This is a genomic window from Nocardioides sp. SR21, assembly GCF_022761125.1.
Classification (GTDB): domain Bacteria; phylum Actinomycetota; class Actinomycetes; order Propionibacteriales; family Nocardioidaceae; genus Nocardioides.
Genome location: NZ_JAKWJR010000007.1, coordinates 1 through 54,648, shown reverse-complemented (window position 1 = coordinate 54,648; position 54,648 = coordinate 1). Strand labels below are relative to the sequence as shown.

General features: G+C 71.9%; 58 protein-coding genes and 1 tRNA gene (1 of these 59 only partly in view). 19 read left to right on the top strand and 40 right to left on the bottom strand.

Translation table 11 applies throughout. From position 1 onward, the window contains the following. Positions 1–386 carry the 3' portion of a transcription elongation factor GreA gene (gene greA, locus MJ604_RS14355; RefSeq protein WP_243059169.1) on the top strand. Its footprint begins 118 nt before the window's first position, so only the last 386 of its 504 coding nucleotides appear in the window; its start codon lies off the left edge, out of view; the stop codon is at positions 384–386. 107 nt (positions 387–493) lie between these two features. Here the strand turns inward: greA and ilvA are convergent, their stop codons facing one another. Genes ilvA through MJ604_RS14335 form a run of 4 tightly spaced genes read right to left on the bottom strand, consistent with a single transcriptional unit; the run spans position 494 to position 5,525 of the window. Further along, entirely contained in the window at positions 494–1,708 is a 1,215-nt protein-coding gene (gene ilvA / locus MJ604_RS14350; RefSeq protein ID WP_243059167.1) for a threonine ammonia-lyase, read from the bottom strand. Continuing rightward, entirely contained in the window at positions 1,701–3,053 is a 1,353-nt protein-coding gene (locus tag MJ604_RS14345; protein WP_243059165.1) for an AI-2E family transporter, read from the bottom strand. Before MJ604_RS14345 ends, ilvA begins: the two co-directional genes overlap by 8 nt. Further along, a complete protein-coding gene (locus tag MJ604_RS14340) occupies positions 3,050–4,366 on the bottom strand; it encodes a glutamate mutase L (protein WP_243059164.1) in 1,317 nt (438 codons plus the stop codon). The genes MJ604_RS14345 and MJ604_RS14340 overlap by 4 nt, the downstream gene beginning before the upstream one ends. Next, the gene (locus MJ604_RS14335) at positions 4,359–5,525 is read right to left on the bottom strand and encodes a cystathionine gamma-synthase (protein WP_243059163.1); all 1,167 of its coding nucleotides are present in this window, start codon (positions 5,523–5,525) and stop codon (positions 4,359–4,361) included. The genes MJ604_RS14340 and MJ604_RS14335 overlap by 8 nt, the downstream gene beginning before the upstream one ends. Positions 5,526–5,645: 120 nt before the next feature. On the opposite strand from MJ604_RS14335, the gene msrA reads away from it, so the two are divergent. Continuing rightward, the gene (gene msrA / locus MJ604_RS14330) at positions 5,646–6,296 is read left to right on the top strand and encodes a peptide-methionine (S)-S-oxide reductase MsrA (protein ID WP_243059161.1); all 651 of its coding nucleotides are present in this window, start codon (positions 5,646–5,648) and stop codon (positions 6,294–6,296) included. 115 nt (positions 6,297–6,411) lie between these two features. Here msrA and MJ604_RS14325 read toward each other — a convergent pair whose 3' ends face one another. Continuing rightward, entirely contained in the window at positions 6,412–6,948 is a 537-nt protein-coding gene (locus MJ604_RS14325; RefSeq protein WP_243059160.1) for a cyclophilin-like fold protein, read from the bottom strand. A 116-nt stretch (positions 6,949–7,064) separates the two neighbouring features. Beyond that, positions 7,065–7,910 (bottom strand): SDR family oxidoreductase, encoded by an 846-nt coding sequence (locus MJ604_RS14320; protein ID WP_243059159.1) that lies wholly within the window; start codon positions 7,908–7,910, stop codon positions 7,065–7,067. 138 nt (positions 7,911–8,048) lie between these two features. Between MJ604_RS14320 and MJ604_RS14315 the strand changes: the two genes are divergently transcribed. Next, positions 8,049–8,951, top strand: coding sequence for a helix-turn-helix transcriptional regulator (locus MJ604_RS14315; protein WP_243059158.1), 903 nt, complete (start codon positions 8,049–8,051; stop codon positions 8,949–8,951). A gap of 255 nt (positions 8,952–9,206) precedes the next feature. On the opposite strand, the gene MJ604_RS14310 is transcribed toward MJ604_RS14315, so the two are convergent. Beyond that, a complete protein-coding gene (locus MJ604_RS14310) occupies positions 9,207–9,914 on the bottom strand; it encodes a LuxR C-terminal-related transcriptional regulator (protein WP_243059156.1) in 708 nt (235 codons plus the stop codon). A gap of 74 nt (positions 9,915–9,988) precedes the next feature. Continuing rightward, the gene (locus MJ604_RS14305) at positions 9,989–11,377 is read right to left on the bottom strand and encodes a PLP-dependent aminotransferase family protein (RefSeq protein ID WP_243059155.1); all 1,389 of its coding nucleotides are present in this window, start codon (positions 11,375–11,377) and stop codon (positions 9,989–9,991) included. Here MJ604_RS14305 and MJ604_RS14300 point away from each other — a divergent pair. Further along, a complete protein-coding gene (locus tag MJ604_RS14300; RefSeq protein WP_243059153.1) occupies positions 11,376–12,293 on the top strand; it encodes a DMT family transporter in 918 nt (305 codons plus the stop codon). The genes MJ604_RS14305 and MJ604_RS14300 overlap by 2 nt on opposite strands. Here the strand turns inward: MJ604_RS14300 and MJ604_RS14295 are convergent. Next, entirely contained in the window at positions 12,283–13,101 is an 819-nt protein-coding gene (locus MJ604_RS14295) for a sigma-70 family RNA polymerase sigma factor (RefSeq protein ID WP_243059152.1), read from the bottom strand. The two genes, MJ604_RS14300 and MJ604_RS14295, sit on opposite strands and share 11 nt — an antisense overlap. A gap of 237 nt (positions 13,102–13,338) precedes the next feature. On the opposite strand from MJ604_RS14295, the gene MJ604_RS14290 reads away from it, so the two are divergent. Both MJ604_RS14290 and MJ604_RS14285 read left to right on the top strand, forming a co-directional pair. Next, positions 13,339–13,701 (top strand): YciI family protein, encoded by a 363-nt coding sequence (locus tag MJ604_RS14290; protein WP_243059150.1) that lies wholly within the window; start codon positions 13,339–13,341, stop codon positions 13,699–13,701. A 295-nt stretch (positions 13,702–13,996) separates the two neighbouring features. Then, positions 13,997–15,316, top strand: coding sequence for an AarF/ABC1/UbiB kinase family protein (locus MJ604_RS14285; protein ID WP_243059149.1), 1,320 nt, complete (start codon positions 13,997–13,999; stop codon positions 15,314–15,316). On the opposite strand, the gene MJ604_RS14280 is transcribed toward MJ604_RS14285, so the two are convergent. Genes MJ604_RS14280 through MJ604_RS14255 form a run of 6 tightly spaced genes read right to left on the bottom strand, consistent with a single transcriptional unit; the run spans position 15,293 to position 18,746 of the window. Then, entirely contained in the window at positions 15,293–15,793 is a 501-nt protein-coding gene (locus tag MJ604_RS14280) for a GNAT family N-acetyltransferase (protein WP_243059148.1), read from the bottom strand. The genes MJ604_RS14285 and MJ604_RS14280 overlap by 24 nt on opposite strands. Then, entirely contained in the window at positions 15,790–16,299 is a 510-nt protein-coding gene (locus tag MJ604_RS14275; RefSeq protein WP_243059147.1) for a DinB family protein, read from the bottom strand. Before MJ604_RS14275 ends, MJ604_RS14280 begins: the two co-directional genes overlap by 4 nt. Then, entirely contained in the window at positions 16,296–17,024 is a 729-nt protein-coding gene (locus tag MJ604_RS14270) for a VOC family protein (RefSeq protein ID WP_243059145.1), read from the bottom strand. The genes MJ604_RS14275 and MJ604_RS14270 overlap by 4 nt, the downstream gene beginning before the upstream one ends. Then, on the bottom strand, positions 17,021–17,335 hold the full coding sequence (locus tag MJ604_RS14265; protein ID WP_243059143.1) for a pyridoxamine 5'-phosphate oxidase: 315 nt from the start codon (positions 17,333–17,335) through the stop codon (positions 17,021–17,023). The genes MJ604_RS14270 and MJ604_RS14265 overlap by 4 nt, the downstream gene beginning before the upstream one ends. Continuing rightward, on the bottom strand, positions 17,332–17,970 hold the full coding sequence (locus MJ604_RS14260; RefSeq protein ID WP_243059141.1) for a YigZ family protein: 639 nt from the start codon (positions 17,968–17,970) through the stop codon (positions 17,332–17,334). The genes MJ604_RS14265 and MJ604_RS14260 overlap by 4 nt, the downstream gene beginning before the upstream one ends. Then, positions 17,967–18,746 (bottom strand): TSUP family transporter, encoded by a 780-nt coding sequence (locus MJ604_RS14255; RefSeq protein WP_243059139.1) that lies wholly within the window; start codon positions 18,744–18,746, stop codon positions 17,967–17,969. The genes MJ604_RS14260 and MJ604_RS14255 overlap by 4 nt, the downstream gene beginning before the upstream one ends. A 410-nt stretch (positions 18,747–19,156) precedes the next feature. On the opposite strand from MJ604_RS14255, the gene MJ604_RS14250 reads away from it, so the two are divergent. From MJ604_RS14250 to MJ604_RS14240, 3 genes are all read left to right on the top strand, one after another. Beyond that, entirely contained in the window at positions 19,157–19,807 is a 651-nt protein-coding gene (locus MJ604_RS14250) for a hypothetical protein (RefSeq protein WP_243059138.1), read from the top strand. A 67-nt stretch (positions 19,808–19,874) separates the two neighbouring features. Continuing rightward, positions 19,875–20,489 carry a hypothetical protein gene (locus MJ604_RS14245; RefSeq protein WP_243059134.1) on the top strand — a complete coding sequence of 205 codons (615 nt, stop codon included), beginning with the start codon at positions 19,875–19,877 and terminating at the stop codon, positions 20,487–20,489. A gap of 35 nt (positions 20,490–20,524) precedes the next feature. Next, complete coding sequence (locus tag MJ604_RS14240) at positions 20,525–21,373, top strand: ABC transporter substrate-binding protein (protein ID WP_243059133.1); 849 nt, start codon at positions 20,525–20,527, stop codon at positions 21,371–21,373. On the opposite strand, the gene MJ604_RS14235 is transcribed toward MJ604_RS14240, so the two are convergent. Continuing rightward, positions 21,260–21,607: a hypothetical protein gene (locus MJ604_RS14235; RefSeq protein WP_243059132.1), complete on the bottom strand. Its 348-nt coding sequence runs from the start codon at positions 21,605–21,607 to the stop codon at positions 21,260–21,262. The two genes, MJ604_RS14240 and MJ604_RS14235, sit on opposite strands and share 114 nt — an antisense overlap. 95 nt (positions 21,608–21,702) lie before the next feature. Between MJ604_RS14235 and MJ604_RS14230 the strand changes: the two genes are divergently transcribed. Beyond that, positions 21,703–22,020: a DUF2695 domain-containing protein gene (locus tag MJ604_RS14230; protein ID WP_243059131.1), complete on the top strand. Its 318-nt coding sequence runs from the start codon at positions 21,703–21,705 to the stop codon at positions 22,018–22,020. Here the strand turns inward: MJ604_RS14230 and MJ604_RS14225 are convergent. Beyond that, positions 22,017–22,679, bottom strand: coding sequence for a TetR/AcrR family transcriptional regulator (locus MJ604_RS14225; protein ID WP_243059130.1), 663 nt, complete (start codon positions 22,677–22,679; stop codon positions 22,017–22,019). The genes MJ604_RS14230 and MJ604_RS14225 overlap by 4 nt on opposite strands. Positions 22,680–22,732: 53 nt before the next feature. On the opposite strand from MJ604_RS14225, the gene MJ604_RS14220 reads away from it, so the two are divergent. Continuing rightward, entirely contained in the window at positions 22,733–23,221 is a 489-nt protein-coding gene (locus tag MJ604_RS14220) for a cupin domain-containing protein (protein WP_243059129.1), read from the top strand. 8 nt (positions 23,222–23,229) lie between these two features. On the opposite strand, the gene MJ604_RS14215 is transcribed toward MJ604_RS14220, so the two are convergent. From MJ604_RS14215 to MJ604_RS14200, 4 genes are read right to left on the bottom strand one after another with little or no spacing between them, the layout of a single operon-like run. Beyond that, complete coding sequence (locus MJ604_RS14215; RefSeq protein WP_243059127.1) at positions 23,230–25,281, bottom strand: VWA domain-containing protein; 2,052 nt, start codon at positions 25,279–25,281, stop codon at positions 23,230–23,232. After that, the gene (locus tag MJ604_RS14210; protein ID WP_243059124.1) at positions 25,278–25,754 is read right to left on the bottom strand and encodes a GNAT family N-acetyltransferase; all 477 of its coding nucleotides are present in this window, start codon (positions 25,752–25,754) and stop codon (positions 25,278–25,280) included. Before MJ604_RS14210 ends, MJ604_RS14215 begins: the two co-directional genes overlap by 4 nt. Beyond that, positions 25,747–27,144: a magnesium chelatase gene (locus MJ604_RS14205; protein ID WP_243059123.1), complete on the bottom strand. Its 1,398-nt coding sequence runs from the start codon at positions 27,142–27,144 to the stop codon at positions 25,747–25,749. The genes MJ604_RS14210 and MJ604_RS14205 overlap by 8 nt, the downstream gene beginning before the upstream one ends. Before the next feature lie 35 nt (positions 27,145–27,179). Then, positions 27,180–27,626 (bottom strand): hypothetical protein, encoded by a 447-nt coding sequence (locus MJ604_RS14200; RefSeq protein ID WP_243059122.1) that lies wholly within the window; start codon positions 27,624–27,626, stop codon positions 27,180–27,182. A gap of 22 nt (positions 27,627–27,648) precedes the next feature. Between MJ604_RS14200 and MJ604_RS14195 the strand changes: the two genes are divergently transcribed. Beyond that, positions 27,649–28,014: a YchJ family protein gene (locus tag MJ604_RS14195; protein WP_243059121.1), complete on the top strand. Its 366-nt coding sequence runs from the start codon at positions 27,649–27,651 to the stop codon at positions 28,012–28,014. A 411-nt stretch (positions 28,015–28,425) separates the two neighbouring features. On the opposite strand, the gene MJ604_RS14190 is transcribed toward MJ604_RS14195, so the two are convergent. After that, the gene (locus MJ604_RS14190; protein ID WP_243059119.1) at positions 28,426–29,229 is read right to left on the bottom strand and encodes an enoyl-CoA hydratase; all 804 of its coding nucleotides are present in this window, start codon (positions 29,227–29,229) and stop codon (positions 28,426–28,428) included. A 26-nt stretch (positions 29,230–29,255) separates the two neighbouring features. On the opposite strand from MJ604_RS14190, the gene MJ604_RS14185 reads away from it, so the two are divergent. The 3 genes from MJ604_RS14185 to MJ604_RS14175 all read left to right on the top strand — a co-directional run bounded on the left by MJ604_RS14185 (position 29,256) and on the right by MJ604_RS14175 (position 31,933). After that, complete coding sequence (locus MJ604_RS14185; protein ID WP_243059118.1) at positions 29,256–29,819, top strand: TIGR03086 family metal-binding protein; 564 nt, start codon at positions 29,256–29,258, stop codon at positions 29,817–29,819. 79 nt (positions 29,820–29,898) lie between these two features. Further along, entirely contained in the window at positions 29,899–30,339 is a 441-nt protein-coding gene (locus MJ604_RS14180) for a pyridoxamine 5'-phosphate oxidase family protein (protein WP_243059117.1), read from the top strand. 31 nt (positions 30,340–30,370) lie between these two features. Beyond that, complete coding sequence (locus MJ604_RS14175; RefSeq protein WP_243059116.1) at positions 30,371–31,933, top strand: GAF domain-containing protein; 1,563 nt, start codon at positions 30,371–30,373, stop codon at positions 31,931–31,933. Between the two features lie 12 nt (positions 31,934–31,945). Here the strand turns inward: MJ604_RS14175 and MJ604_RS14170 are convergent, their stop codons facing one another. The 7 genes from MJ604_RS14170 to MJ604_RS14140 all read right to left on the bottom strand — a co-directional run bounded on the left by MJ604_RS14170 (position 31,946) and on the right by MJ604_RS14140 (position 41,781). Continuing rightward, positions 31,946–32,605 carry a response regulator transcription factor gene (locus MJ604_RS14170; protein ID WP_243059115.1) on the bottom strand — a complete coding sequence of 220 codons (660 nt, stop codon included), beginning with the start codon at positions 32,603–32,605 and terminating at the stop codon, positions 31,946–31,948. Continuing rightward, positions 32,598–35,798: a thiol reductant ABC exporter subunit CydD gene (cydD, locus tag MJ604_RS14165; protein WP_243059114.1), complete on the bottom strand. Its 3,201-nt coding sequence runs from the start codon at positions 35,796–35,798 to the stop codon at positions 32,598–32,600. Before cydD ends, MJ604_RS14170 begins: the two co-directional genes overlap by 8 nt. Before the next feature lie 61 nt (positions 35,799–35,859). Then, positions 35,860–36,876, bottom strand: coding sequence for a cytochrome d ubiquinol oxidase subunit II (gene cydB, locus MJ604_RS14160; RefSeq protein WP_243059113.1), 1,017 nt, complete (start codon positions 36,874–36,876; stop codon positions 35,860–35,862). Between the two features lie 39 nt (positions 36,877–36,915). Beyond that, positions 36,916–38,367: a cytochrome ubiquinol oxidase subunit I gene (locus MJ604_RS14155; RefSeq protein WP_243059112.1), complete on the bottom strand. Its 1,452-nt coding sequence runs from the start codon at positions 38,365–38,367 to the stop codon at positions 36,916–36,918. Between the two features lie 265 nt (positions 38,368–38,632). Continuing rightward, positions 38,633–39,823, bottom strand: coding sequence for a lipid-transfer protein (locus MJ604_RS14150; protein WP_243059111.1), 1,191 nt, complete (start codon positions 39,821–39,823; stop codon positions 38,633–38,635). Next, positions 39,820–40,254, bottom strand: a complete 435-nt coding sequence (locus MJ604_RS14145; RefSeq protein WP_243059110.1) for a Zn-ribbon domain-containing OB-fold protein — start codon at positions 40,252–40,254, stop codon at positions 39,820–39,822. Before MJ604_RS14145 ends, MJ604_RS14150 begins: the two co-directional genes overlap by 4 nt. A gap of 129 nt (positions 40,255–40,383) precedes the next feature. Then, positions 40,384–41,781 (bottom strand): cystathionine beta-synthase, encoded by a 1,398-nt coding sequence (locus tag MJ604_RS14140; RefSeq protein WP_243059109.1) that lies wholly within the window; start codon positions 41,779–41,781, stop codon positions 40,384–40,386. Between the two features lie 71 nt (positions 41,782–41,852). On the opposite strand from MJ604_RS14140, the gene MJ604_RS14135 reads away from it, so the two are divergent. After that, positions 41,853–42,872, top strand: a complete 1,020-nt coding sequence (locus MJ604_RS14135; RefSeq protein ID WP_243059108.1) for an SGNH/GDSL hydrolase family protein — start codon at positions 41,853–41,855, stop codon at positions 42,870–42,872. Between the two features lie 65 nt (positions 42,873–42,937). On the opposite strand, the gene MJ604_RS14130 is transcribed toward MJ604_RS14135, so the two are convergent. Continuing rightward, positions 42,938–43,804: a Bax inhibitor-1/YccA family protein gene (locus tag MJ604_RS14130; RefSeq protein WP_243059107.1), complete on the bottom strand. Its 867-nt coding sequence runs from the start codon at positions 43,802–43,804 to the stop codon at positions 42,938–42,940. A gap of 71 nt (positions 43,805–43,875) precedes the next feature. Further along, on the bottom strand, positions 43,876–45,390 hold the full coding sequence (locus MJ604_RS14125) for a cellulase family glycosylhydrolase (RefSeq protein ID WP_243059105.1): 1,515 nt from the start codon (positions 45,388–45,390) through the stop codon (positions 43,876–43,878). 180 nt (positions 45,391–45,570) lie between these two features. Here MJ604_RS14125 and MJ604_RS14120 point away from each other — a divergent pair, with 180 nt between their 5' ends. Then, a complete protein-coding gene (locus MJ604_RS14120; RefSeq protein ID WP_243059104.1) occupies positions 45,571–46,638 on the top strand; it encodes a hypothetical protein in 1,068 nt (355 codons plus the stop codon). Here the strand turns inward: MJ604_RS14120 and MJ604_RS14115 are convergent. From MJ604_RS14115 to MJ604_RS14080, 9 genes are all read right to left on the bottom strand, one after another. Further along, a complete protein-coding gene (locus MJ604_RS14115; RefSeq protein ID WP_243059103.1) occupies positions 46,635–48,044 on the bottom strand; it encodes an ATP-binding protein in 1,410 nt (469 codons plus the stop codon). The genes MJ604_RS14120 and MJ604_RS14115 overlap by 4 nt on opposite strands. 133 nt (positions 48,045–48,177) lie before the next feature. Then, positions 48,178–48,254 (bottom strand) — tRNA-Leu (locus MJ604_RS14110). Between the two features lie 3 nt (positions 48,255–48,257). Next, the gene (locus MJ604_RS14105; RefSeq protein WP_308194139.1) at positions 48,258–49,091 is read right to left on the bottom strand and encodes a uracil-DNA glycosylase; all 834 of its coding nucleotides are present in this window, start codon (positions 49,089–49,091) and stop codon (positions 48,258–48,260) included. Next, a complete protein-coding gene (locus tag MJ604_RS23920) occupies positions 49,088–49,216 on the bottom strand; it encodes a hypothetical protein (protein WP_279236005.1) in 129 nt (42 codons plus the stop codon). The genes MJ604_RS14105 and MJ604_RS23920 overlap by 4 nt, the downstream gene beginning before the upstream one ends. Before the next feature lie 36 nt (positions 49,217–49,252). Further along, positions 49,253–50,161, bottom strand: a complete 909-nt coding sequence (locus tag MJ604_RS14100) for a Ppx/GppA phosphatase family protein (protein WP_243059102.1) — start codon at positions 50,159–50,161, stop codon at positions 49,253–49,255. Then, on the bottom strand, positions 50,158–50,637 hold the full coding sequence (locus MJ604_RS14095; protein WP_243059101.1) for a DUF501 domain-containing protein: 480 nt from the start codon (positions 50,635–50,637) through the stop codon (positions 50,158–50,160). The genes MJ604_RS14100 and MJ604_RS14095 overlap by 4 nt, the downstream gene beginning before the upstream one ends. Before the next feature lie 20 nt (positions 50,638–50,657). Next, positions 50,658–51,233: a septum formation initiator family protein gene (locus MJ604_RS14090; RefSeq protein WP_243059100.1), complete on the bottom strand. Its 576-nt coding sequence runs from the start codon at positions 51,231–51,233 to the stop codon at positions 50,658–50,660. 15 nt (positions 51,234–51,248) lie between these two features. Beyond that, positions 51,249–52,526: a phosphopyruvate hydratase gene (gene eno / locus MJ604_RS14085; RefSeq protein ID WP_243059099.1), complete on the bottom strand. Its 1,278-nt coding sequence runs from the start codon at positions 52,524–52,526 to the stop codon at positions 51,249–51,251. A gap of 38 nt (positions 52,527–52,564) precedes the next feature. After that, the gene (locus MJ604_RS14080; RefSeq protein ID WP_243059098.1) at positions 52,565–53,647 is read right to left on the bottom strand and encodes a glycosyltransferase; all 1,083 of its coding nucleotides are present in this window, start codon (positions 53,645–53,647) and stop codon (positions 52,565–52,567) included. A gap of 48 nt (positions 53,648–53,695) precedes the next feature. Here MJ604_RS14080 and MJ604_RS14075 point away from each other — a divergent pair, with 48 nt between their 5' ends. After that, on the top strand, positions 53,696–54,247 hold the full coding sequence (locus MJ604_RS14075; RefSeq protein ID WP_243059097.1) for a tetratricopeptide repeat protein: 552 nt from the start codon (positions 53,696–53,698) through the stop codon (positions 54,245–54,247). A gap of 54 nt (positions 54,248–54,301) precedes the next feature. After that, positions 54,302–54,648: hypothetical protein (locus MJ604_RS14070; protein WP_243059096.1), on the top strand; the 347-nt coding region annotated here is incomplete at its 3' end.

Sequence of the window (54,648 nt, the reverse complement as noted above, 5' to 3'; positions counted from 1 at the left end):
CTGCGGCCCGCGACGAGGGCGACCTCAAGGAGAACGGCGGCTACCACGCGGCCCGCGAGGAGCAGGGCAAGCTCGAGGGCCGGATCCGCCAGCTCGAGGACATGCTGCGGCGCGCCGAGGTCGGCGAGACCCCGGCCGACGACGGCGTCGTCGAGCCCGGCATGAAGGTCACCTACAAGTTCGTCGGCGATGACGACGACGAGGCCGAGACGTTCCTGCTCGGCGCCCGCGAGATCGAGCCCGAGGGCCTCACGGTTTACTCGCCGTCCTCGCCGCTCGGCTCGGCCATCAACGGCCGCAGCAAGGGCGACACCGTCAGCTACCTCGCGCCGAACGGCAAGGAGCTCCAGGTCGTCATCCTCGACGCGGTGCCCTTCACGGGCTAGCGGAGACGCGTCAGCGGATCCGCTGATGGCGGTCGGGCGAGCGGCACGGCTGAGCTCGCGACGTCGCGACCCGCGTGTCGGGGCCCAGTGAGCCAGCGCGTCGGCACTCAGTCGTAGACGCGGTAGCCCCGCTCGCGCAGCCGGTACAACAGCTGCTCCGTGTGGGGCTCGCCGCGCGTCTCCAGCTGGAGGTGCACCTCCACCTCGTGGAGGTGCAGGGACGGCGAGATCCGCTCGTGGACGACCTCGAGCACGTTGGCCCCGACCGCGGAGATGTCGCCGAGCAGCTCGGCCAGCCCGCCGGGCAGGTCCGGGATGCAGACGCGCAGGTTGAGGTAGCGCCCGGCCGCGGACATGCCGTGCCGGATCACCTTGCCGAGCAGCAGCGGGTCGATGTTGCCGCCGGAGAGCACCGCGACCGCGGGCGTCTCGAAGGCGTCGGGGTGGTCGAGCAGCGCCGCGACCGCGGCCGCGCCGGCCGGCTCGACGACCATCTTGGCGCGCTCGAGCACGGCGAGCACCGCGCGGGAGAGCGACTCCTCGGAGACGGTGACGATCTCGTCGACGTGGTCGCGCACGGCCGCGAACGTGATCTGGCCGGGCAGCCCGACCGCGATGCCGTCGGCCATCGTGCTCATCGACTCCAGCTTCACCGGCTGACCGGCCGCGAGCGAGGCGGGGTACGCCGCGGCCTGGGCCGCCTGGACGCCGATCACCCGCACGTCGGGGCGCAGCGCCTTCACCGCGATCGCGACGCCTCCGAGCAGGCCGCCGCCACCCAGCGAGACCAGCACGGTCTTCACGTCGGGCGCCTGCTCGAGGATCTCGAGCCCGCACGTGCCCTGCCCCGCGACGATGTCGGCGTGGTCGAAGGGGTGGATCAGCACCGCGCCCGTGCGCTCGGCGAACGCCGTCGCCTCCGCCAGCGCGTCCTCGAGGTAGCGGCCGTGGAACGACACGTCCGCGCCGTACCCCCGGGTCGCCTTCTCCTTCGGGATCGGTGCGCCCTCGGGCATGAAGATCGTCGCCCGGATGCCGAGCATCTGCGCGGCGAGCGCGACGCCCTGGGCGTGGTTGCCGGCCGACGCCGCGACCACCCCGTGCGCGCGCTCCTCGGGCGAGAGCCGCGAGATCCGCAGGTAGGCGCCCCGGGCCTTGAACGAGCCGGTGCGCTGGAGGTTCTCGCACTTCAGCGACACCGGGCCGCCGGCGAGTGCGGAGAGCCAGCGCGACTCCTCCATCGGCGTCTCGATCGCGACACCCCGGAGCACCTCGCGCGCGGCCTGGATGTCGGCGAGACCGACGGTGGGAACCTCACTCATCGCGGTCCTCCTCCTGCTCGACGTCCACGATGGCCCCGGTCTCCTCATAGTCCTCCGCCAGCTCCTCGACCGGGTCGTCGCCCGGAGAGGTGTTGGCGGCGAGGTGCTGGATGACAGCGTTCAGCGACGCGGCGAGCGGCACGGCGACGAGCGCGCCCGCGATGCCCGCGACGATCACGCCGCAGCCGATCGCGATGATCACGCCGAGCGGGTGGACCGAGACCCACCGGCCCATCAGGAACGGCTGCAGGATGTGGCCCTCGATCTGCTGCACGAGGATCACGACGCCGAGCATCAGCAGCGCGGTGATCGGTCCCTGGTCGACCAGCGCCACGAGCACCGCGACGGTGCCGGCGATGGTCGCCCCGATCATCGGGACGAACGCGCCGAGGAACACCAGCACGCCGATCGCGAGCACGAACGGGACCTGCAGGATCGCGGCGCCGATCATGATGCCGATCGCGTCGACGGCCGCGACGATCACGGTGGCCCGCACGAACTGGGTGAGCGAGATCCACGCGACCCGGCCGGAGCTGTCGACGTGCGGGCGGGCGGCGCGCGGCGCGATCCGGACCATCCAGGCCCAGATCCGCTCGCCGTCGGCCATGAAGAAGTACGTCGAGAACAGCACGATGAAGAAGCCCGCGAACACGTGGCCGACGGCCGTGCCGACCTCCGTCACGCTGCCCGCGTCGATGTTCGCGCCGGCGTCCTCGAGCGACTGCTGGGCGCGGTTCAGCCACTCGTTGATCTGCGAGTCGCTGGCGTGCAACGGCCCGTCGCGCAGCCAGTCGCGGATCTCGCCGAGACCCGCCGAGGCCTGGTTCGCGAGGTCCGAGCCGCCGGTCGCCACCTGCTGGCCGGCGAACGACAGCATCGCGACGACGAACAGGATGCCCAGGAGCACCACGACCAGCGCGGACAGCCCGCGCGGCAGGCCGACCCGTTGCAGGCCGTCGACCAGCGGGATGGCGAGCGCCGTGATCAGCAGCGCGATCGCGACCGGCACGGCGATGACCGCGAAGAACGCGACCAGCCAGAGGATGACGTACGCCGCCACCGCGATGACCAGGAGCCGCCACGCCCAGGCCGCGGCGAGGTCGACGCCCCAGGGGACCTGGGCGCGGGTGAAGTTGGACGCGCCGCCGGTGACCGGCGCCGGGTGCGAGCGGCGCTCGCGCTCGGCGCGACCCGCGGACCACTGGTGGGCGAGCCGCGCCGTGATGCGCTCGTCCGACTCGTCGCCGGCGCCCGGCCGGTGCCGCAGGTGGATATGGGGGAGACGGCGTCGATGACCCGCGTCGTCGTCCGGACCGACCTCAGGGCCGTCAGCGTCGTTGCTCACGGCGACAGGCTAACCGCCAGCATCCGGGCGACCTCGGGATGCTCCGCCGCGAGCAGTCCGACCGCGGCGAGGACGTAGTCGGCGTCCACCACGACGCGCGGCGCGCGCGGCAGCTGCCAGCCGCCGTCGATCTCGCCGGTGCTGCCGGAGAGCACCCGCTCCGCGACGCCGGGGCGGCCGTTGCGCAGCACTCCCCCGGACCCCACGAGCAGGTCGACCTCGCGCAGGTCCTTGCCGGTGCGCTCGACGACCCGGCCCTCGGGGCTGACCACGACCTTGCTCCGGCCGGCGTGTCGCCGCAGCGCCGTACCGACCGCGAGCCGGGCGATCGCCTCGTCGGCGTCCCGCTCGGTGTCGTCGCCGGGCAGGAAGCCCGGGTCGTCGTGGCGTCGCTGCGCGGCGGCCGCGAGCTCGGGGTGCTCGGCGACGGTGGTGAGCGCGGACCAGCGCATGCCGAGATCACCCTCGACCGTGCGGGTCACCCGGGTCGTGGCGACGACCTCGCGACCGATGGAGTCGGGGTCGAGGTCGACGACCGAGTGGACGTCGGTCGTGGCGCCACCGACGTCGACGACCACGACGTCGCCGGCGGTCTCGGCGAGCAGCTCGACCCCGGTCAGGACGACGTCGGGCGTGGCGCCGCGCACCATGCTCGTGAAGTCCGCCCGCCCGCTGAGGTGCTTGCCGCCGATCACGTGCGCCAGGAACACCTCACGGATCGCCGCCCGCGCCCCCTCGGGGGCGAGCACGCCGATCTTCGGCACGACGTTGTCGGTGAGGACGTGCGGCAGGTGCTGCAGGATCGCCGCGACCTCGGCCTGCGCGTCGACGTTGCCCGCGACCACCACCGGGCCGCGCCACGTCGTGGCCAGCTGCCGGGCGGCCTCGAGCAGCACCTCGCTGTTGCCGCCGTCGGTGCCGCCGGTCAGCAGGACGACGTCGGGGTCGTTCAGGTCGGACAGGCCGCCGGACGCCATCGCGACGACGCTGACGACCTTGCCGCCGCTGGAGAGCGCGACCCGGCGCCCGGCCTCGGCGGTCACCAGCTCCTCGTTGCCGACGACCGCGATCCGCAGTCCGCCGCCGGCGCTCGAGCAGGCCAGCACCTCGGCGCCCGCGGCCCGCGGGTCCTGCTCGGCCAGGGCGATCAGGCAGGCGTCGTACCCGTCGAGGACGTCCGACTCGATCGTGGTCGGGTGGCTGGCGGAAGCGACGATGCGGCCGCCGGCCAGGTCGACCAGCACCGCCTTGGTGAACGTCGACCCGAAGTCGACGCAGACCACCGCGCCTTCGGTGTCGACAGGCTCATCCACCGAGCGCGCGCTCGAGGTCGGCGATGAGGTCGTCGGCGGTCTCGATGCCGACGCTGAGCCGGACCAGGTCCGCCGGGACCTCGAGGTCGGTGCCGGCGACGCTGGCGTGGGTCATCCGGCCGGGGTGCTCGATCAGCGACTCGACGCCGCCGAGGGACTCGCCCAGCGTGAACACCTCGGTGCGCTCGCAGACCTGCAGCGCGTGGGACTCGCCGCCGGTGACGCGGAACGACACCATCCCGCCGAAGCGCTTCATCTGCCGCTGCGCGACCTCGTGACCGGGGTGGGTCTCGAGGCCGGGGTAGATCACGTCGCCGACCTTCGGGTGGCTGCAGAGGAACTCGACGACCTTCTCGGCGTTGTCGCAGTGCCGGTCCATGCGGACCGCGAGGGTCTTGAGCCCGCGCAGGGTCAGCCAGGAGTCGAACGGACCGGCCACTGCGCCCATCGCGTTCTGGTGGAAGGCGACCTTCTCGGCGAGGTCGAGGTCCTTGACCACGAGGGCGCCGCCGACGACGTCGGAGTGGCCGCCGCAGTACTTCGTGGTGGAGTGCACGACGGCGTCCGCGCCGAGGGTCAGCGGCTGCTGGAGGTACGGCGACGCGAACGTGTTGTCGACGACCAGCAGCGCGCCCGCGTCGTGGGCGAGGTTGGCCAGCGCGGCGATGTCGCCGATGTTGAGCAGCGGGTTCGTCGGGGTCTCGACCCAGACGAGCCTGGTCACACCGGGACGGATCGCGGCCGCGACCGCGTCGAGGTCCGAGACGGCGGCGGGGCTGTGGTCGAGGCCCCACACCTTCTCGACCTTGTCGAACAGGCGGAACGTGCCGCCGTACGCGTCGTCGGGGATGACCACGTGGTCGCCGGGACGGCACACGCTGCGGATCAGGGTGTCCTCGGCGGCCAGGCCGGAGGCGAACGCGAAGCCGCGCTCCCCCTCCTCCAGTGCCGCGATGTTGCCCTCGAGCGCGGTGCGGGTGGGGTTCGCGGAGCGGCTGTACTCGTAGCCGCCGCGGAGACCGCCCACGCCGTCCTGCTTGTAGGTGCTGGTCGCGTAGATCGGCGGGATCACCGCACCCGTCGCGGCGTCCGGCTCGTAGCCCGCGTGGATCGCACGCGTCTCGAAGCCCGACTTGTTCCTGTGCTGCTGCTCGCTCATCCTCCGAGGCTATCTGCCTGCGGGTGTCACCGGTCAGCCGGTGAAACCCGCAGCCGGGAACGGAACGGCCACCACCGGTGTTGGAGACTGTGCAACATCACTCCGACAGAAGGAGAGTCCGTGTTCCTCACCCGCAAGGCCCAGATGGTCGCCCCGGAGCAGACCCTGCCGGGCCGCACCGAGCGGAACTTCCCGCTCGCCGAGAAGCACCGCGTCCTGGACGCGCCGCTGGTGACCGAAGACATCCCCGACGGCTACGAGGTCGCGTTCTTCGGCCTCGGCTGCTTCTGGGGCGCGGAGGAGATCTACTGGCAGGTCCCGGGGGTGTACTCGACCTCCGTCGGGTACGCCGGCGGCACCACGCCGAACCCGTCGTACGACGAGGTCTGCAGCGGCGGCACCAACCACACCGAGGCGGTGCGGATCGTGTTCGACCCGACCCAGGTGAGCTTCGCCGACCTGGTGAAGACCTTCTTCGAGGTGCACGACCCGACCCAGGGCTTCCGCCAGGGCAACGACGTCGGCACCCAGTACCGCTCGGCGATCTACTACACGACGCCCGAGCAGGAGCAGGTCGCCCGCGAGCTGACCACGGTGTACGGCGACGAGCTGAAGCGGCGCCGCCTCGGTGACATCACCACCGAGATCCGGCCGGCCGCGGAGACGCCGTACTACTACGCCGAGGACATGCACCAGCAGTACCTCGCGAAGAACCCGTTCGGCTACCGCTGCCACGCCAACACCGGCGTGAAGTTCCCGGCGACCGCCTGACCTTCACCGATGGGTCCCACGTCATCGACGTGGGGCCCATCGTCGTCTCCGCAGGCCATTGAAGAACTCGAAGGGGGCAGACGCGCGGGTCGCGGCAGATCCAATCGTTCCCCGCCTATCCCAGTTCGATCCGCATCTCGACGTTGTCGGGCAGGTTCCTGAAGATGGCGAGGTCGGAGGTGACCTCACCCATCTTCGTGAGGGTGGGAACGGAGCTGGTCTCTTCGTAGATGACGGTGATGCTGTCCATCGGGTTGTAGTAGACGAGGTCGCCGGGCTGAACGTCGGTGTAGAACGGCCCCGTCTCGGTCATCGGCGCCGCCAGCTCGGTGATGAACTCGATGTTGTAGTTCCGGTACCAAGGCAGCGTGACTGGGAGCGTCTCGATGAAGTCCTGGGAGACGTCGCTGTCGTTGAGCGTGGCTGTGACGGTGCGGCCGCCGACGGTGATGGTGATGGGCGTGCCGGACGTGTTCGCCTCAGCCGTCTTCGCCGGCCCGGAGGTCATCGGGCTCGCGGTAGACGTGTTGCCGGCTCCTGTTCCGGTGGACGTGGGGCTGGAGGCAGTGCTGGGCTCGTTGTCACTAGTCGAGGAGCATGCGGCGAGGGCGGACAGGGCGGCGGCGGTTGCCAGCCACGCGGGGCTCTTCATGGGACTGGTGTGCTTCATGGGCATGGCTCCGAGTCGGTCGTCAGGTGCGTGTGGGCAGGGCAGGGCGCCCCAGGTCGGCGCTGTCGTGCTCGCCAGGGATGAGTGGTGGTCGTGGTTCAGGCGTCGTCGTGGCCGAGGCTGCTGGACAGCTCGCGGTGGGCGCTGGCCTGGGCGAGGAGGGTCTGGGCCTTGGTCTCGAAGAGCTCGACGGCATCGGCGCCGGCGGCGAACCGCAGCGGGGGCTCGTCCAGGGCGACGAGCTGGACCAAGGCGTCGGCGAGCTTGGCCGGGTCGCCGCCCTGCTTGCCGTCCATGCTCTGCCAGCCCGCGACCGTGGCACGGGTGCGCTCGGCGTAGTCCTCGATGGTCGGCTCGGCGTAGCTGGTCGATTGAGCGCTGAGGAGCTCGGTGCGGAAGAAGCCGGGCTCGACCAGCATCGTCTTGATCCCATACGGGGCGACCTCGGTACTCAGGGCCTCCATGAAACCCTCAACTCCGAACTTCGAGGCGGCGTATGCGGTGAGGAAGTCGCCGGTCGAGGCGATGCCCGCGGTCGAGGAGATGGTCACGACCAGCCCGGAGCGCTGGGCACGCATCTGCGGCAGTGCAGCGCGGGTGACGTTGACCGGGCCGAAGAGGGTGGACTCGATCTGGGCGCGGAAGTCCTCGGGCGCCATCTCCTCGAAGAACCCGGCGTAGAAGCTGCCGGCGTTGTTGACGACGACGTCGAGGCGCCCGAAGCGCCCGACCGTCGCCGCGATCGCAGCCTCGGCGGCCGCGGGTTCGGTGACGTCGAGCGGAACCGCGAGGAGGTCGTCGTGCTCGCCGAGCGCAGTGGTCACGCTGGCGGCGCTGCGGGCCGTGCCGACGACCGCGTAGCCGGCGGCGAGCGCCGCCCGGGCGATGTCGATGCCCATGCCGCGCCCTGCGCCGGTGATGAGCCAGACCTGCTTGTCAGTCATGTGGGGTGTCCTTCAGATCGTCTGCGATTCACTGTCAACGCCTACGGAACCACCGGGCTCAGCTGGGTGGGAGTCCCGCTTGAAGGGTGCACCAGCAGGGCACCCCACGCGCCGCTGACCGCACGTAGCGTGGGTGGCGTGGACAACCGAGCCGAGATCCGTGAGTTCCTGATGTCACGGCGCGCCAAGATCACCCCCGCCCAGGCGGGTCTGCCGCCGGCCGGGCGACGCCGCGTTCCAGGGCTACGCCGGATCGAGGTCGCGATGCTCGCCGGGGTCAGCGTGGAGTACTACTCCCGCCTCGAACGCGGCGACGCCGCCGGGGTCTCCGAGAGCATCCTGGATGCCATCGCCAGTGCGCTGCAGCTCGACGACGCCGAACGCCGCCACCTGCTCGACCTGGTCCGTACCTCCGGCGCCACCCGTGCACCCCGGCGTCGTACCCCGGTCCCGCGGATCCGGCCGACCGTCCAGTACGTCCTCGACGCCATCACCGCAACGCCCGCGATCGTCCACGACGGCCGCCTGAACCACCTAGGCGGCAACGCACTCGGCAAGGCCTTGTTCTCACCGTTCTTCGCCACCGGCGACGAGCAACCCAACAGCGCCAGGTACACCTTCCTCGACCCCCGCGCCTCGGAGTTTCTCCGCGACTGGGACAAGGCAGCCGACGACACCGTCGCCATTCTGCGCGCCGAAGCCGGCAGCGACCCCTACGACCGCAACCTGTCCGACCTCATCGGCGAGCTCTCCACTCGCAGCGAGGAGTTCCGGACCCGCTGGGCCTCCCACGACGTCCGCATTCACGCCACCGGGACCAAACGACTCCACCACCCCGTGGTCGGGGACCTCGACCTGTCCTACGAGTCGTTCCCGGCACCCGACCAGGGTCAGAACCTCCTGGTCTACGTCGCCGAACCGCACAGCCCGTCCCACGACGCGCTCAACCTGCTCGCCAGCTACGCCGCCACCCCCCGCCAAGGCGGCTCGGGCGAGGCACCCAGCGCAGGTCGAGAACATTCCACCGACCGCTCCGACTGACACTCTGGCCAGGCAGCAGAGCGGACTTCATCCCAAGGAAGCATCCGAACCTCGGCCGGTCCGCGCGTCTCCAAACTCAGCAGAATGCGCCCTTACTACGCCGACAACTACCAGCAGTACCTCGCGAAGAACCCGTTCGGCTACCGCTGCCACGCCAACACCGGCGTGAAGTTCCCGGCGACCGCCTGACCGTCGGCGGTAGGCCCCATGTCGTCGACGTGGGGCCTGCTGCCATCCGGGCGGTCGGCCCCTGCGCTAGTCGCTCGCCGTGCGCCATCCGCTGCGCCACGCGATGGCCACGGCCTCGACCTGCGAGGACGCGCCCAGCTTCGTGCGGACGGCGCGGACCTGGGCGCGGACGGTGTGCTCGGACACGACGCGCAGCTGGGCGATCTCCCGCACTCCACGGCCCGTCATCAGGTGCGTCAGGATGTCGCGCTCCTGAGCGCTCAGGCTCTCGAGCTGCCGCCTGGCCACCGCGTGGCCGATCTGCTGCTCGCGGTACGACATGACGACACGCTCCCGCTCCCGGCGGTCGACGACCTGCACGCCGTGCATGGTCCTGCGCACCAGCGAGAGGAACTCGTTCAACGGCATGGCCTTCGTGGCCACCGCATGAGCTCCCAGCGCGAGGGCCTTGCCCTGCCGCTGCGGCCCGTCACCCTCGGTCACCGCGAGAACGCGGTGACCGGCACGCGCGAGCGCATGGATGACCGCCCCACCGTCGCTGCACCTGGAGTGCAGATCCAGGCTCGCCACGACCATCTCAGGGCGTGACGCCTCGACGGCGCTCACGATCGCCTCGGATGTGAGCGCGCCGGCCTCGATCACGCGACAGCGGTAGCCGTGCCGTACCAGTACCTGCTCGATCACCTGCGTGAACAGTCCGTGACCGTCGAGAACGGTCACTCGTTTCAGTTGTTCTTCCACCCTGCCCCCGACCGCTGGGTCCCCCACGAACATCAGAACACGCACGCGGGGAGGGGCATATCCCCCTTTCGGGCTAGTCCGGCGGCGGTCGCGCGGGCCTGCCTGGGTCAGTGACGCAGCGCGTCACCCAGGATCCGGCCGGCCTCGGGGAACCGCTCCGGGCTCTCGCCGGAGTAGTTGAGGCGGACGAACGGGCCGGTGGGCTCGGCCGGGAACCACTCGGTGCCCGCCGCGATCACGAGCCCACGCGCCTGGCAGGCGCGGACGAACGCATCGACGTCGGTGCCGTCGGGCAGCCGCGCCCACAGGTTCAGCCCGCCGGCCGGGACGTGCTCCACGTGCAGGTCCGGCGCCGACTCGCGCACGGCTCGCAGGAGCAGGTCGCGCCGCGCGCCGAGCTGCTGGCGCATGGTGCGCAGGTGCGTGCGCCAGCCCGGCTGGGTGACGACGTCGAGCGCCGCGGCCTGGAGGAGGCCACTGACGTACATCGTCTCGGCGGCCCGGTCGGCCAGGATCCGGTCGCGCGCGGGCCCGCGGGCGATGACGGCGGCAACGCGCAGCGAGGGCGAGACCGTCTTGGTGAGCGAGCGCAGGTAGATGACGTGGCCGTCGTCGTCCTGGCCGACCAGCGGCTGCGGGTCGGCGTCGATGCCGAGGTCGTGGGCCCAGTCGTCCTCGACGAGGAAGGCACCGTGCGCGCGCACGACGTCGAGGACGGCACGGCCGGTCTCGGCGGACCACTGCGCGCCGGTCGGGTTCGCGAACGTCGGCTGCGCGTAGAACGCTCGCGCACCGGTGGTGGCGAACGCCCGCTCGACGTCGGCGGGGTTCGGCCCGTCGGGGCCGCTCGGCACGGGGACCAGGTCGACGCCGCTCTGCCGCGCGGCCAGCACCGCTCCCCAGTACGTCGGCGACTCGATCACCATCGGCTGTCCCGGCCCGACCAGGGCACGGAAGATCGAGGTCAGCCCGCTCTGGCTGCCCGCGATCACCAGGGCGTCGCGCGGCGACGGTGGCACCGGACCGGCGACCTCGCTCGCGAACCAGGCCTGGAGCTCCGGGAGCCCGGCGGCCGGCGCCCGGGTCACGGCGGACTCGGTCCGCGCGGCCCGGACGAGCGCGGCGCGCACGAGGCGCTCGGGGAGCAGGTCCCGCGCGGGGTAGCCCGAGTGCAGCTGGAGGGCGTCCGGCGCGGCGACCTGCTGGGTCGCGGAGAGCCCGACGGCGCGCGACAGAGGGGACCCGAGCGCCGCGGTCTGCCACCCGTAGTCGGCCGGGGTCGTGGGTCGCGCCGCGCGCACGAACGTGCCGACACCGGGACGGCTCTCCACCAGTCCCGCCGCGGTCAGCTGGCGCATCGCGCGCTGCACCGTGACCGGGCTGGCGGCGAAGTCGGACGTGAGGGTGCGGTTCGAGGGCAGCCGGGCGCCCGCCGGCGCGGCCGCGATCCAGGCGCGCAGCGCCTCGACGATCCGACCTGCGCTATCGTTGGTCATGTCAGTTCAGAGTAGCGCTATCGCTCCGGTCGCACCACCGCTACTGCACCCGTCCGGGCTCGGGTGGGGGCTGGTCGGGGTCCTCGCCTTCTCCTTCACCGTCCCGTTCACGCGGTACGCCGCCGACGGCGGCCTGGCGCCGCTGTTCATCGGCTCCGGCCGCGCGGTCGTGGCGGCGGCGCTCGCGACGGTCGTGCTGCTCGCGACCCGCCAGCGCCGGCCGAGCCGGGTCCAGTGGGCGCGGCTCGCGGTGGTCGCCGGCGGGGTCGTCGTCGGCTTCCCGATGCTGACGTCGTACGCCCTCACGACCGTGCCGGCGAGCCACGGCGCGGTCGTCATCGGCCTGCTCCCGGCGGCGACCGCCGCGGCCGCCGTCGTACGTGGCCGCGAGCAGGTGTCGCGCGCTTTCTGGGCGTTCGCGGCGCTCGGCGCGCTCGCCGTCGTCACGTTCGCCGCCCTGCAGAACGGCGGGCTGGGGCAGCTGCACTGGGCCGACCTGCTGCTGTTCGGCGCCGTCGTGGCCGCCGCGATCGGGTACGCCGAGGGCGGGCTGCTGGCCCGCGAGCTCGGCTCGTGGCAGACGGTCTCGTGGGCGCTGGTGCTGTCGGCGCCGCTGATGACGCTGCTGGTCGCCGTCTCGGTGGCCGGCGAGACCCCGTCCGCGACGCCGACGCAGTGGCTGGCGTTCCTCTACCTGTGCGTGGTGTCGATGTACCTGGGGTTCTTCGCCTGGTACCGCGGCCTCGCCATCGGCCCGATGGCGCAGGTCAGCCAGGTCCAGCTGGTGCAGCCGGTGATGAGCATCCTGTGGGCCGCGCTGATCCTGCGGGAGGCGCTGACCTGGCCCACCGTGCTCGGCGGCCTGGTCGTGATCGCGTGCGCACGGTTCGCCGTACGCGCGCGGCTCAGTGCCTGACGTCGAGGCGGGTCCGCCGCTCGCGGTGCCGCGCGTGCGACGGCGCGTGCGGGGCGCGGCGGGTCGTGACCACACCGCCGTGGGTCCCGCGGCGTCGAGCACCGCAGAGATCCCGCTCGGCGTCGACCTCGGGGCCCAGGGCGTCGCGCAGCCGCTCGAGCGCCCGGGCACGGAGCTGGGAGACCCGCGAGTGGCTCACGCCGAGGACGGCGGCGATCTCGGTCAGCGGGCGCTCCGCCAGGAAGTGCTGCTCGACGACCAGGCGCAGCCGCTCGGGCAGCTCGGCGATCGCGTCGGTCAGGTGCGAGATCTGCTCGCGGTGCACCACCGCGGCGAGCGGGTCCGGGGAGCTGCACACCAGGCGCTCGCCGATCGGGTCGGCGTCAGCGGCGTTCAGGGAGAAGACCTGGGCGCGGGCGACCTCGTGGTCGTTGGTGGCGACCTCGGCAGGCGTGAGACCTGCCGCCTGCGCGACCTCGGCCGGGGTCGCGACGCGCCCCAGCGTCATGGCGAGCTCGGCCCGGGTGGCGTCCAGCTCGCGGGAGCGGCGGCGTACCGAGCGCGACGCCCAGTCGACGCGGCGCAGCTCGTCCGCGATCGCGCCGCGGACCCGGGTGGCGGCGTACAGGTGGAACGGCACCCCGCGCTCGGCGTCGAACGCGTGCGAGGCGTGGACCAGGGACGTGAGGCCGGCTGACGTCAGGTCGTCCCGGTCCACGTGGGACGGGACCCGCGCCATGGTCTCCCGGACGATGTGTCCGACCAGCGCGATGTTCTCGACGATCAGGGCTTCGTTGTTGTGGGTCATCTCTTCCTGACTGCCCACGCGGATGCGGTTGAGGTGGGCCCGGGATCCGTACGGTGGCCACCGGGTCGCGGTGGTGCCGTCCCTCAATTCTCCGGATCCACGCCTCCCGCGCCTTGCCGCTCGACGACAGCTTTTTGGCAATTTGCGACAATTTCCGTCGACCTGTCGTACTCGCCGCCCGCCGTTCGTGGAAAGGTGACAGCGGACATCGGGTCCGCGCCGCACGAAGGAGCAGACATGGCCGAGTACCTCATCTACTTCAACCAGCAGTGGGTCGGTGACCACCCCGAGGAGTGGTTCCAGGAGCGCGGACCGCTCGCCCGGGCGGTGGTCGACGAGATGATCGCGGCGGGCGTGTACGTGTTCGCGGGCGGCCTCGAGGAGGACCTCGACCTCGCCTTCAGCGCCGACGCGACCAGCGGCGAGGTGCTGATCACCGACGGGCCCTTCGCCGAGACCAAGGAGTGGCTCGGCGGGTTCTGCGTCGTCGACGTCCCCGACGTCGAGACCGCCAAGGTGTGGGCGGGCAAGGTGGCCGTGGCCTGCGGCTGGCCCCAGGAGGTGCGCCCGTTCGGGCAGTGGGACCCGCCCCGTACCTGATCACCGGCCCTGCTCACCGGCCCTGATCACCAGCCCTGATCACCAGCCCTGGGCGCACTGGTCCAGTCCGGCCTCAACCCGGTGCTCCCCGGCTCCGAAGAGTTCGGTGCGTCTCGGGAACACCTCGGGAAACGACGCCTGAGGGCGAGTGCACGAGCGCCGGACCGGTGGAGCCCACGGAGCCCACCGTGCCGCGCAGCCGATGCACCCGTACGTCGGCCCATCCTCCCGGTGGGCCGGCGTAGCGTCGTACGCCGCGACCGGCCGGGTTGGTCCGGTCGGCAACAATGGCCCGGTGACCGAGCTGCCGCGCAAGGCCGTGGCGCGGACGGCGAAGCTGGCCGCGCTGCCGTTGGGGTACGCCGGCCGCAGCGCCCTCGGGCTCGGCAAGCGGCTCGGCGGCGCGCCCGCCGAGGTCGTGCTGACCGAGATCCAGCAGCGCACCGCCGAGCAGCTGTTCCGGACCCTCGGCGAGCTCAAGGGCGGCGCCATGAAGATGGGCCAGATGCTGTCCGTGCTCGAGTCGGCGTTCCCCGAGCAGGTCGCGGGCCCGTACCGCGAGCAGCTGACCAAGCTCCAGGACGCCGCGCCCCCGATGCCGACCCAGACCGTGCGCGACATCCTCGCGCACGACCTCGGCCCCGACTGGCGCGAGCAGCTGGTCTGGCTCGACGGCGGCCCCACCGCGGCCGCGTCGATCGGCCAGGTCCACCAGGGTCGCTGGCACGACGGTCGCGAGGTCGCGGTCAAGGTGCAGTACCCCGGCGCCGGCGAGGCGCTGCTCTCCGACCTGCGCCAGCTCAGCCGGCTGGCCCACACCGCCGCTCCCCTGGTGCCCGGCGTCGACCTCAAGCCGCTGGTCGCCGAGCTGCAGGCGCGCGCCGCCGACGAGCTCGACTACCGGCTCGAGGCCGACGCCCAGCGCACCTTCGCCGAGGAGTTCCGCGACGACCCCGACATCGTGGTGCCCGACGTCGTGGCGGTCGGGGACACCACGCTGGTCACCGAGTGGCTCGAGAGCCCGGCGTCGATGGCGGCGGTGATCGCGGACGGCACCCAGGAGGAGCGCGACCACTACGGCGAGCTGTTCGTCCGGTTCCTGTTCTCCGGCCCGGCCCGCACCGGCATGCTGCACGCCGACCCGCACCCCGGGAACTACCGCGTGCTCCCCGACGGCCGGTTGGGCGTCCTCGACTTCGGCGCGGTCGCCCGACTGCCCGACCGCGGCCTGCCCGAGGCGATGGGCCGGCTGCTGCGCGTGGCCGCCGAGCAGGACGAGGCCGGCCTGGTCGAGGGACTGCGCGCCGAGGGCTTCATCAAGGACCGCACCCGCGTCGACCCGGCCCAGGTGCTCGAGTACCTCGCGCCGTTCGTCGAGCCCACGAAGGAGGAGCGCTTCCAGTTCTCGCGGCAGTGGATGCGCACCCAGTTCGCACGGATCAACGACCCCCGCGACCCGGCGTACACCGTCGGCATGAAGCTGAACCTGCCGCCGTCGTACCTCCTGATCCACCGCACCTGGCTGGCCGGCCTCGGCGTGCTGTGCCAGCTCGAGTGCGAGGCGCCGTTCCGGCAGATCCTCGTCGAGACGCTACCGGGGTTCGCCGAGAGCTAGGTGCATGACGTGCAGGCCGACGCGGCCGTGCGCGCGTGAGTCGAACGCCGCGGGCACGGTGCCGATGATCGTGAAGCCCAGCGACTGCCAGAGGCGTACGGCGGTGGTGTTGGTCTCGACGACCGCGTTGAACTGGACGGCGTCGAAGCCGGCGTCACGGTGCCACTGCACGACGTACTCCCCCAGCGTCCGGCCGACGCCTCGGCCGCGCGCGGCCGGGGAGACCATGAACGACGCGGTGCCGACGTGGCTGCCGCGCCCCGGCCGGTTCGGCCCCATCGTCGCGCTGCCGAGGATGCGACCGTCCTCCTCGAGCACGACGGTCTGGCCGGGCGGGCTCATCGTCCAGAGCGCTCGGGCCCGGTCGGAGGTGAGGTCGAGCGGGTAGGCGTAGGTCTCGCCGGCCTGCACGATCTCGTCGAAGAACGGCCAGACCTGCGGCCAGTCGGCCTCGGTCATCGGGCGGATGTCGGTCACTCTCCGGTCGCTCCGTCGATCGACTCGCGGATCAGGTCGGCGTGCCCGTTGTGCCGGGCGTACTCCTCGATCAGGTGCAGCAGGATCCAGCGCAGGCTCATCGGGGCACCGGAGCGCGACGGCTTCGCGGCATGGTCGTCGAGCTGCGCGCCGGCGATGACGGCGTCGGCGTCCGCGATCATCTGCTCGTAGAGCGCCCAGATCTGCTCGGGGCTGTCGTCCTTCGCGGAGTTCCAGTCCCAGTCGTAGTCGGCGTCCCAGTCGACCGACGCCCACGGCTCGCTGAGGCCGTCGCCGGCGAACCGGTCGCGCAGCCAGGAGTTCTCCACGAGCCCGATGTGCTTCACCATCCCGCCGAGCGTCATCGCCGACGGCGGCAGCGCGGTCGCGAGCTGCGCGGCGTCGAGGCCGCCGGCCTTCTGGCGGAGCGTCTCGCGGTGGTAGGCGAGGTACGCGAGCAGCATGGTGCGCTCGTCGCCGTGGGTCGGCGGGTCGGTGCGAGTCATCGAGTCTTCCTCCGGGTGATGCAGTACGTCGTGCCGACCGGGTCGGTCAGCACGGTCCACCAGTCGTGACGGCCGCCCTCGCTGGCGCCGAGCGCCACGTGCCGCTCGACCTCGGCATCCCGGTCGTCCGCTGCCAGATCGAGGTGCGCGGACACCCCGTCGGCGTCGTCGTCGAGCTTCTGGACCAGCAGCTGGAGCGGGAAGGCGGCCGGGGGCCGGAGCCGGGTGAACTCCGGGGAGTCCACGGAGACCAGCTCCCACCCGGTGACCCGGTGCCAGAACTCGAGCTCGCGGTCGTGCAGCCGGGGCGGGATGTCGAGACAGACCTGGTCGACCTGGGAGGCGCCGGTCGGCCAGGCGGAGGCCGGCGGGCGCTCGGACGCCGGGTGCGACACGAAGCAGAACACCATCCCGCCGGGCGAGCGGAGCACGACGTACCCGTCGTTCCTGGCCAGCACGGTCGCGCCGAGCACGGCCGCGGCGTCGGTGGCGGCGTCCGGGCTGTCGACGTGCAGGTCGAGATGCAGGCGACCCGGGCCGTCGGCGAGCCGCTGCACCCGCAGGTAGTCGTCCCCGGTCGGCGGCACCAGCGTCGCGAACTCGTCGTCCGCCCCGCGACGCTCCGAGAGCGCGAAGCCGGTGACGCCCTGCCAGAACGCGACGCCGTCCTCGAAGCCGTCCGCCTCGAAGTCGAGGAACGCGCTGACCCAGAAGGGCGCGGTCATGCGACCGGGTTGTGCAGCACGGCACCGGTGGGGGTGATCCGCACGTCCTCCCCGGCGACCTCGGCGGTGCCGTCGACGAGCAGGGTCATGCCGGTGCCGCCGGGTGGCGGGAAGAGCAGCGTGACGCTGGGGTTGGCGCCGGCGTTCGCGACCGAGCCTCGGCCGGGGCAGGCGACGACGAGCTGGCCGCCTGCGACGACGGCCCGGGCCGACACCGCCTTCACCAGGCCGTCCTTCGAGGTCAGCAGGTAGCCGCGGTCGAACTCCGCCAGCGTCTTCGACAGGTCCGCGAGGTCGACGATCACGCTCATGGAGCGAGGCTATCGACCCAGCGCTCTCCTGCCACCGTGGTTTTCCCGGCGCCCGCGGTCAGCTCGGCGACCAGCGCCGCGAGCCGCTCCTCGTCCTCGGGCGGTACGCCGAGGCGCAGCGTGACCTGGGCGCCGTACGCCGAGTCGAGCACCGCGACGCCGCGGGTGCGCAGCTCGCTCTCGACCCGGCCGGCGTCCGCGTGGTCGAGCTCGAGCACGTGCTCGCGGACCAGGTCGCGGCGCAGCAGCCCGCTCGCGTCGAGCCCGGCGCGGACCGCGTCGCCGTACGCGCGCACCAGCCCGCCGGCGCCGAGCAGCGTCCCGCCGAACCAGCGGGTGACCACCGCGACCACGTCGCCGACCTCGCGGCCGCGGAGCACCTCGAGCATCGGGGCGCCGGCCGTACCGGCCGGCTCGCCGTCGTCCGAGGAGCGCTCGACGTCGGGGTGGAGGCGGCCATGCTGGATCCTCAGGCAGGAGCAGTGGTGGCGCGCGTCCCAGTGCTGCTTGCGGAGTCCCTCGACGACGGCTCGAGCGGCGTCCTCGGTCTCGACGCGGGCGATCGTGCAGAGGAACCGCGACCGCTTGACCTCGATCTCGGCCTCGGCGTCGCGGGCGACGGTCAGGTAGCTCACCACAGGTCGAACACGTTCCCGGCGAGGGTGACGATGAACGCGGACACGACCACGATGAAGAAGACCCGGACGAAGCGGGCGCCGCGGGCGACCGCGGTGCGGGCGCCGACGTACCCGCCGACGATGTTGCAGACCGCCATCACGACCGCGACCTTCCAGACCACGGCGCCCTGGGGGGCGAGCACCAGGATCGCCGCGAGGTTGGTCGCCACGTTGGCGAGCTTCGCCTTCGCCGAGGCCTCGAGGAAGCTGTAGCCCATCAGGCCGACGAGCGTGATCACGAAGAAGCTGCCGGTGCCCGGGCCGAGCGCGCCGTCGTAGAACCCGACCGCGAGCCCGGTCGCCATCGCGGCCACCAGGTGCCGGTGGCCCTGGAACCGCAGCGCGGTCTGCTCGCCGAGCTCCGGCTTGAACAGCACGTAGCCGCCGACCACGACCAGCGCGACCAGCACGATCGGCTCGAACGCCTCGCGGGGGATCTGGCTGGCGACCGCCGCGCCGGCCGCCGACCCGACGAACGCCAGCGCCATCAGCGGCAGGAACGTCCTCGGGTCGGGGCGGATCCGGCGGTAGTACGTCGCTGCGCTCACCGTGGTGCCGGAGAACGCGGCGAGCTTGTTCGTCGCGAGGATCTGGACGGTCGAGGCGTTCGGCATGCCGAGCAGCAGCGCGGGGAGCTGGATCAGCCCGCCTCCGCCGACCACGGCGTCGACGAACCCCGCCGCGAGAGCAGCCAGACCGAGCAGGGCGAGCACGGTGGCGGTGGGGTCGTCCATAGAGGTCTTCGGTGGTCGAGTAGCGAGCGCGAGCGTTGGGGTCGTCCATCGAGGACGTCGGTGGTCGAGCAGCGAGCGCCAGCGAGGACTTCGGTGGTCGAGTAGCGAGCGCCAGCGAGGACTTCGGTGGTCGAGTAGCGAGCGCCAGCGAGGACTTCGGTGGTCGAGTAGCGAGCGCCAGCGAGGACTTCGGTGGTCGAGTAGCGAGCGCCAGCGAGGACTTCGGTGGTCGAGTAGCGAGCGCCAGCGAGGACTTCGGTGGTCGAGTAGCGAGCGCCAGCGAGCGTATCGAGACTCCAAGTCGGTTCCAAGTGGACTACAAGAGGGGCCCGCGAGAGTCCTCTCACCGAACCGAATCGGCCCTTCACCGGAACAAGGTTCCGACACCCACACGACAGAGAGAGATCCCCATGAACCGCCTCGTGAACCGAGTGCTGATCGCGCTCGCCGTTCCCGCCCTCCTGATCCCCGCCGCCTCCGCCACCGCGGCCGGCACGGCCCAGGTCCCCTCCATCGACTCCGTCGCCAAGATCTACCAGCACCTCGAGGGCGGCTCGGCGTACGAGAGCAGCTCGAAGGTCTTCGGGCCCGGCAAGAAGTGCAAGCCGGGCAAGGCGATCAAGGGCGCCAGCTCGCGGTCCGCGACGTACAACCCGGACTACAGCTCCGGCGAGATCCCCGACATGACCGGTGAGACCCCGATGGTCTCGGTGACCGCGATGAAGTTCCCGAGCGCCAAGTCCGCGATCGCCTACCTGCACGGCTACGACAAGTCCGCCAAGGACTGCGGCCCCGGCGGCGGCTCGGGCGGCGGTGGCGGCGGTGGCGGCGGCCCCAAGTGCAAGAACTCGATGAAGAAGATCGCCTTCAAGCTCGGTGACGAGCGCTACGGCTACCAGTTCAAGATGAAGTGCAAGGACTCCGCGTCGGTGATCAACACGCTGTTCACCCGCAAGGGCCAGTTCATCGTGTACGCCAACGTGATGTCGATGGACGCCTCCGCGCCGTCGATCCCGAAGTCGGTCGACCTGACCGAGCTCGCGCTCAAGACGGTCAGCTGAACCCTCCGATCGGGTCGTGTGCCTCAATGCCGAGGCACACGGCCCGATCGTCTTCTACTGTCTGGGCATGATCCGCCTCCGGACCCGCCGCGCACTGCTCGCGCTCGTCGTTCCCGCCCTCGCCGTCACGCTCCTCCCGTCCGGCGTGACGGCAGCCGGTCCCGGGCCTGGACTGCCCAAGCTCGCCGCCGTGGCGCGGATCTACCCCCACCTGGCCGACGGCCAGGTCACGAGGTCGCCGGCCGACGGGGTCAGCGGCGTGCGAGCCAACTGCGAGGACGGCAAGGTCATCGAGGGCGCCGTGGGGCGGAGCGCGTCGTACTCCACGAAGCGACACCCCGTCGGCACCCCGCGCAACCCGTCGGTCGACACCTCGACGATGAGGTTCGGCTCGGCCGACCGTGCGGAGATGCTGATGAACCGGATCGGGGCGGCGTTCGCGGACTGCCTTCTCGGCGACAGCTCGGTCCGGGTCACGGAGTTCACGGCCCCGGTCGGTGACCAGCGCTTCGGCTACGTCCTCCGCATGGACATCATGAAGCGCACCCTCATCATGCGGTGGCTGGTCGCGCGGGACGGCCGGTACGTCGTCCTCACCGGGGCGTCGTCGATGGGCAAGAAGACGCCCGCCCTGGCGCCGTTCGTCCGCTTCACCCGACTCTCCCTGCGGGCGGCCCGCTGAGCCCGGCCCGCCTGAGAGCCGCCTAGGCTCGCGGGGTGCGCATCGTCTCCCTGCTGCCCTCCACCACGGAGATCCTGTTCGCGATCGGCGCCGGCGACCAGGTCGTCGGCGTGACGTTCGAGTGCGACTTCCCGGCCGAGGCGAGGACGCGGCGGATCGTGTCGACGTCGGCGATGCCCGAGGGGCTCGCTCCGGCCGAGATCGACGCGTACGTCGCAGGCGCGATGGCCCGCGGTGAGGACCTGTACCACCTGTCGGCCGACGCGCTCGCCGACCTCGACGCCGACCTGGTCGTCACGCAGGACCTGTGCGCGGTCTGCGCGGTCGACGTCTCCGTCGTCGACGACGCGCTCGCCCACCTCGGCTGCACCGCCGAGGTGCTCACCATCGACCCCCACACGCTCGACGAGGTGCTCGGCTCGATCGTCACGCTCGGCTCCGCGACCGGGCACCTGGCCGCGGCCGCGGCGCTGGTCGCGGCGCAGCGGACGCGGCTGGACGCCGTCCGCGCCCGGGTCGCCGGCCGCCCGAGGCCTCGCGTGATGCTGCTCGAGTGGACCGATCCGCCGTACGCGCCCGGGCACTGGGTGCCCGAGATGATCTCGGCCGCCGGCGGCGAGCCACTGCTCGGCAAGCCGGGCGCGAAGTCCGAGCGGGTGCTGTGGGAGTCGGTGCACGAGGCCGAGCCCGAGGTGGTCGTGTGCGCGCCGTGCGGCTACGACCGAGCCGGCGCCCAGGCGCTGGCGGACGAGCTGGTCGCGTCCGGCGTGCTACCCGCCGGGGTGCCCGTCCACGCCGTGGACGCCAACGCCGCCTGGGCCCGCCCCGGGACCCGGCTGGTCGACGGGGTCGAGGAGCTCGCCGCGATCCTGCACCCGGCGTGAGCGCAGCAGCCCGACGGTGCCGATGACCACCCAGACCAGGTTGAGCACGGCCGACGGCCAGGCGCTGTAGTACGCCGAGTTCACCATCAGGAACGCGCCGCCGAAGAGGTTCATCAGCTGGAACGGCAGGCTGGTCCCGGTGATCCGGCCGGCCGTCACCAGCCCGTAGGCGCTGATCAGCAGGAGCATCCCGAGCCAGCCCACCACGTTGATGACGATCACGGTCGCGTCCACGGACTCATCCTGCACCGTCAGCCAGCACCGTCAGCCAGCACGGTCAGCCAGCACCGTCGATCAGCGCTGTCGGTGGCGGCCTCTAGAAAGGGGTCGTGAGGGACCCGCAGGAAGGAGAGTGCTTGGTCTGCTTCGTCCACCGGATGCTCGACGACCACGGCTGCGACGCGACCCTGCTGTGGACGCTGCACTTCCGGGAGGTCCGCTCCCCGACCGCGTCCGGTCTGGAGAAGCGCTACCAGGTCGCCTGCGACTGCCGGGTCGCCGCCGCCCACCGGCTGGTCCGCGAGCTGATGCTGCGTGACCTGCACACCGACGAGCTCGAGCCGCCGCCGCTGCTGCCGACCTGCGGCGGGGTGCGGCGTACCAACACGCGGCCGTGCCGCAACTGGGAGCCCAGCGCTCGGCGCTAGCCCGCTCCTGCGCCGTCGGCCAGGAGCGTGCGGCACAGCACGTCCGCCAGCAGGTCGGCGTACTCCTGCGAGGTACGACCGCTCGTCGCGATCAGGGAGAACCACTCCGGACTGTTGAGCGACCACACGAGGTCGGCGACGGCGTCGTCCGTCAGGTCGTCGCGCACCTCTCCCGTGCTCCGGAGGTCGGCCGCGAACAGCCGCATGTTGGCCGCCCTGCGGCGCGACAGCATCTCGTACTGCTCGGCGCAGGCCGGGTCCGTCGCGCCGGCCTCGCGCAGCGCGTTCATGATCGGGACCGTCGTCGGGAGGAGCCGGCCCATCGCCGCGGCGTAGGTCCGCAGCTTGGCGGCGGCCGTCGGCGCCGCGCGCACCGCCTGCACGTAGTCCCGCTCCTCGGCCGGGACCGGCTCGGGTCCCTCGGCCAGCGCCATGTCGTGGACGGCCAGCAGCAGCTCCGGCTTGCGGCCGACCTTCGCGTACACGGTGTCCACCGCCACCCGCGCCCGCTCGGCCACCGCCTGCACCGATGTCGCGGCGTAGCCGTTCTCGGCGAACAGGTCGCGCGCCGCGGCCAGGATCGCCAGGCGGGTGCGCTCGGCGGCCTCCCGTCGACGGCTCGCGTCGTAGGCGCGACCACCCTTGACCGTCTCGACCATGCTCCCTAGATTATTGATCCGAAGTGCTTTCGGTCGAATTCTAGGGGCGTGTCATGGACGAGCAGCTGGTCGTGCGCGAACCGGGGACCGGACGGTCCACGTGGGCGATGCAGTCCCTCTTCGAGCACCTCCTCGAGCCGGGCCAGAGCGCACGACTCGGCGTGGCTCTGGTGACCCAGCCTCCTGGGGTGGCCACGCCGCTCCACCGGCACGCCCACGAGGCCGAGGCCTTCTACGTGCTGTCGGGCCGCCTGTCCTACCGCGCCGGCGAGGAGACCTTCGAGCTGTACGACGGCTGCTTCATCCACCTGCCGCAGGGCGTCCCCCACGCCTTCCGGATCCGCGGGGACGAACCCGCCCGACTCCTCGCACTGACGGCTCCGGCCGGACTGCTGAGCCTCTACGACGAGGTCGGGATCCCGGCAGCAGAGCACCGGTTGCCCGGCGACGACGGCCTGACACCCGAGGTGGAGATCCCTCGGTGGATGGAGGTCGGGCCGCGGTACGGCCTCGAGGTGGTCGGCCCGCCCATCCCGGAGTGACGTCCTCGCTAGTCGCCGACCCAGAAGCCGCGGCCGCCGAACCAGTCGCCGTAGCCTCCGCCGATCCCACCGCCACGCGAGCCGCGGGAGCCGAGGTAGGACCCGACCACGGCTGCACCGAGGTCGTCGAGCTCGGGCGCGACCACCCGACCGTCGACGCGGCGCGCCATCTGGTCGATGAACCGCGCGAGGCCCGGGTCCTCGCCGAGCCGGAAGAACGTCGTCTGCGCGCCGAGGCGGCCGGCGTTGTCGAGCTCGCGCACGGCGTACGCGACGGTCAACGGGTGCGGCGGGTAGGAGAAGAAGACCTCGCCGTCGGGCTCGAGGTGGGACGTCGGCTCGCCGTCGGTGACGATCAGCAGCACCGGCTGGGCGTTGGGGTGCTTGCGGAAGTGCCGGTTGGCGAGCAGCAGCGCGTGGTGCAGGTTCGTGCCCTTGTCCCACATCGCATCGAGCCCGGTGAGCTGCTCGATCTCCATCACCTCGGCGTGCCGGCCGAAGCCGATCAGCTGGAGGTCGTCGCCGCGGAAGCGCGACTTGATCAGCGTGTGCAGCGCGAGGGCGGTGCGCTTCATCGGCACCCAGCGACCGTCCATCGCCATCGAGAACGACGTGTCGACGAGCAGCGCGACCGCGGCCTGGGTGCGCGCCTCGGTCTCCTGCACCTCGATGTCCTCGACACTGACGAGTGGCACAGCGGCGGCTCCTGAGGAGCCGAGGGACGAGGCGTCTCGCAGGGCACCGGCGCGGCGCAGCACGCCGTTGAGCATCGTGCGCGGGACGTGCCAGGGCTCGGTGTCGCCGAACGCCCATTCCCGGGTCGCCCCGGACAGGTCGCCGGCAGCGCCGGCGCGCTGGAGCTCGCGCTGTCCCTGACGGCCGTTCATCCGCTCGGCGACGTCGCGCAGCAGCGCCTTGCCGAGCTGGCGCATCGCCTTCGGGGACAGCCGCAGCTGCCCGTCGGTACCGCGCTTCATGTACCCGGAGTCGCGCAGCGCCTGCTCGAGGCGCTGCAGGGTGCGGGCGTCGACCGCGGCCTCGTCGCCGAGCTGGCGAGCCAGCTTGTCGAGGTCGAGGTCGTCCATGCGCGCGCCGCCGTACGACTGCGAGAGCTGGTCGCTGAGGGCGTCGAGGTCGGCAAGGTCCTGGAACACACCGGTGCCGTCGCCGAGGCCGAGGCCCTCCTCGCCCGACATCTGCTCGGAGCCGCCCCAGTCCTCGCCGGGGCGCAGCGCCTGGAGGTTGGAGTCGAGCCGGTTGAGGGAGTCCATCAGCTCGGGCGAGCCGAACGCCTGCTGCGAGAGCTGCATCAGCTGCTCGCGCTGCTCGGGCGACATCGAGTTCAGCATCCGCTGCGCGGCTGCGGCCCGCTGGGCCATCGAGTCGAGCAGCTCGTCGATGTTCTGCGGGTTCTCGGGGAAGAAGTCCCCGTGCTTGTCCATGAACTCGTCGAAGTCCTGCTGGGTGTCCTCACCGAGCCGGTGCTTCTCCAGCAGGTCGTTGAGGTCCTGGAGCATCTCGTTGACCGCGGTGCGGTCCTCGTCGGTGGCGTTCTCCAGCGCCTGCTTCATGCCGGCGAACCGCTGGTCGAGCAGCTCGCGGCCGAGCAGGTCCTTGATCTTCTCGTAGTCCTCCCGGGCCTCGCGGCTCTGCCAGTCGTACGACGACAGCTCGCTCACGGCGGCCGCGGTGTTCGGCGGGAGGTTCTCCAGCTGCATCTCGCGGAACGCCCGGTCGCCGTCGTCCATCATCGCGTCGCGGGCCAGCTGCTTGCGCTCCTCCAGCAGGGCGTGGTCCAGCAGCTCGCGGACCTCCTGCAGCGTGCCGTCCAGGTTGTGCCGCTGGGTCAGCTCGCGGCGCCGCTCGGCGACGCGGCGCGCCAGGTCGTCGAGGCCGGTCTGGTCGCGACCGCCGCGCCGCAGGAACTCGCGCATCGCCCGCTCGGGTGAGTACCCCGCCATCACGTCCTCGCCGATGGCGTCGAGCGCCTCGGCCAGGTCGACGGGCGCGGCGAGCGGGTCGCCGCCGTCGTACCTCTTGAAGCGGGTGCGGTCCTTCACGACGGATCCCTCCGCATCCACACCTGGTCGGGGTACGGCGGGTCCGGGGCACGATGCTGCTCGACGAAGCCGTGCGCGACGTAGAACCCGGCCGCCCGCTCGTTGCCCTCGACGTACGAGAGCCACAGCGGCTGGTCGCCGTTCTCCTCGATGACCCTGTCGAGCAGCGCGCGGCCGAGCCCGGTGCCCTGCTGGTCGGGGTGGATGTAGAGCTTCCACATGACGTTGCGGTCGTCGCGGGTGCCCAGGTTGCTGACGCCCACGACGCGGTCGGTGGGGCCGACGGCGACCCAGTGCGGGATGCGTTCGAGCGACTCGGCGAGCGCCTCCTCCGACCACCAGGTCTCAAGGGTGTGGGTCGCCTCGGCCTCGGAGAGGTGCCCGTAGGTCGCGGGGATGACCGCACGCCCGAGCTCGGCCAGCGACGCGGCGTCCGCGACGGTGCCCGGTCGGATCGTGGCGGGGTCAGCCATAGACGGTCTCCGAGCCGTCGGTGTCCTTCCCGATCTTCCGGGCGAGGTACAGGCCTTCGAGCGCGAGCTCGATCGCGCACGCCCGCTCGCCGTCGTTGGTCGCGCCGAAGCGCTCGCACACGTCGTCGTACAGCTCGGACTCGCCCAGCACCGGCAGGCCGGTGAGGAAGTCGCGCGCCGTGACCTGCTCGCCGGTGGTGACCATCGCGCCGTTCTCGATCGCCTCGACCAGCAGTGCGAAGTCGAGCCCGCGGAAGTGCGTGCGGACGGCCTCGGCGGTCGCGGTGCGGAGCAGGTGCGTGAGGATCTCGGTCTCGCGACCCTCCTCGCCGCTCTCGAACTCGATCTTGCCGCCCAGCACGTCGACCGCGGTCTCCAGGTCGACGACCCGGGCGACGGCCTCGTCCTCGCCCTGGGAGGTGGCGCGGTGCAGAGCGGCGGCGGCGATGGTCTCGGCGCCCGCGATCGCGAACCGCGCGGAGACACCCGAGCGCTGGTCGACGGCGTTGGACTCGCGCAGCTGGCGGGTGAACCGGGCCAGCACCTCGATCAGCGCGTCCGGCACCTCGGCGACCAGGTCGGCCTCCTGCCGGATCACCGCGACCTCGTCCTCGAGCTCGGTCGGGTAGTGGGTGCGGATCTCCGCGCCGAAGCGGTCCTTGAGCGGGGTGATGATGCGGCCGCGGTTGGTGTAGTCCTCGGGGTTCGCGCTGGCAACCACCAGCACGTCGAGCGGCAGCCGCAGCACGTAGCCGCGGATCTGGATGTCGCGCTCCTCCATCACGTTGAGCATCGCGACCTGGATCCGCTCGGCGAGGTCGGGCAGCTCGTTGATCGCGACGATGCCGCGGTGGCTGCGCGGGATCAGCCCGAAGTGGATGGTCTCGGGGTCACCCAGCGACCGGCCCTCGGCGACCTTCATCGGGTCGACGTCACCGATCAGGTCGGCGACGCTGGTGTCCGGGGTGGCGAGCTTCTCGGCGTACCGCTCGTCACGGTGGCGCCACGAGACGCGCAGGTCGTCGCCGTACGTCGCGACCGCGGCCTTGGACGCGTGCGTGATCGGTTCGTACGGGTGCTCGCCGAGCTCGGAGCCGGAGATCACCGGCGTCCACTCGTCGAGCAGCCCGATCATCGTGCGCAGCAGCCGGGTCTTGCCCTGGCCGCGCTCACCGAGCAGCACCACGTCGTGCCCGGCGATCAGGGCGCGCTCGAGCTGCGGGATCACGGTGTCGTCGAAGCCGTGCAGGCCCGGCCACGGGTCCCGGCCCTCGCGGAGCGCGGCGAGCAGGTTCGCGCGGATCTCCTCGCGCAGGGACTTCTGGACGTGGCCGGAGGCACGCAGCTCTCCGACCGTGCCGATGGTGGGCTGAACGGAGGGAGCAGTCACGACCCTCACGCTACTGCCGCGATCCAATCCGGGCGTCAGGGTTTCGTGAGCAGCTCCGCGCGACGGCCCTGCAGCTGCGACTGCATGGTGACCAGCGCCCGGGAGATCCGAGAGCTGCGCTCCTGCGCCTTCTTCAGCCGGCGCCCGATCCACAGGTCGGTGAAGAGGTTGTCGAACCACACGTCGAGCGTGCGCGCCGTCGATCCGACCCCGAGGCCGCCGACGTCGTGGATGTCGACGTCCGCGAGCTCGCGGCGTACCTCGGCCAGCGCGTAGTCGACGCTGCGCACCGACTGGTCCGCCCGGTCCACCTTCTGCCGCTTGAGCACGCTCGCGGCGAAGCCACCGAACCAGCTGTCGTACGTCGACCAGGTGCGCGCGTCGCGCAGCCTCTCCTCGGCCTGGTTCAGCGCGTACAGCGCCTTGCGGATCGCCTCGAGGGCATCGTCGATCTCCTTGATCTCACCGGCCGAGTCGGTCACCTGAGCATCGTAGGGTCCAGGCATGGATCTCCAGCCCGCGTGCCCCTGCGGGTCGGGCACGCCGTACGACCGCTGCTGCGGCCGGCTGCACCGCGGTGCCGCCCAGGCGACGACCGCCGAGGAGCTGATGCGGTCGCGCTACGCGGCGTACGCCGTCGGCGACGTGGACTACGTGTTCCGCACCTGGCACCCGCGCACCCGGCCCGACGACCTCTCCCCCGACCTCGGGCTGACCTGGACCGGGCTCACGATCGTCGACGCGAGCGAGGACCGGGTCGAGTTCGTGGCGACGTTCGAGCAGGGCGGGCGGGCCGGGTCGATGCACGAGGTCAGCAGGTTCGAACAGCGCGGCGGGCGCTGGGTGTACGTCGACGGCGAGGTGTCGTAGGTCGGCCGGTCGCAGGTTCACGGTCACGGGTTCACCATGTTCAGCGGTTACAGGTTCACGGTCACAGGTTCACCATGTTCAGTGGGTGAACCGTCACTTCTCACGGTCTGCATGCCATGAGAAGTGCAGGTTCGCCTGCATAACCTGGTGGACCTGCGACGACAGCACACCCGCTACCGCAAGTGCAGGTTCGCCTGCATAACCTGGTGAACCTGCGACGACAGCACACCCGCTACCGCAAGTGCAGGTTCGCCTGCATAACCTGGTGAACCTGCGACGACAGCACACCCGCTACCGCAAGTGCAGGTTCGCCTGCATAACCTGGTGAACCTGCGACGACAGCACACCCGCTACCGCAAGTGCAGGTTCGCCTGCATAACCTGGTGAACCTGCGACGACGACAGCACACCGCTACCGCTCGTCGGTGAACCTCGGCGCCCGGCCCTCGCGCCGGGCCAGCGTCGCCTCCTCGAAGTTGCCGGTGAGCAGGCGCAGGTAGAGCTGACCGATCCCCTCCGACGACAGGTACGTCTCCAGCGAGGTGGCGGACTGGCCGGCGTGCAGCGACTTCTTGGTCAGCTCGACGCCGGGCTGCGAGAAGCCGGCGATCGTCTGCCCCCTCGACACGGCGGCGCCGACCACGTCGGGCTCCACGGACGACACCAGCCCGATCCGCTCCGCCTCCTCTGCCGAGACGTCGCGCCCGGTCAGCATGATGTCGGCGGCCCGCGTCGACCCGACCGCGCGCGGCAGCAGGAACGACAGCCCGAGCTCGCTGGCGGTCAGGCCGTTGTTGATCCCCGCCGCGCGGAAGTACGCCGTCGGCGCGGCCAGGCGCAGGTCGCAGGCGAGCGCCAGGCAGAGCCCGCCGCCGATCGCCGCGCCGTTGACGGCCGCGATCACCGGCTGGTGCAGCCGCCTGATCGTCAGCACGACGTCCTCGAGCGCCTCCATCGCGCGCAGGGCGTACGTCGGCCGCGTCACGCCGGCCACCCCGGGCGGTACGCCGGCCGACTCCTGGTCGGCGCCGGAGCAGAACCCCGAGCCCGCGCCGGTCACGACGACCGCCCGCACCCCGTTGTCCGAGCCGAGCGAGAGCAGCGCCTCGCGGAACGGCACCATCACGTCGTACGCCATCGCGTTCATGCGCTCGGGCCGGTTCAGGGTGACGACCGCGACCTCGGGGACCGGCCGGTCGACCAGGACGAAGGACATGGTGGAGAGGGTGGCACAGTGTCGCCGTGAACCTCGACGACCTCGCGCACGCCCAGAACGCCGTCACCGTGATCGCCGTCGGCGTGGCACCGGACGACTGGGACCTGCCGACGCCGTGCGACGGCTGGGACGTCGCGGCCGTGCTGCGGCACCTGATGGTCGGCGAGCGGGCGTTCACGACGTCGCTCGGCGGCACGCAGTACGACCTCGAGGGGATCGACGCTGCCGCCCGGACCGTCGACCTCGAGGACCTGCCGCGCGCCTACGAGCTCGGCGCCCGGGAGCTGCGCGACGCGCTGGCCGCCGCCGACCCGGGCGCGACGTACCCGACCGGCATCGGCCCGATGCCGCCCACGCACATCGCCGAGCTGCGCACGATCGAGGCGCTGGTGCACGGGTGGGACCTCGCCCGCGGCGCCGACCTGCCGCTCTCGATCGACGGCGCGGTGGCCGAGCGGGCCATCGCCCACAGCCGGGCGCTGATGGAGCGGCTGCCCGCGGACCGCACGCCGTTCGGCCCGCCGCAGCCGATCTCCGACGACGCGCGGGCCATCGATCGGCTCGCCGCGCTGCTCGGCCGCACACCGTAGACCTCCGAAGTCGGGACTATCGGCCCTGACGTCCAGGCGTGGCGCGATTCACGATGGGGTAATCCCAGAGGAGGTAGCCATGCCCGAGTCGGTCGACCTGAGTCACGACGAGTGTCTGCGGCTGCTGCGCGGAGGCGTCGGCGGCCGGATGGCGATCTGCACGCCGACCGGCCCCCACATCGTCCCGGTCAACTACGCCGTGCTCGACGACGCGATCGTCATCCGCACCTCGCCGTACAGCGTCCTCGGCACCTACGGGCGCGACACCACCCTGGCCTTCGAGGTGGACTGGTTCGACCACGAGAGGCAGCGCGGGTGGAGCGTGGTGGCGCGCGGGCGCGGCGACGTCGTGAGCGACCCCACGGAGCTCGAGCACATCCGTGACACCCGCGAGCCCCGGCCGTGGGCCGGCGGTGGCCGCAACCTGTACCTGCGGCTGCGCTGGAACGAGCTCACCGGCCGCCGGCTCGGCGAGGCGTGGGACCTGGTCGGGTCCATGCCCGTACGACGATTCCCGTGACCGTGACCGTTGCTGGGGCAGACTGAGCCGCGTGCCCGACGTACTCCCCGCGTCCACCCGCGCGCTGCTCGACGCGGTCAACGCGATCTCGTCCGACCTCGACCTGCACGCCGTCCTGAGCCGGATCGTCCAGGCCGCGACCCGGCTGACGGAGGCGCGGTACGGCGCCCTGGGCGTGCTCGGCAGCGACGACCACCTGGCGGACTTCGTGACGACCGGCATCGGTGACGACGAGCGGTCGAGCATCGGGCCGCCGCCGCACGGCCGCGGCATCCTCGGCCTGCTGATCAAGCACCCCGAGCCGATCCGGCTCGACGACCTCGCGCAGCACCCGGGCTCGGTGGGCTTCCCGCCGCACCACCCGCCGATGGGCACCTTCCTGGGCGTCCCGGTGCGGATCCGCGGCACGGTGTTCGGCAACCTCTACCTGACCGAGAAGTCCGGCGGTCGCTCCTTCAGCATCGAGGACGAGCGGCTGGTCGAGGCGCTCGCGACCGCCGCCGGCTTCGTGATCGAGAACGCTCGCGCGTACGGGATCAGCGAGCGGCGCCGGCAGTGGCTCGAGGCCTCTGCCGAGCTGAACGAGGCTCTGCAGCCGCCGATCGAGGCCGGGCCGGCGCTCGACCAGGTCGCCCGGACCGCGCGCTCGCTGACCGGCGCGACGGCCGCGGCCGTGGCCCGCATCGACTCCGACGTGACCCGCGCGATCGCGGCCGACCCGGACCGACGGGGGGAGGTCGAGCACGCGCTCGCCACCCTCGACCCGGCGCGGTGGCCCGAGTCCGACCCGGTCGACGTACGCCTGGGCGGGTTCGCCGCGACCCTCGTCCCCCTGCGCTCGCACCTGGTCGACGACAGCGTGCTGGCGGTGCTGTTCGACTCGGCCGACGACGTCCCGGCCGACGACGCCCGGGCGCTGCTCGCGTCCTTCGCCGACCAGGCCGGCCTGGCGCTGGACCGCGCCCAGGGTGTCGAGGACCGCGCGGAGCTCGCCGTCACCTCCGACCGCGAGCGGATCGCGCGGGACCTGCACGACCTGGTGATCCAGCGGATCTTCGCCACCGGCCTGCAGCTCCAGAGCATCGGCATGCTCGTCGACTCCCCCGACGTCAACGCCCGCCTCGACGACGCGGTCGACGCCCTCGACCTCACGATCAAGGACATCCGCGGCACGATCTTCAAGCTCCAGCACAGCGACCAGAGCGCGTCGCTGCGCGCCGACCTGAACGCGCTGGCCCACGAGTACGCGCCGCTGCTCCACTTCGAGCCGCCGGTGCGGACCGTCGGGCCGGTCGACACCGCCGTACCTCCCGACGTCCGGCACCACCTGCTCCCCGTGCTGCGCGAGGCGCTGTCCAACGTCGCCCGGCACGCCGCCGCGCACACCGGGTCGATCGAGCTCGAGGTGAACGCGACCGAGGTCCGGCTCACCGTCCTCGACGACGGCGTCGGGATCCCGGCCGGGATCCGCAACGCGACCGAGCACGGGCTGCGCAACGCCCGTCGCCGGGCCGCGACCCTGGGGGGTGCGCTGGAGCTGACCCCGCGCGAGCCGCACGGCACGTCGTTCGTCTGGCACGTGCCCCTGCAGTAGGGGCAGCCGTGGTCAGAGGTGACCGGTCTCGGGGTCCAGCAGCTTGCTGGCGAGGACCGCGGCCTGGGTACGCCGCTCGAGCCCGAGCTTGGCGAGGATGCTCGACACGTAGTTCTTGACCGTCTTCTCGGCCAGGAACATCCGCTCCCCGATCTGCCGGTTGGTGAGCCCCTCGGCGATCAGCTCGAGCAGCTTCAGCTCCTGCTCGGTCAGGTCGGCGAGCTCCGGCGCGGTCCGCGGAGGGTTGCGCACGCGCTCCAGCACCCGCGCGGTCAGGCTCGGGTCGATCAGCGACTTGCCCTCGGCCACCTGGCGGATCGCCGAGATCAGGTCACGCCCCTTGATCTCCTTGAGCACGTAGCCGGCCGCGCCCGCCATGATCGCCGCGAACAGCGCCTCGTCGTCGTCGTACGACGTGAGGATCAGCGCCTGGATGGACGGGTCGACGGCCCGCACGGTGCGGCAGACCTCGATGCCCGAGCCGTCCGGGAGCCGGGCGTCGAGCACCGCGACGTGCGGGCGCAGCGCGGGGATCCGGTGCGCAGCGTCCTCTGCCGACCCGGACTCGCCGACCACCTCGATGCCGCCGGCACTCTCCAGGAGCGCGCGCAGGCCTTGCCGGACGACCTCGTGGTCGTCGAGGAGGTAGACGCGGATCGTGCCCTCAGTCATGCGCACTTCCTATCAGGTCCAGGCTGAGCACCCGGTCGACGCGGTCCAGCCCCGCCTCCGCGTGCGTGATCCAGACGACGGAGCGACCGGAGCTGTCGAGGACCTCGGCGGCCAGCGCCTCGGCGGTCGCGCCGTCGAGGTGCGCGGCCGGCTCGTCGAGCACGAGCACCGGCTGGTCGGCGAGCAGTGACCGGGCGATCGCGATCCGGGCCCGCTCGCCCCCGGACACGTCCGCGTGGCCGTCGCCGAGCCAGCTGGCCGTCCCGTCGGGCAGCGCGTCGAGCCAGTCGCCGAGCCGCGCCGCGCGCAGGGCGAGCTCGACCTCGGCGTCCGTGGCCGACGGCCGGGCCAGCCGCACGTTCTCCCCCAGCGTGGTGGCGAAGACGTGGGGGTCGTCGTCGACGAGGCCGACGGTACGGCGCACGTCGTCGAGCGCCAGGTCCGGCAGCGCGCGGCCGCCCAGCGACACCACCCCGCGGGTCGGGTCGACGAACCGCAGCAGCAGCGAGGCCAGGGTGCTCTTGCCGGAGCCGGTCGGGCCGACGACCGCGACCCGCTCGCCCGGCGCCAGTGTCAGGTCGAGGTCGCGCAGCACCTCACGCCCGTCCCATGCGGCCGCGACCCCGGTGACGGCCACGTCGTGGTCGGCGAGGGCCACCGCGGTCCCGGGGTCGCGCACCGCGGGCTCACGGTCCGCCAGGGCGGCGAGCCGGTCCTCCGCGGCACGGGTCCGGCTGGCGAGCGCACCCGCATCGGCCAGCCCGGCCGCGGCCTCGCCGAGCGCGAGCGGGAGCAGCGCGAGCAGGGCCAGCAGCGGGTCGGACACCCGCCCGGGCAGCAGCAGCGCGGCGGCGGCCACGCCGAGTCCCGAGCACAGCAGCACGAGCGCTCGGCCGGACGCGGCCCAGGTGGCCGCGGCGACGGTACGCCGGCCGAGCTCGTCGCCGAGCGCCGCGACCCGGGCGACCGCACGCTGCTCGGCCTGCCACATCGTCAGCTCGCTCGCGGTCTGCGCGGCCTCGACGACCGCCTCGGACAGCTCCGCGCGGGTGGCGACCGCGACGCGCTCGGCGCGGGCCGCACCCCGCCGGGCGAGCAGGTACCCGACCGCGCCGGCGGCGCACAGCCCGAGCACCACCGGCACCACGACCGGGGCCGTGAACGCCGTGAACACCAGCGCGAGCGCGGCGGCGATCGCGAAGCCGCGCACCGGCATCCGCACGCGCAGCTCACGGTCCAGCACGCTGTCGACGTCGTCGACGACCGCGGCGAGCAGGTCGCCGCGCCGGCGGCCGAGGGCGCCGGGAGTGAGGGGGACGACCGCGTCGTACACCTCGACCCGGCGGTCGGCGAGCATGCCGAGCACGACGTCGTGGGACCGCAGCCGCTCGGCGTACCGCAGCACGGGCCGCGCGATGCCGAACGTGCGCACCGCGACGATCGCCACCAGCAGCGTCATGATCGGCGGCTGCGTCGACGCCTCGACGATCAGCCACCCGGCGGTCGCGGTGAGCGCGACCCCGGACGCCGACGCCAGGCCTCCCAGGATCGTGGGCAGCCCCAGTCCGTGGCGCTTCTCCTCGACCGGCTCGGCAGGCGGCGTGGGGCGAGCGGCGACCGACGCGGGCCGCACCGGAACGACGGCCTCGGGTACCGGCAGCGTGACGACGCGGTCCGCGAGCGCGACCAGTGCCGGGCGGTGCGCGACCACGACGACCGCGCTGCGCCGGCCGAGCTCGCGGACGGTCTCGGCGATGACCCGCTCGGTCTCCGGGTCGAGGTGCGCGGTCGGCTCGTCGAGCAGCACGTAGGGCCGCTCGGCCAGCACCACCCGGGCGAGCGCCAGGCGCGCCCGCTCGCCGGCCGACAGCGTGGCGCCGTCCTCGCCGAGCGGGGTGTCGAGGTCGACGGGGAACGCGACCTGCGCGAGCGCCGCGCGGAGCTGGTCGTCGGTCGCGGACGGCACCGCGAGGCGCAGGTTGTCGGCGACGGTGCCCGCGACGAAGACCGGACGTTGCGGCAGCCACGCGATCCGGTCGCGCGGCGGGCCGTGCACGACGCCGGACGTCGGCTCGAGCAGCCCGGCGAGCACCGCCAGCAGCGTGGACTTGCCGCAGCCGGACGGGCCGGTGATCGCGAGCACCCCGCGGTCGGGGACGGCCAGGCTGACGTCGTCGAGGGCGGGTACGGCGCGGCCGGGCCGCAGCACCGACACGTGCTCGACGACCAGCGCGCCGGGCCGCCGGGTGGGCGTCGCGTCAGCGGCGCCGGTGAGCTCGCTCGCCGCCTCGAACGTCGCGACACCCTCGGCCGCGGCATGGAACTCCTGCCCGACGCGGCGCAGCGGCCAGTACGCCTCCGGCGCGAGCAGCAGCACGACCAGGGCGGTCTCGAGGTCGAGGTCGCCGTGCGCGAGCCGGATGCCGACCGTGACCGCGACCAGCGCGACCGACAGCGTGGCCACCAGCTCCAGCACCGCGGAGGACGCGAACGCGACCTGGAGGGTGCGCAGCGTGCGCGCGCGGTACCGCTCGGTCACCGCACGGATCGTCGCCGACTGCGCCTCCGCCCGCCGGAACGCGACCAGCGTCGGCAGCCCGCGCATCACGTCCAGGAAGTGCCCTGACAGTGAGGTGAGCGCGCGCCACTGCGACCGGGCGCGGTCCTGGGTGGCGAGGCCGACGAGGATGCCGAACACCGGGATCAGCGGCAGCGTCACCACGACGATCAGCGCGCTCATCGGGTCCTGCGTTGCGATCGCCACCAGCGTCACGACCGGCAGCACGCCGGCGAGCACGAGCGTCGGCACGTAGCGGGTGAGGTACGGCTCGGCGGCGCTCGCGCCTCGCGTCGCCAGCCCGGCGAGCTCGCCGGTGGGCCGGCCGGCACCGCCGTCGCGCAGGATCGCGCCGACCACGCGCCGCCGTACGTCGCCGCCGACGAGCGCGGCCGCCCGCGCGGCCATCGCGTCGCTCGTCCAACCGACGAGCGACCGGGCCGCGAACACCGCGACGACCGCCAGGGCCCAGGCACCGACCGGACCGTCGCCGATCGCGGCCAGGATCAGCTCGGTGACCGCCCAGGCCTGGCCGACCAGGAGCAGGCTGCCGAGGACGCCCGCCACCAGCACGACGGCGAGCGGCCGCCGCGCAGGCGCCAGCTGCTGCCGGACCCGCGGATCGGTGGGCCTCATCCGGGGCCCCCGCGGCGTTGTTCGGGGGAGCGACGCGGAGGAGAAGACCGTCGTGGGGTGGTCATGCCACGGCTTCCAGCTTCTCGTCGGAGATGTGGTGCTCGGAGATCCGCTTGCGGAACACCCAGTAGGTCCAGGCCTGGTAGCCGAGCACGATCGGTGTGAAGACCGCCGCGACGATCGTCATCACCTTGAGCGTGTAGTCGGTCGCGGACGCGTTGGTGGCCGTCAGCGAGAACGCCTCGTTGGTCGAGGACGGCATCACGTCGGGGAACAGGCCGACGAACAGCCCGGCCACGGCCAGCCCGATGCACGCGAACGTCCCGATGAACGCCCAGCCCTCGCGACCGGCGTACGCCGTCGCGATGCCGGCGAGGAGCGCGAGCGCGGCTCCGGCGAACAGCGCCGCCGACCCGGCGTTGCCGGTGTCGACCTGCACCCACACGAGGAACGCCACGGCTGCTGCGGCGGCGAGCATCCCCGAGCCGACCGCGACGCGACGGGCACGGAACCGGATCTCACCGTCGGTCTTGAGCGCCAGGAACGTCGCGCCGTGGGTGAGGAAGAGCAGCAGCGTGACCAGCCCGCCGAGCAGCCCGAACGGGTTGAGCAGCGTGAAGATCGTGCCGGTGAACTCCTTGTTCTCGTCGATCGGCACCCCGCGGACGATGTTGGCGAACGCGACTCCCCAGAGGAACGCCGGGACGTAGGAGCCGACGATGATCGCGCGGTCCCACCAGGAGTGCCAGGAGGCCTCGGGGCGCTGGTGGCGGTACTCGAACGCGACGCCGCGCACGATCAGCGCGAGCAGGATCAGCAGCAGCGGCAGGTAGAAGCCGCTGAAGAGCGTCGCGTACCACTCGGGGAACGCCGCGAACGTCGCACCGCCGGCGGTGAGGACCCAGACCTCGTTGCCGTCCCAGACCGGGCCGATGGTGTTGATCATGATGCGCCGCTCGCGGTCGTCCCGCGCCAGCCACGGCAGCAGCATGCCGACCCCGAAGTCGAAGCCCTCGAGGGTGAAGTAGCCGATCCAGAGGACGGCGATCAGGCAGAACCAGACGGTGGTGAGTTCCATCGCTCCTAGACTTTCGGTTGTCGAGCCAGTCGAGACACCTCAGTAGGCGAACGCCAGCGGGCGGTCTTCGTCGTCGGCGTCACGTCCCGGGTCGGGCGGCTCCTGGAACGGGTCGGCGCCCTTCTTCACGACCCGGATGATCAGGCCGAGCTCGACGACCATGAGCACCGCGTAGATCAGCACCAGCGAGATGATCGAGATCCACGCCTCGGTCGTGCTCACCCCTGGCGAGACGCCGTGCGGCGTGGTCATCAGGCCGAACACCACCCAGGGCTGGCGGCCCATCTCGGTGAAGATCCAGCCGAACGAGCTGCCGAGGACGGTGACGATCGGCGTCGCGATCGCCATCCGGCCGAACCACTTCGACGTCGGCGCGCGACCCTTGCGGGTCAGGAACAGGATCAGCGAGGCGAAGAGCGCCGACAGCAGGCCCATGCCGATCATGTAGCGGAACGTCCAGTAGGTGATCGGGATGATCGGCGAGTAGTTGCCGGAGGGGTCGTAGTAGCGGGCGCCCGGGTCCTGGCCGAACTCCTCCTGGTACTGCGCGCGCAGGTCGTTGATGCCTTCGACCTTGCCGTCGAAGCTGCCGGTGCCGAGGAAGGACAGCAGGCACGGCACGGTGATCGAGAACTTCTCCTCCTGCCCGTCCGGCGTTCCGATCGTGAAGATCGAGAACGGCGCGCAGGAGTCCTCGGTGTCGTAGAGCGCCTCGGCCGCCGCCATCTTCATCGGCTGGACCTCGGTCATGATCTTGCCCTGGTAGTCGCCGCTGATCGCGACGCCCATCCCGGCGACCAGCAGCACCCAGGCGCCGAAGCGGATGCCCTTGCGGTACATCGCGCGGTCCGGGTCCGGCGTCCGGTCACGGACGTAGAGCCAGGCGGAGATGCCGAGGATGAAGGCGGCCCCGGTCATGTACGCCGCGAACACGACGTGCGGGAACGTCGCGAGCTGGACCTTGTTGAACATCACCGCCCAGAAGTCGGTGAGCTCGGCGCGGCCGCTGTCGGGGTTGTACTCGTAGCCGACCGGGTGCTGCATCCAGGAGTTCGCCGCGAGGATGAACCAGCTGCTGGCCAGGGTGCCGAGGTGCACGATCCACATGCAGGCGGCGTGCAGGCCGCGCGGCAGCTTGTCCCAGCCGAAGATCCAGAGCCCGAGGAACGTCGACTCGAGGAAGAACGCGAGCAGCGCCTCGACCGCCAGCGGAGCGCCGAAGACGTCCCCCACGAAGCGGGAGTAGTCGGACCAGTTCATGCCGAACTGGAACTCCTGCACGATGCCGGTCACGACGCCGATCGCGAAGTTGATCAGCATCAGCTTCCCGAAGAACTTCGTCAGCCGCAGCCACTCCGGCGACCTGGTCCGCAGCCACTGGGTCTCCATCGCCGCGACCAGCGCGGTGAGCCCGATCGTGATCGGCACGAACAGGAAGTGGTAGACCGTGATGATCCCGAACTGCCACCGAGCAATGTCGAGGATGTCCACCCGCGCACTCCGATCCGCTGTCGTCCGACGCACCGATCCGACGCGTCGCAGACACGCTAGGAAGACCGTCCCGCAGCGCGCCCGGGCCGAGGGTCACCCGGTTCGGGCCAAAAGTCCTTTACCTGCGTCTCGACAGGCTCGACCGGGGACGGCGCCCGACCGTGACAGCCCCCGTCGGTCGAGCAGCGAGCTCCAGCGGGCGCCGTCGAGACCCCGCAGCGGAACGACGTCGGCTACCGGGCTCTCGACGAGCTCGACCAACGGCCTACACGCTCAGGATCACCGAGGAGCCGTGCCCGAAGAGACCCTGGTTGGCGGTGATGCCGACCCGGGCGCCCTCGACCTGGCGGCCGGCCGCCTGGCCGCGCAGCTGCCAGGTCACCTCGCACACCTGCGCGAGCGCCTGGGCAGGCACGGCCTCGCCGAAGCAGGCGAGCCCGCCGGACGGGTTGACCGGGATCCGGCCGCCGATCGTGGTGTCGCCGGCACGCAGCAGGACCTCGGCCTCGCCGCGCTTGCAGAGCTGCAGGTCCTCGATCCAGTCGAGCTCGAGCGCGGTCGACAGGTCGTAGACCTCGGCCAGGCTGACGTCGGCCGGGTCGATGCCGGCTTCCTCGTACGCCGCCTGCCCGATCGACTCCTTGAACGTCCGCTCGGGCGCGGGCACGGCGTTCGTCGACTCGGTGGACAGCAGCGGCATGTCGATGACGGTCTGCGGGAAGGTCGGCGTGACCGTGGAGATCGCGTTGATCTTCACCCCGCCGCCGATGCCGTGGCGCGCGGCGTACTCCGTCGAGCACAGCACGACCGCGGCCGCGCCGTCCGAGGTGGCGCAGATGTCCAGCAGGTGCAGGGGGTCCGAGACCACCGCGCTGGTCAGCACGTCCTCGACGCTGACCTCCTTGCGGTAGCGGGCGTTCGGGTTCTCCAGCCCGTGCCTGGCGTTCTTGACCTTCACCTGCGCGAAGTCCTCGGCGGTCGCGCCGTAGAGGTCCATCCGGCGCCGCGCGTAGAGCGCGAAGTACGCCGGGTTCGTCATGCCGAGCAGCCGGAACCGCAGCCAGTCGGGGTCGTCCCAGCGCTCCCCCGCGTTCGGCGCGAGGAAGCCCTTGGGGGTCGTGTCGGAGCCGACGACGAGCGCGACCTCGGACATCCCCGCCAGGATCCGCGCGCGGGCGGTGTCGAGCGCCTGGGCGCCGGTCGCGCAGGCGGCGTACGACGTGGCGACCTTGGCGCCGTTCCAGCCCAGCGCCTGGGCGAACGTCGCGCCGGCGACGTAGCCGGCGTAGCCGTTGCGGACGGTCTCACCGCCGACGATCAGGTCGACGTCGCGCCAGTCGATGCCGGAGTCGGCGAGCGCCGCGCGGGAGGCGTGCACGCCGTACTCCACGAAGTTGCGACCCCACTTGCCCCACGGGTGCATGCCCACGCCCGCAACGGCGACGTCGTTGCTCACTGGTCCGCCTCCTCGCCCATCTCGGTGACCGGCTTCCAGCGCCAGATGGAGAGGTCGTCGTGCAGCGTCTCGACGACGAGCTCGACCTCACCGCCGACGCGCAGGTCGGCGACGCCGTACCCCTTGGCGACCTGGCCGAGCACGACCAGTCCCTCCGGGAGCTCGACCGCGGCCAGCGCGAACGGCTCGAACGGGTCGGTCGGCGGGACGTACGGTGGCGGCGGTTGGTACTGCGCGTCGGTGTACGACCAGATCGTCCCGCGCCGCGACAGCGCCGTCTCGGCGAACTCGTCGCCGGAGCAGGCCGGGTTGCGGCAGAAGCCCTGCGTGGGCGGGAAGTAGACCGTCTCGCACGTGGTGCACCGCGACCCGAGCAGCGCGGGCTCCGGTCCGGTCGTGAACCAGCCGTCGATCACCGGCGTCGTGGTCATCCGCCCTCCTGAGAACTAGAACAGGTTCTCATTATGCACGGTGGCCGAGCAGCGAGCGCCAGCGAGCGTCGTCGAGACCCCTGCACCCGAGCGCTGCGGTTGCGGGGTCTCGACAGGCTCGACCAACGGCTACCCGCGGGCCAGGTAGGCGAGCAGGTCGTGGCGGGTGACCACACCGACGGGCTTGCCGTCCTCGTGGACCAGCAGCGCGTCGGCACCCTCGAGCGCACCGACCGCGTCCTTGGCCGGCTCGGTCGAGCCGATCGACGGCAGCGGCGGCGACATGTGCTGGCTGACGGGGTCGGTCAGCTTGGCGACGCCGGTGAACAGCTGGTCGAGCAGGGTGCGCTCGGAGACGGAGCCGACGACCTCGGCGGCCACCACGGGCGGTTCTGCGCGGACGACCGGCATCTGGGAGACGGCGTACTCCTGCAGGATCGCTACGGCCTCGGCGATGGTCTCGCCGGGGTGCGTGTGCACGAGGTCCGGCAGCCGGCCGTCCTTGCCGCGCAGCACCTCGCCGACGTTCAGCGCGACCGGCTCGGTGCCGTCGACCGGGAAGCCGTACTGCGCCAGCCACTCGTCGTTGAAGACCTTGGTGAGGTAGCCGCGGCCGGAGTCCGGGAGGAGGACGACGATCACGGCGTCCTCGCCCTCGGGCGTGCCCTCGAGCTCGTGGGCGAGCTGGATGGCGGCGTGCACGGCCATGCCGGACGAGCCGCCGACGAGCAGCGCCTCCTCGCGGGCGAGCCGGCGGGTCATCGCGAACGAGTCCCCGTCGGAGACCTCGATGATCCGGTCCGCGACGTTGCGGTCGTAGGCGTCGGGCCAGAAGTCCTCGCCGACGCCCTCGACCAGGTACGGCCGGCCGGAGCCGCCGGAGTAGACCGAGCCGGCGGGGTCGGCGCCGACCACCTGGACGTCGGGGTTCTGCTCCTTGAGGTAGCGGCCGATGCCGCTGATCGTCCCGCCGGTGCCGACACCGGTGACGAAGTGGGTGATCCGGCCCTCGGTCTGCGACCAGATCTCCGGACCGGTGGTCTCGTAGTGCGAGCGCGGGTTGTTCGGGTTCGAGTACTGGTCGGGCTTCCACGCACCGGGCTGCGACGCGAGCCGGTCCGACACGTTGTAGTAGGAGTCCGGGTGCTCGGGCTCGACGGCGGTCGGGCAGACCACGACCTCGGCGCCGTACGCCTTGAGGACGTTGCGCTTGTCCTCGCTGACCTTGTCGGGGCAGACGAAGATGCACTTGTAGCCCTTCGCCTGCGCGACCATGGCCAGCCCGACGCCGGTGTTGCCCGACGTCGGCTCGACGATGGTGCCGCCCGGCTGGAGCTCGCCCGAGGCCTCGGCGGCCTCGATCATCCGGGTCGCGATGCGGTCCTTCACGGAGCCGCCTGGGTTGAGGTACTCCACCTTGGCGAGGACGATCGGTCCCTTCGCGCCGTCGAGGGAGCCCATGGACTTCGAGAGCCTCAGCAGCGGGGTGTTGCCGATGAGGTCGAGGAGAGAGTCGACGTACTGCATCTGGCCAATCTAGAGCCGAAAGTGCGGGGTATCCCAATACCCGCTTCACCACTCCTCCTAATGTGGACGACGTGGGGAAGACAGCGGCTGCTCGCAAGCTCGCCTCGACCGCTGCGTACGGCGGTGGCGGGCTGACCCTCGCGAGCGCAGGGCTCTACGGCCTGCTGCGCTTCGAGGCCACCACGGCGCGCAAGCGCATCGGCAACGCCGAGGACGACCCGCCGAACTCCACGGGGTGGTACGGCCGCGGTCGCCCGGGTCCCGCGATCAAGGTCGCGCTGCTCGGCGACTCCAGCGCCGCGGGGTACGGCGTGGAGCGCGTCGAGGAGACCCCCGGCGCCTACCTCGCCAGCGGTCTGGCCGAGGAGGCGGACCGGCGCGTGTACCTGCGCAGCTTCGCGGTGGTCGGCGCGATGTCGTCCGACCTCGCCGCGCAGATCGACAAGGCGCTGCCCACCGAGCCTGACGTCGCGGTGATCCTGATCGGCGCCAACGACGTCACCCACACCGTGCTGCCGGCAGCGTCGGTCCGCTTCCTCTCCGAGGCGGTACGCCGACTGCACGACGCCGGCATCTCCGTGCTGGTCGGCACCTGTCCGGACCTCGGCACCATCAAGCCGATCATGCCGCCGCTCAAGCAGGTGGCCCGGCTGTGGTCGCGGCGACTCGCCGCCGCGCAGACCATCACGGTCGTGGAGGAGGGTGGCCGCACGGTCTCGCTCGGGTCGATCCTGGGCCCGGAGTTCGACGCCGCGCCCGCGCTGCTCTTCGGGCCGGACATGTTCCACCCGTCCGCGCACGGCTACAAGGCGCTCGCCCAGGTCCTGCTGCCCTCGACGCTGGCGGCGCTGGGCCTGATCGACGACGACGAGGTGCGGCCCGAGGCGTACCGCGGCGAGGGCGTGCTGCCGATCGCGAAGGCGGCGGTCCAGGCCGTCCAGACGCCTGGCACCGAGCTCGGCGGCGCGGAGGTCGGCGGCAGCCGGCGCGGCGTCCGCGGCCTGTGGGTCGAGCTGCGGCACCGCCGTCGCCGCCCGGACGCGGAGGTCGAGGCGCCCGACGAGCAGGAGCTGGACCCGATCGACAGCTGAGACGAACAAAGGCCCCGGGCGGATAGCCCGGGGCCTTCGTCGTACGTCGTGTGATCTACGTGTGATCAGTCGCCGCGCATGATCGCGAGGATGCGCAGCAGGTTGGTGTAGATCCAGACCAGGCTGACCGTCATGGCGAACGCGGCGCGCCAGCCCTCACGGTCCGGGAGGCCGTTGGCGACACCCTGCTCGACGAAGTCGAAGTCGAGCACCAGCATGAACACGCCGAGCGCGAGGCCGAGGACCGCGAAGATCAGGCCGACGCCACCGTCGCCGAACAGGCCGATCTGGGCGCCGAAGAAGCTGAGCACGACCTCGATCAGGCTGATGGCGATCATGCCGAACATGGCCGCGATGACCATCTTGCGGAACTTGTCGGTGACCTTGATGTTGAAGAACTTGTAGACCGCGAGCGTGCCGGCGAAGGCACCGAACGTGCCGAGGACGGCGCTCATCACGATGCCCGGGTACATCGACTCGAAGACCAGGCTGATCGCGCCGAGGGCAACGCCTTCCGCCGCGCAGAACAGCAGGACGAGCGCCGGGCTGATGATCCGCTTGAACGAGTTCACCATCGACAGCGCGAAGGCGGCCAGCGAACCGATCGACGCGAGCGCGATGATGCCGCTGATGTCAGCAGGCGTCGTGTCCGCGTCGATGTCCGGGGCCATCGCCCAGGTGATGCCCGCCGTGACGATGACGACGAACAGTGCGATGGCGGTCTTCTGGACGACCGAGTCGATCGTCATCGGGCCACCGGTGGCGACCGGCGGCGCCGGCGTGGATGACTGGCCCGGCTGGCCGGGCTGGCCCGTGCTCCAGGTGGAGGGGTCGGTGTAGCCGGTGCCGCTGCCGGCGTACGTCTGGTTGCCGTAGGCGCCCGCGGAGTTGAACTCCTCCGAACGGCGGAACACCGGGTTGTTGCTCTGCATTGGTCTCTCCTCGAGGCCGGTAGGTGACGTCGCTCTGACGGGTCACCGGTATGAACCCAGTCTAGGTGGGCTCACCGGGTTGAACGCGCGCCGCCCGCGATTGGTTCCCCAGGAGTGGACCGGGCGACCCGCACCGTGACGACCTTCGCCGAGGATGCGGCCACCAGGAGCTGGTGCGCCGACCGCGAGACGACCCGGCCGCCCTCGACCCGCACCCGGAAGCCGTCGGGGTAGTGCAGCGGGCTGACGAAGATCCGCGTCGGAGCCGTGATCGAGGGGTCCGGCCGGTAGCGGTAGCGGAACGTCCCGTCCGCCGCGTCGAAGCGCATCGCCAGCGGCGTGCCGGCGGTGGCCTGGGCGTAGGTGCGCACGAGCACCCGCAGCTTGTCGCGCTTCACCGACGACGGGTCGGCGTCGTCGCGGAACAGGCCCTGCGCGGTGTCAGCGGTCGTCGGGTCGTTCCACCGCTTGTAGGCCCAGTGCGTCCAGCCCATCAGCGCCTCGTCGGCCGCGGCGGCGTCGATCTCGATCGCGCGCACGTTGTCGGTCGCGCCCCACTCGCTCATCAGGGGTACGGCGCGCATGGTCCGCGCCTGCTCCAGCGCGTGCTCCTGGCGGCCGCGCGCGAAGTCCCAGCAGTTCTCGACGTTGCTGCCCGGGAGCCCCTGCGACTCGAGGAAGACATCGGGGCAGTAGCTGTGCCACGAGAACCCGAGCTGGTCCTCCCCCGCCACCGGCTCGAAGAACGTGTCGAGCGGCTGCCCGCCGGCGAACTGCTGCGGCTCCCACCAGACGATGTTGTCGGGGTCGACCTCGCGGACCGCCGCGAGCCCCCGCTCCATCGCGGGCTGCAGCTCGGCGCGGTAGGAGTCCGGGCAGCCGGTGGTCAGGCACAGCGTCCACTCCAGGCCCATCCACGGCTCGTTGAGCAGGTCGTAGCCCATCAGGTACGGCTGGTCCCGCCACTCCTCCGCCGCCACCTGCCAGGCCCCGGCCCAGGCGTCGAGCAGGCCGCCGGTCCCCGCCCAGAAGTTGTCGAAGACCGTCGACACCTCGGGCGTCCAGTAGCCGGTCGGGAACGGCGCGGTCACCGGTGGCAGCACGTCGTACGGCGCCGGCCGGTGCACCGCCCAGTCCGGGACGCCCTCGCCGCCGTACGTCTCGTGCCACTGGTCCTGGTGCATGTCGAGCTGCGACCAGATGCGCTGCTTCGCGAGCAGGTCGAGCACCCGCTGCACCTTCGAGAGGTACGCCGCATCCGCCCGGCCCGGCGCGTCGGGGGTCAGCCCCGCCCACAGCGTGCCGACCCGCGCGCCGTTGAAGCCGTGCCGCGCCAGCCACCGGGCGTCACGCGCCTGGAAGCCTGCGGCGGTGGCCGGCGGCGCGTAGGGCGCGTGCTTGTAGACGAGGTTCAGCCCGTGCACGATCACGACCCGGCCCTGCGGGTCGACCAGCCAGCGGCCCTCGCGCCGCAGCTGCGGAGGGTCGGCCGACGCCGGCAGTGCGGGCATCGCGACGACGAGCGCGAGGACGAGCCCGAGGACAGGCCCGAGGGCGGGCAGGGCGAGCTTCCAGATCCGGTGCACGCCCTCCCAACGACTCGCGGCGCCGAAGGTGACCTGGATCGTTGGTCGAGCCTGTCGAGACCTCCGCACCCGACCGCCGACGTCGGGTGCGGGGGTCTCGACGAGCTCGACCAGCGGTTCACCCGATACTCGCGAGGCCGAACCCGACCACGAGCCCGCTCCGTACGTCAGACTCCGGCCATGGAAGACGTGGTGTTCCTCGCCGTTGTCGGCGGCCGGTTCCTGATCCCGCTGCTGATCCCGCGGTTCCCGTTGCCCGCGATCATCGGCTGCCTGGTGCTGGACGCCGCGGACCAGACGATCTTCCAGGCCTTCGGCTACGACCCGCCGGGCTACCAGTCCTACGACAAGGCGATGGACGTCTTCTACCTCGCGATCGCCTACCTGGCGACGATGCGCAACTGGCAGAGCCTCGCGGCGTACTCCGTCGGCCGGTTCCTGTACTTCTACCGGCTGGTCGGGGTGTTCCTGTTCGAGATGACCGGAGCCCGGGCGGTGCTGCTGATCTTCCCGAACACCTTCGAGTACTTCTTCATCGCCTACGAGGCGATCCGGACCCGGTGGGCGATCGTCGGTCGCACCCTGAAGTGGTGGATCGTGCTCGCCGGTCTCATCTGGGTGTTCATCAAGCTGCCTCAGGAGTACTGGCTGCACGTGGCGAAGCTCGACGTGACCGACACGCTCGAGGAGTACTGGTGGGCGTGGCCGGTGCTCATCGCGGTGGTCGTCGGGGCCGCGCTGCTGCTGTGGTTCGTCGCGATCCCGCGTCTCGGCCGGATCCAGCACGGTTGGGAGTTCCACTCGGACCCGATGCCGGCGTCCGTGGCCACCGTCGCCAGCCAGGCCACCCGCCGCGTCGAGGCCGGCGGCTTCGTGTGGTCGTGGGTGACGTTCGAGAAGGTCTTCCTCGTCGGCCTGATCTCGGTGATCTACTCGCAGACCTTGCCGGGGATCACCGCGTCGAACACCGAGCTGTTCGTGTCGGTCGGGGTGTTCGTCGTGCTGAACGCCGCGATCACGCTCCTCGTCTCGCGTCGCGAGTGGACGATCGAGTCCGCCGGCCTGGCCGTGGTCGCGCGCATCGGTGTGAACGTCGTGCTGGTGACCGTCGCGTACTACTTCTTCGACGAGCGGTCGGTCGGCTGGGACACGTTGTTCTTCCTCAGCCTGATCAGCCTGATCACCACGCTGCACGACCGGTACCAGCCGGCGCTGGCCTACCGGCAGCGGGAGCGCGCCGGGTTCTAGGCCGACTGCCGGGTCTTCTCGGCCGCCGGAGCGACCAGCCCGAGCGGTACCCGGACGGTGAACTCGGTGCCGACGGCGAACGTCGAGTCGACGGTGATCGTGCCGCCCATGAGCTCGACGAGCGTCCGGCAGATCGCCAGCCCGAGACCGGTGCCGCCGTACCCGCGGGTGATCGACGGGTCGGCCTGCCGGAACGCCTCGAAGATGCGCTCCTGCTGCTCCGTCGACATGCCCAGGCCGGAGTCCTCGACCTTGATGACGACCGTGCCGTGCTCGCCGTCGGTGCCGTCGAGCGCGGCGTCGACGCGCACGTAGCCCTGGTCGGTGAACTTCACCGCGTTGTCGAGCAGGTTGCCGATGATCTGGCTGACCCGGTCGGCGTCACCGAGCAGCTCGTGCGGCACCGCCGGGTCGACGGTGCAGGTCAGCCGGACGCCCTTCGCCTCGGCGAGGGAGGCGGCGTTGCGGGCGAGCTCGTCGAGCAGGAAGTACAGGTCGAAGGGGTCGTCGCGCAGCGTGGTCTGGCCGGCCTCGACGCGGGAGAAGTCGAGGATGTCGTCGACCAGGCGCAGCAGGCGCGAGCCCGAGCGCTGCATGGTCGCGACCAGCCGCTCCTGCATCTCGGAGGTGACGGTGTCGGCCAGCATCTCGCTGGCGGCGAGCACGCTGGTCAGCGGCGTACGGATCTCGTGGCTCATGTTGGCGAGGAACAGCGACTTCGCCTCGCTGGCGTCCTCGGCGACCCGGCGGGCCTCCTCGAGGTCGTACTGCAGCGCGATGCGCTCGGTGATGTTCTCGGCGATGCCGTACGCACCGACCGCGGTCCCGCCGACCATCACCGGCATGCCGGTCACCGCGACCTCGACCATCGAGCCGTCCTTGCGGATGATCCGGGTCTCGAGCCGGTCGATCGGGTTGGCCAGCATCTCCCGGAAGGTCCGCGTCACCCGGGCGATGTCGTAGGTCTCGACGTAGTCGGGGATCTCGAGCGTCGCCATCTCGTTCGGCGCGTAGCCGCTCAGCTCCACGGCCGCGGCGTTCATCCCGACCAGCCGGCCGTCGGAGTCCAGCGTGAAGACGGCGTGCGGATGGAGGTCGTAGAGCGAGCGGTAGCGCTCGTTGGTCTCCGCCAGGGCGTGCTCCGCCCGCGCGAGGTGCGCGGCCTCGGCGCGCGCGTCGCGGTAGCGCCGCCAGCCGAAGACCCCGAACAGCACCACACCGAGGGCGGGGGCCAGCACGAGCTCGTCGAGGTTCACGCTCTCGTGCGCCCGGCTCCAGTCGTAGACCCGCTCGAACAGGTCGAACTGCCGCAGCACCAGGAACGCGACCACGACCACCACGGCACCGGCAACCAGGTCGTTGCGTGCCCGGCGACGCCGGACGTCAGGGCAGATCGATGCGCCCACACCTGGGACCTCCGTGCTCACTGCGTCACCTCACAGACACTCCGCCTGCCCTCCACGTCGGGCAGGTGTCACCGGGTCCGATCGGCTGGGTGCCGGAAGACCTGAGCGCGGGACGGGAGACGGGCGGCAGCGGTGGTGCCCCCGCTGGGATTCGAACCCAGACTGAGTCGCTTTTAAGGCGATTTCCTCTGCCGGTTGGGATACGGGGGCGGGCTAGTCGCGCATTCTCGCAGCGCGGCCGAGGACGTCGTCCAGCATGTCCTCGGTCAGCCGGCCGGTGAACGTGTTCTGCTGGCTCGGGTGGTAGCAGCCGAGCAACCGGATCTCGCGGCCGTCGCCGGCGAGCGCGGCCTCGGCACCGTGCCCGAAGCGCGGACGCGGTCGCTCCACCTCCCAGCCCAGCCCGGCGAACGACCGGAGCGCGGCGTCCCAGCCGAACGAGCCGAGGGCGACCACGACGCGCACGGACTCCACGACCAGCGCCAGCTCGGCCTCGATCCACGGCGCGCAGGTGTCGCGCTCGGTGACGCTGGGCTTGTTCTGCGGCGGCGCGCAGCGGACGGTCGCGACCATCCGCGTGTCGATCAGCTCCTGGCCGTCGGCGGCATGGACGCTGGTCGCGGTGCGGGCCAGGCCGACACGGTGCAGGCCGGCGAACAGCCAGTCGCCGCTGCGGTCCCCCGTGAAGATCCGCCCGGTCCGGTTGGCGCCGTTCGCCGCCGGCGCGAGGCCCACCACCAACACCTTCGGCTGCTCGGCGCCCCAGCCCGGGGTCGGGCGGCCCCAGTAGGGCTCACCCGCGAAGGACGCCCGCTTGTTCCGTGCGACGTCCTCGCGCCAGCGCACCAGTCGCGGGCAGGCGCGGCACACCGAGACCCGGGCGTCGAGCTCGGCGAGGTCCGGCGTGCGCGCCAGCCGGCGTACCGCCGCCGCGGTGCCTGCGACGGGGGTCTCGGGCGCGGCGGGGTCGCCCGGCCAGCCGGTGCCCGGCGGCACCGGTGAGGGGAACAGGTCCCCGGTGGCCGGGTGCGGGAGGAGCTCGCTCACGGCTGGGGGCTGCGGACCGCCTTGAGCGCGGAGGTCTTCAGCTGCTCGTAGCGCTCACGCCCTGCCCGCGAGCCGAGCACGTAGCCGGCGGCCATCCCGACGAGGAAGTACAGCTTCTTCTTCATGGACCGATCGTGGCACGGCGGTGGACGAGGGCGCGGTCAACGAGTGAGGGACCAGGCGATCCCGTCGAGGATGTCGGACTCGGAGACGACCAGCTCGGCGGCGCCCGCGCGCTGCAGGACCTGCCCGAGGATCAGCACGCCCGCGCCGATCACGTCGGCGCGGCCCGGGTGCATCGACGGGATCGAGCGCCGGGAGTCGTGGCTCATCGACAGCAGCAGGTCGACGGTCGCGAGCACCAGCCCGGTGGGCAGCACGGCCTGGTCGACGGCCGCGCGGTCGTACGCCGGCAGGTCGAGCGCCACCGCGGCGAGCTGGGTGACGGTGCCGGCCACCCCGATCACGGTGGTGGCCGCGGTCGGGTCGACGCCGGCGGCGTCGAGGTGCGCGTCGATGTCGGCGCGGCAGGCGGCGACCTGCCCGGCGGTCGGCGGATCGGCGTGCAGGTGCCGCTCGTGCAGCCGCACCGAGCCGATGTCCATCGAGACGCTCGCCTCCGGTCCGGTCCGGCCGAGGATCAGCTCGGTCGAGCCGCCACCGATGTCGACGACGAGCACCGGTCCGGTGGGCGTGTGCTTCAGGTTCCGGAGCGCGCCGTCGAAGGCGAGCGCGGCCTCCTCCTCGCCGGACACCACCTCCGGCTCGACGCCCAGCCGCTCGCGGACGCCGGCGACGAACACCGCGGCGTTGGCGGCGTCACGCGTCGCCGACGTCGCCACGAAGCGCACCCGCTCCGGCGGGACGTCGTACGACCGGATCAGCTCGGCGTACTCGTCGATCGCGCCGAACGCCCGCTCCAGCGCCGCGTCGGCGATGACGCCGGTGCGGTCGAGGTCCTGGCCGAGCCGGACCATCCGCATCTCGCGGACGTCGACGTCGGGCAGCGCGCCGATCAGCAGCTTGATGGTGTTGGTGCCGCAGTCGATCGCGGCCACCCGCGCCCTCATACGCAGGGCCCGGACTTCCACCACTCACCGAGCAGGTCCAGCACCTCGTCTCCGAGCGGGTTCACGCCCCGGCCCATCGCCAGCGACTGGCCCGCGAGCACGTGCAGGCACTTCACGCGGTCCGGCATGCCGCCGGCCGAGATGCCCTCGATCTCCTCGACGTGGCCCAGGGTGGCGCGGAACTCCAGGTAGCGCTCGTGCGCGGCGCGGTACGCCGCCGCCAGCTCCGGGTCGTCGGCCAGCCGGCCCTGCATCTCCTTCATCAGCCCGGAGCCCTCGAGGGTGCCGATCCGCGACGCCGCCCGCGGGCAGGTCAGGTAGAACGTGGTCGGGAACGGCGTGCCGTTCGGCAGCCGCGGCTCGGTGGTTGCGACATCCGGGTTGCCGCAGGGGCAGCGGTGCCCGATCGCGTGGATGGAGCGCGGCTCACGGCCGAGCTGGGCTTCGATGGCGGAGACGTCCTGCGGGTCGATCACCGGCTGATTGTCTCAGGTGGTCATTCGGTGCCACCGTCGATCCGGTCGAGCCGGGTCGCCGGCTCGGGGTCCGGCTCCGGCGGGTGGCCCGCCAGCTCGACCGACTCCCAGGCGGTGTCCCACCAGGCGGTGGGCGGCTTCTGGCCGAGCGTCGACGGGTCGGTCAAGGACGTCTCGTGCTCGAGCGGCTCGCCGTTCTCGTCGAGGACGACGTACGCCGTCTCGCCGGGCATCACGAAGTTCAGCTCGCGTGCCTGCTGACGGACGTACGCCGGGTCCTCCCAGCGCCGCTTCTCGCGCTCCAGCTCGCTGATGCTGGCCTGCCGCAGCGCGATCTGGTCCTTGAGGTCGCCGATCTGGTCACGCTGCTGGAGGTAGGCGCGCATCGAGGACGCGTAGCTCACCGCCAGCACCGAGACGACCAGCACCAGGATCGCGGCGCGGCCGGTCAGCCGCGACGGGCGCGGCTCCTCCGGCGTCGCCGGCGTCACCGGGATCGGCCCGGTGTCGCCCGGCGGCCTGCCACCACGACCTGCTCCCCTGCCGGGACCGGTGCGGCCGCGCGGGCGCGACGTACGTCGGGACTCGGAAGGCATGCCTCCTAGGTTCGCTCAGGCACCGTACCGAGGGAACGCCGACGCGCCGGAGTAGCGCGCTGCATCTCCGAGCTCGTCCTCGATCCGCAGCAGCTGGTTGTACTTCGCCACCCGGTCCGAGCGCGCCGGGGCGCCGGTCTTGATCTGGCCGCAGTTCACCGCGACGGCCAGGTCGGCGATCGTGGTGTCCTCGGTCTCGCCGGAGCGGTGGCTCATCATGCAGCGGTAGCCGTTGCGGTGCGCGAGCTCGACGGAGTCGAGGGTCTCGGTGAGCGTGCCGATCTGGTTGACCTTCACCAGCAGGGCGTTGGCCTGGCCGCCGTCGATGCCGCGCTGCAGCCGCTCGACGTTGGTCACGAACAGGTCGTCGCCGACGAGCTGGGTCTTGGTGCCGAGCTGGTCGGTGATGGCCTTCCAGCCGTCCCAGTCGTCCTCGTTCAGCGGGTCCTCGATGGAGACGATCGGGTACGACGCCACCAGGTCGGCGTAGTAGGCGGTCATCTCGTCGGCGGACTTGGTGCCGCCCTCGAACGCGTAGGACCCATCCTGGTAGAACTCCGACGCCGCGACGTCCATCGCGAGCGCGATGTCCTTGCCGAGCGTGAGGCCGGCGGCCGAGACGGCCTCGGCGATCAGGTCGAGCGCGGCCCGGTTGCTGTCGAGGTTCGGCGCGAAGCCACCCTCGTCGCCGAGCCCGGTGGAGAGGCCCTTCTTCTTCAGCACCGACTTCAGCGCGTGGTAGACCTCCGCGCCCTCACGCAGCGCCTCGCGGAACGAGGGGGCGCCGATCGGGGCGATCATGAACTCCTGGACGTCGACGTTGGAGTCGGCGTGCGAGCCACCGTTGAGGATGTTCATCATCGGGACCGGGAGCAGGTGGGCATTGGGACCGCCGACGTACCGGTAGAGCGGCAGCTGCGCCGAGTCCGCCGCGGCCCGCGCCACGGCGAGCGAGACGCCGAGGATCGCGTTCGCGCCGAGGTTCGCCTTGTTCGGGGTGCCGTCGAGCTCGAGCATCGTCTGGTCGAGCAGCCGCTGGTCGTCGGCCGCCAGGCCCTCGACCGCCGGCGCGATCGTCTGGATGACCGCGTTCACGGCCTTCTCGACGCCCTTTCCGCCGTAGCGGTCGCCGCCGTCACGCAGCTCGACGGCCTCGAAGGCACCCGTGGACGCACCGCTGGGGACCATGGCCCGGGCGAACGCGCCGTCGTCGAGAAGCACCTCGACCTCGACCGTGGGGTTGCCGCGGGAGTCGAGGATCTCGCGAGCGCCGACAGCTTCGATGGATGCCACGTGTTGCTCCTGGTGAGGGTCGGGGAACGGGCCGCCTCTCAGCCTAGACGCTCCTTGAAGAAGCCGACGTTGGTGATCAAACGCTCGTCGTCGGGGCGCACGGCGAGCGCCTTCTGCGCGTGCTCCATGCCCTCGGCGTACTGCCCGGTCCAGTAGCAGCTGACCGCGATCTCGTCGTCGATGCGCCAGGTGTAGGCGTCCTGGTCGACGAACAGCTCGGCCGGTCCCGGGTACGGCAGCAGGCTGGCGGCGCGGGCGTAGATGAGCGCGACGGCGTACCGGCCGCGCTGGCGCTCGAGGTCGGACAGGTCCACCAGCGGCTCGGCCCGGTTCGGCCGGGCGGCGTACGCGTCGACGAGCGCTGTCGCCGCCTCGTCCTGCGGCCGACCGAGGGCGATCAGCAGCCGGCCGACCATGTACTGCGCGTACCAGCGCTCCTGGTCCCAGCCACTCGGGTTCGCCACACGCAGCCGGAACGCCTCGAGCGCCTTCTCGTACTCGCCGGCGTCCCGCCACGACTGGCCGAGGTAGTACTGGGTCCGCGGGTCGTCGGGGTGCTTCTCCAGGTGCGCCTCGAGCAGGGCGGCGTCCTTGCGATAGGTCTCGGGGTCCCGGGCGCGAGCGCCCTCGTGGTACTGCTTCACCCGCGGCGCCGGCAGCATGCCGTTCTTGGCCTCGGGGAAGTCGAGGTACTCGTGGACCGGGCCCTCCCACCGCCACGGCCGGTCGAGCCGGACGATCGTGAGCCGCCGGAAGCGGACGCCGCCGTACTCCACCTCGAGGTAGTAGCCGTCGTCGGTCAGGTCGGGGAGCTCTGCGGGTACGTCGACGAGCTCGTCGTCCGCGTCGATCCAGATCGTGTAGTCGTCGGGCTGCGCGTGCTCGAGCTCGCGCGCGGCGTCCAGCGCCTCCTGGCGGTTGTGGCCGAAGCTCACCCACGGCCGCTCGATCAGCGTGCCGGGCACGTCGGCGAGCACCCGGCGCACGACGTCCTGCGTGCCGTCGGTCGAGCCGGTGTCGGAGATGACCCACCAGTCGATGAGCGGCAGCACGCTGCGCAGGCAGCGCTCGATCACGTGCGCCTCGTCCTTGACGATCATGTGCAGGCCCAGGCGAGACATACGGGGATCCTAGGCAGTCGACTCGGGGGCGTCCGTACAGTGTCGGCCGTGTCCCTCCGCTCCCACGCCGCGACGGCCGTTGCCGTGACGCTGCTCAGCCTCGTGGTCGCGGGCTGCAGCGGTGACGAGAACGAGCCTCCCGGGCCGCCGCCGTCCTCGGACGCGGTCACCACGCTCGTGGAGTCCGGCCTCGCGTCGCTGACCGCCGGCGACGCGCCGGCGGCGAAGGTGACGTTCGAGAACGTGCTCGACCTCGACCCCGACAACCTCTACGCGCACTACAACCTGGGCGTGATCGCGCAGCAGGCCGGCGACGCGCAGACCGCGGCCACGTCGTACGACGCCGCGCTCGCTGCCGACCCGGAGTATGCGCCCGCCCTGTACAACAAGGCGATCCTCACCGAGACCACGGACCTCGACGCCTCCGTCGAGCTGTACCGCCAGGCGATCGAGGCCGACCCGGAGCTCGCCGCGGCGTACATGCGGCTCGGCTTCGCGCTGGTGCACCTGGGTGAGGACGAGGCGGGCTCGGAGCTCCTCGAGCAGGGGATCCGGCTGGACCCCGAGATGGTCGACGTCGAAGCGCCGTCGTACGAGTGACGGACATCTAGACCTTCCACCCCAAGGGGTGAGGACCACCGCTAGGGTCCCTCCGTGATTTCTCTCGTGGGACCTCGCCGCGCCACCGCGATCTCGGTCGCTTCGCTCGCTCTGCTGGCCGTGCTCGGGCCGGTCCCGGCCGAGGCGGCACCGGCGCGCGGGTCGATCAAGGCGTGCTACGACATCGGCACGGGCGACCTGCGCGTGGTCGGCGCGGGCGAGCGTTGTGCCCGCGGTGAGGCCTCGCTGCGCTGGAACGTCGCGGGCAAGCGCGGCGCCACGGGAGCCACGGGCGCGACCGGCGCCCAGGGCGAGGCCGGGCCTGCCGGTCCGCAGGGTGCAACGGGCGCCACGGGCGCCACGGGCGCCACCGGCGCCACCGGCGCCACGGGTGCGGCCGG

What these genes read in the sequence shown, in the direction of transcription:
- ilvA (WP_243059167.1), bottom strand. Translation starts at nt 1,708, where the DNA reads ATGAGTGAGGTTCCCACCGTCGGTCTCGCCGACATCCAGGCCGCGCGC.
- MJ604_RS14335 (WP_243059163.1), bottom strand. Translation starts at nt 5,525, where the DNA reads ATGAGCGAGCAGCAGCACAGGAACAAGTCGGGCTTCGAGACGCGTGCG.
- MJ604_RS14325 (WP_243059160.1), bottom strand. Translation starts at nt 6,948, where the DNA reads ATGAAGAGCCCCGCGTGGCTGGCAACCGCCGCCGCCCTGTCCGCCCTC.
- MJ604_RS14320 (WP_243059159.1), bottom strand. Translation starts at nt 7,910, where the DNA reads ATGACTGACAAGCAGGTCTGGCTCATCACCGGCGCAGGGCGCGGCATG.
- MJ604_RS14310 (WP_243059156.1), bottom strand. Translation starts at nt 9,914, where the DNA reads ATGTTCGTGGGGGACCCAGCGGTCGGGGGCAGGGTGGAAGAACAACTG.
- MJ604_RS14300 (WP_243059153.1), top strand. Translation starts at nt 11,376, where the DNA reads ATGTCAGTTCAGAGTAGCGCTATCGCTCCGGTCGCACCACCGCTACTG.
- MJ604_RS14305 (WP_243059155.1), bottom strand. Translation starts at nt 11,377, where the DNA reads ATGACCAACGATAGCGCAGGTCGGATCGTCGAGGCGCTGCGCGCCTGG.
- MJ604_RS14295 (WP_243059152.1), bottom strand. Translation starts at nt 13,101, where the DNA reads ATGACCCACAACAACGAAGCCCTGATCGTCGAGAACATCGCGCTGGTC.
- MJ604_RS14290 (WP_243059150.1), top strand. Translation starts at nt 13,339, where the DNA reads ATGGCCGAGTACCTCATCTACTTCAACCAGCAGTGGGTCGGTGACCAC.
- MJ604_RS14275 (WP_243059147.1), bottom strand. Translation starts at nt 16,299, where the DNA reads ATGACTCGCACCGACCCGCCGACCCACGGCGACGAGCGCACCATGCTG.
- MJ604_RS14270 (WP_243059145.1), bottom strand. Translation starts at nt 17,024, where the DNA reads ATGACCGCGCCCTTCTGGGTCAGCGCGTTCCTCGACTTCGAGGCGGAC.
- MJ604_RS14265 (WP_243059143.1), bottom strand. Translation starts at nt 17,335, where the DNA reads ATGAGCGTGATCGTCGACCTCGCGGACCTGTCGAAGACGCTGGCGGAG.
- MJ604_RS14255 (WP_243059139.1), bottom strand. Translation starts at nt 18,746, where the DNA reads ATGGACGACCCCACCGCCACCGTGCTCGCCCTGCTCGGTCTGGCTGCT.
- MJ604_RS14250 (WP_243059138.1), top strand. Translation starts at nt 19,157, where the DNA reads ATGAACCGCCTCGTGAACCGAGTGCTGATCGCGCTCGCCGTTCCCGCC.
- MJ604_RS14245 (WP_243059134.1), top strand. Translation starts at nt 19,875, where the DNA reads ATGATCCGCCTCCGGACCCGCCGCGCACTGCTCGCGCTCGTCGTTCCC.
- MJ604_RS14225 (WP_243059130.1), bottom strand. Translation starts at nt 22,679, where the DNA reads ATGGTCGAGACGGTCAAGGGTGGTCGCGCCTACGACGCGAGCCGTCGA.
- MJ604_RS14220 (WP_243059129.1), top strand. Translation starts at nt 22,733, where the DNA reads ATGGACGAGCAGCTGGTCGTGCGCGAACCGGGGACCGGACGGTCCACG.
- MJ604_RS14210 (WP_243059124.1), bottom strand. Translation starts at nt 25,754, where the DNA reads ATGGCTGACCCCGCCACGATCCGACCGGGCACCGTCGCGGACGCCGCG.
- MJ604_RS14195 (WP_243059121.1), top strand. Translation starts at nt 27,649, where the DNA reads ATGGATCTCCAGCCCGCGTGCCCCTGCGGGTCGGGCACGCCGTACGAC.
- MJ604_RS14190 (WP_243059119.1), bottom strand. Translation starts at nt 29,229, where the DNA reads ATGTCCTTCGTCCTGGTCGACCGGCCGGTCCCCGAGGTCGCGGTCGTC.
- MJ604_RS14180 (WP_243059117.1), top strand. Translation starts at nt 29,899, where the DNA reads ATGCCCGAGTCGGTCGACCTGAGTCACGACGAGTGTCTGCGGCTGCTG.
- MJ604_RS14170 (WP_243059115.1), bottom strand. Translation starts at nt 32,605, where the DNA reads ATGACTGAGGGCACGATCCGCGTCTACCTCCTCGACGACCACGAGGTC.
- cydD (WP_243059114.1), bottom strand. Translation starts at nt 35,798, where the DNA reads ATGAGGCCCACCGATCCGCGGGTCCGGCAGCAGCTGGCGCCTGCGCGG.
- cydB (WP_243059113.1), bottom strand. Translation starts at nt 36,876, where the DNA reads ATGGAACTCACCACCGTCTGGTTCTGCCTGATCGCCGTCCTCTGGATC.
- MJ604_RS14145 (WP_243059110.1), bottom strand. Translation starts at nt 40,254, where the DNA reads ATGACCACGACGCCGGTGATCGACGGCTGGTTCACGACCGGACCGGAG.
- MJ604_RS14140 (WP_243059109.1), bottom strand. Translation starts at nt 41,781, where the DNA reads ATGCAGTACGTCGACTCTCTCCTCGACCTCATCGGCAACACCCCGCTG.
- MJ604_RS14130 (WP_243059107.1), bottom strand. Translation starts at nt 43,804, where the DNA reads ATGCAGAGCAACAACCCGGTGTTCCGCCGTTCGGAGGAGTTCAACTCC.
- MJ604_RS14120 (WP_243059104.1), top strand. Translation starts at nt 45,571, where the DNA reads ATGGAAGACGTGGTGTTCCTCGCCGTTGTCGGCGGCCGGTTCCTGATC.
- MJ604_RS23920 (WP_279236005.1), bottom strand. Translation starts at nt 49,216, where the DNA reads ATGAAGAAGAAGCTGTACTTCCTCGTCGGGATGGCCGCCGGCTACGTG.
- MJ604_RS14100 (WP_243059102.1), bottom strand. Translation starts at nt 50,161, where the DNA reads ATGAGGGCGCGGGTGGCCGCGATCGACTGCGGCACCAACACCATCAAG.
- MJ604_RS14090 (WP_243059100.1), bottom strand. Translation starts at nt 51,233, where the DNA reads ATGCCTTCCGAGTCCCGACGTACGTCGCGCCCGCGCGGCCGCACCGGT.
- MJ604_RS14080 (WP_243059098.1), bottom strand. Translation starts at nt 53,647, where the DNA reads ATGTCTCGCCTGGGCCTGCACATGATCGTCAAGGACGAGGCGCACGTG.